Origin of the sequence: Pseudomonas sp. NyZ480 (assembly GCF_029537255.1) — a bacterium.
GTDB lineage: Bacteria > Pseudomonadota > Gammaproteobacteria > Pseudomonadales > Pseudomonadaceae > Aquipseudomonas > Aquipseudomonas taiwanensis.
On the sequence record NZ_CP120626.1, the window covers coordinates 2,499,719 to 2,556,972 of the forward strand.

The 57,254-nt window shown below is 61.7% G+C and carries 49 protein-coding genes and 1 pseudogene (1 of these 50 cut by a window edge); 17 read left to right on the forward strand and 33 right to left on the reverse strand.

All coding sequences use genetic code 11. From position 1 onward, the window contains the following. The 3 genes from P3R38_RS11475 to P3R38_RS11485 form a co-directional block, all read right to left on the reverse strand. A protein-coding gene (locus P3R38_RS11475; RefSeq protein ID WP_238346514.1) for a hypothetical protein crosses the window boundary here: on the reverse strand, positions 1–167 show its beginning. 280 nt of this gene lie to the left of the window's left edge; the window shows 167 of its 447 coding nt (coding positions 1–167); its start codon is at positions 165–167; its stop codon lies off the left edge, out of view. A gap of 73 nt (positions 168–240) precedes the next feature. Next, positions 241–969 carry a thioredoxin family protein gene (locus P3R38_RS11480; RefSeq protein WP_023380374.1) on the reverse strand — a complete coding sequence of 243 codons (729 nt, stop codon included), beginning with the start codon at positions 967–969 and terminating at the stop codon, positions 241–243. 402 nt (positions 970–1,371) lie between these two features. Beyond that, a complete protein-coding gene (locus P3R38_RS11485; RefSeq protein ID WP_023380375.1) occupies positions 1,372–2,031 on the reverse strand; it encodes an HAD-IA family hydrolase in 660 nt (219 codons plus the stop codon). 94 nt (positions 2,032–2,125) lie between these two features. On the opposite strand from P3R38_RS11485, the gene lexA reads away from it, so the two are divergent. The 4 genes from lexA to P3R38_RS11505 are packed head-to-tail and all read left to right on the forward strand — an operon-like array spanning position 2,126 to position 7,865. Further along, on the forward strand, positions 2,126–2,743 hold the full coding sequence (gene lexA, locus P3R38_RS11490) for a transcriptional repressor LexA (RefSeq protein WP_027907615.1): 618 nt from the start codon (positions 2,126–2,128) through the stop codon (positions 2,741–2,743). Continuing rightward, on the forward strand, positions 2,743–3,363 hold the full coding sequence (gene imuA / locus P3R38_RS11495; RefSeq protein WP_023380377.1) for a translesion DNA synthesis-associated protein ImuA: 621 nt from the start codon (positions 2,743–2,745) through the stop codon (positions 3,361–3,363). Before lexA ends, imuA begins: the two co-directional genes overlap by 1 nt. Positions 3,364–3,369: 6 nt before the next feature. Continuing rightward, positions 3,370–4,788 (forward strand): DNA polymerase Y family protein, encoded by a 1,419-nt coding sequence (locus P3R38_RS11500; RefSeq protein WP_023380378.1) that lies wholly within the window; start codon positions 3,370–3,372, stop codon positions 4,786–4,788. Further along, positions 4,785–7,865 (forward strand): error-prone DNA polymerase, encoded by a 3,081-nt coding sequence (locus P3R38_RS11505; RefSeq protein ID WP_277687152.1) that lies wholly within the window; start codon positions 4,785–4,787, stop codon positions 7,863–7,865. Before P3R38_RS11500 ends, P3R38_RS11505 begins: the two co-directional genes overlap by 4 nt. Positions 7,866–7,979: 114 nt before the next feature. Here P3R38_RS11505 and P3R38_RS11510 read toward each other — a convergent pair whose 3' ends face one another. Further along, positions 7,980–8,801 carry an aldo/keto reductase gene (locus P3R38_RS11510; RefSeq protein WP_277687153.1) on the reverse strand — a complete coding sequence of 274 codons (822 nt, stop codon included), beginning with the start codon at positions 8,799–8,801 and terminating at the stop codon, positions 7,980–7,982. Next, complete coding sequence (locus P3R38_RS11515; protein ID WP_023380381.1) at positions 8,789–9,694, reverse strand: LysR family transcriptional regulator; 906 nt, start codon at positions 9,692–9,694, stop codon at positions 8,789–8,791. Before P3R38_RS11515 ends, P3R38_RS11510 begins: the two co-directional genes overlap by 13 nt. Positions 9,695–9,835: 141 nt before the next feature. On the opposite strand from P3R38_RS11515, the gene P3R38_RS11520 reads away from it, so the two are divergent. The 5 genes from P3R38_RS11520 to P3R38_RS11540 all read left to right on the forward strand — a co-directional run bounded on the left by P3R38_RS11520 (position 9,836) and on the right by P3R38_RS11540 (position 15,998). Beyond that, positions 9,836–10,534, forward strand: coding sequence for a CoA transferase subunit A (locus tag P3R38_RS11520; protein WP_023380382.1), 699 nt, complete (start codon positions 9,836–9,838; stop codon positions 10,532–10,534). 35 nt (positions 10,535–10,569) lie between these two features. Next, the gene (locus P3R38_RS11525; RefSeq protein ID WP_023380384.1) at positions 10,570–11,226 is read left to right on the forward strand and encodes a CoA transferase subunit B; all 657 of its coding nucleotides are present in this window, start codon (positions 10,570–10,572) and stop codon (positions 11,224–11,226) included. A gap of 153 nt (positions 11,227–11,379) precedes the next feature. Beyond that, entirely contained in the window at positions 11,380–12,798 is a 1,419-nt protein-coding gene (locus P3R38_RS11530; protein WP_023380385.1) for a TIGR00366 family protein, read from the forward strand. Between the two features lie 183 nt (positions 12,799–12,981). Next, entirely contained in the window at positions 12,982–15,204 is a 2,223-nt protein-coding gene (locus P3R38_RS11535; RefSeq protein WP_027907617.1) for a TonB-dependent siderophore receptor, read from the forward strand. Positions 15,205–15,221: 17 nt separating this feature from the next. Continuing rightward, on the forward strand, positions 15,222–15,998 hold the full coding sequence (locus tag P3R38_RS11540) for an AraC family transcriptional regulator (RefSeq protein ID WP_023380387.1): 777 nt from the start codon (positions 15,222–15,224) through the stop codon (positions 15,996–15,998). 144 nt (positions 15,999–16,142) lie between these two features. On the opposite strand, the pseudogene P3R38_RS11545 reads toward P3R38_RS11540, so the two are convergent. From P3R38_RS11545 to P3R38_RS11575, 7 genes and pseudogenes are all read right to left on the reverse strand, one after another. Next, a pseudogene (locus P3R38_RS11545) lies at positions 16,143–16,577 on the reverse strand (IS5 family transposase); the annotation flags it as partial. A 459-nt stretch (positions 16,578–17,036) separates the two neighbouring features. Next, positions 17,037–17,408, reverse strand: coding sequence for a hypothetical protein (locus P3R38_RS11550; RefSeq protein ID WP_104883331.1), 372 nt, complete (start codon positions 17,406–17,408; stop codon positions 17,037–17,039). Positions 17,409–17,552: 144 nt separating this feature from the next. Next, positions 17,553–17,867, reverse strand: coding sequence for an RHS repeat-associated core domain-containing protein (locus tag P3R38_RS11555; RefSeq protein WP_277687154.1), 315 nt, complete (start codon positions 17,865–17,867; stop codon positions 17,553–17,555). A gap of 85 nt (positions 17,868–17,952) precedes the next feature. Next, entirely contained in the window at positions 17,953–18,930 is a 978-nt protein-coding gene (locus tag P3R38_RS11560) for an IS5 family transposase (protein ID WP_277687155.1), read from the reverse strand. An 87-nt stretch (positions 18,931–19,017) separates the two neighbouring features. Next, positions 19,018–19,278, reverse strand: coding sequence for a hypothetical protein (locus tag P3R38_RS11565; protein WP_023378997.1), 261 nt, complete (start codon positions 19,276–19,278; stop codon positions 19,018–19,020). A 21-nt stretch (positions 19,279–19,299) separates the two neighbouring features. Beyond that, on the reverse strand, positions 19,300–19,857 hold the full coding sequence (locus P3R38_RS11570; protein WP_277687156.1) for an RHS repeat-associated core domain-containing protein: 558 nt from the start codon (positions 19,855–19,857) through the stop codon (positions 19,300–19,302). Next, positions 19,808–19,981 carry a CHC2 zinc finger domain-containing protein gene (locus P3R38_RS11575; RefSeq protein WP_023380396.1) on the reverse strand — a complete coding sequence of 58 codons (174 nt, stop codon included), beginning with the start codon at positions 19,979–19,981 and terminating at the stop codon, positions 19,808–19,810. Before P3R38_RS11575 ends, P3R38_RS11570 begins: the two co-directional genes overlap by 50 nt. 129 nt (positions 19,982–20,110) lie before the next feature. Here P3R38_RS11575 and P3R38_RS11580 point away from each other — a divergent pair, with 129 nt between their 5' ends. Continuing rightward, positions 20,111–20,470 carry a helix-turn-helix transcriptional regulator gene (locus tag P3R38_RS11580; protein WP_049818826.1) on the forward strand — a complete coding sequence of 120 codons (360 nt, stop codon included), beginning with the start codon at positions 20,111–20,113 and terminating at the stop codon, positions 20,468–20,470. A 71-nt stretch (positions 20,471–20,541) separates the two neighbouring features. Here P3R38_RS11580 and P3R38_RS11585 read toward each other — a convergent pair whose 3' ends face one another. The 5 genes from P3R38_RS11585 to P3R38_RS11605 all read right to left on the reverse strand — a co-directional run bounded on the left by P3R38_RS11585 (position 20,542) and on the right by P3R38_RS11605 (position 26,930). Continuing rightward, entirely contained in the window at positions 20,542–20,790 is a 249-nt protein-coding gene (locus tag P3R38_RS11585) for a hypothetical protein (protein WP_023380398.1), read from the reverse strand. A 15-nt stretch (positions 20,791–20,805) separates the two neighbouring features. Then, complete coding sequence (locus tag P3R38_RS11590; protein ID WP_155950806.1) at positions 20,806–21,045, reverse strand: hypothetical protein; 240 nt, start codon at positions 21,043–21,045, stop codon at positions 20,806–20,808. Positions 21,046–21,138: 93 nt separating this feature from the next. Continuing rightward, positions 21,139–21,420, reverse strand: coding sequence for a YrhB domain-containing protein (locus tag P3R38_RS11595; RefSeq protein WP_023380400.1), 282 nt, complete (start codon positions 21,418–21,420; stop codon positions 21,139–21,141). Continuing rightward, the gene (locus P3R38_RS11600; RefSeq protein WP_277687157.1) at positions 21,420–26,195 is read right to left on the reverse strand and encodes an RHS repeat-associated core domain-containing protein; all 4,776 of its coding nucleotides are present in this window, start codon (positions 26,193–26,195) and stop codon (positions 21,420–21,422) included. Before P3R38_RS11600 ends, P3R38_RS11595 begins: the two co-directional genes overlap by 1 nt. Positions 26,196–26,348: 153 nt before the next feature. Continuing rightward, the gene (locus tag P3R38_RS11605) at positions 26,349–26,930 is read right to left on the reverse strand and encodes a LysE family translocator (protein ID WP_027907766.1); all 582 of its coding nucleotides are present in this window, start codon (positions 26,928–26,930) and stop codon (positions 26,349–26,351) included. A gap of 259 nt (positions 26,931–27,189) precedes the next feature. On the opposite strand from P3R38_RS11605, the gene P3R38_RS11610 reads away from it, so the two are divergent. Further along, on the forward strand, positions 27,190–28,761 hold the full coding sequence (locus P3R38_RS11610; protein ID WP_023380403.1) for a TerC family protein: 1,572 nt from the start codon (positions 27,190–27,192) through the stop codon (positions 28,759–28,761). Here the strand turns inward: P3R38_RS11610 and rarD are convergent. Continuing rightward, a complete protein-coding gene (gene rarD, locus P3R38_RS11615; RefSeq protein ID WP_277687158.1) occupies positions 28,724–29,611 on the reverse strand; it encodes an EamA family transporter RarD in 888 nt (295 codons plus the stop codon). The two genes, P3R38_RS11610 and rarD, sit on opposite strands and share 38 nt — an antisense overlap. A gap of 35 nt (positions 29,612–29,646) precedes the next feature. Beyond that, complete coding sequence (locus tag P3R38_RS11620; protein ID WP_027907767.1) at positions 29,647–31,233, reverse strand: EAL domain-containing protein; 1,587 nt, start codon at positions 31,231–31,233, stop codon at positions 29,647–29,649. Positions 31,234–31,534: 301 nt separating this feature from the next. Here P3R38_RS11620 and hppD point away from each other — a divergent pair, with 301 nt between their 5' ends. Then, on the forward strand, positions 31,535–32,611 hold the full coding sequence (gene hppD, locus P3R38_RS11625; RefSeq protein ID WP_023380406.1) for a 4-hydroxyphenylpyruvate dioxygenase: 1,077 nt from the start codon (positions 31,535–31,537) through the stop codon (positions 32,609–32,611). 19 nt (positions 32,612–32,630) lie between these two features. Here the strand turns inward: hppD and P3R38_RS11630 are convergent, their stop codons facing one another. Together P3R38_RS11630 and P3R38_RS11635 are read right to left on the reverse strand one after the other, a co-directional pair. Beyond that, positions 32,631–33,470: a CSS-motif domain-containing protein gene (locus P3R38_RS11630; RefSeq protein WP_238346517.1), complete on the reverse strand. Its 840-nt coding sequence runs from the start codon at positions 33,468–33,470 to the stop codon at positions 32,631–32,633. Between the two features lie 96 nt (positions 33,471–33,566). Further along, complete coding sequence (locus tag P3R38_RS11635; protein WP_023380408.1) at positions 33,567–34,253, reverse strand: type 1 glutamine amidotransferase domain-containing protein; 687 nt, start codon at positions 34,251–34,253, stop codon at positions 33,567–33,569. A 335-nt stretch (positions 34,254–34,588) separates the two neighbouring features. Between P3R38_RS11635 and P3R38_RS11640 the strand changes: the two genes are divergently transcribed. Continuing rightward, entirely contained in the window at positions 34,589–36,565 is a 1,977-nt protein-coding gene (locus tag P3R38_RS11640) for an ATP-binding protein (protein ID WP_252189442.1), read from the forward strand. 6 nt (positions 36,566–36,571) lie between these two features. On the opposite strand, the gene P3R38_RS11645 is transcribed toward P3R38_RS11640, so the two are convergent. From P3R38_RS11645 to P3R38_RS11675, 7 genes are all read right to left on the reverse strand, one after another. Beyond that, on the reverse strand, positions 36,572–38,167 hold the full coding sequence (locus P3R38_RS11645; protein WP_277687159.1) for a response regulator: 1,596 nt from the start codon (positions 38,165–38,167) through the stop codon (positions 36,572–36,574). 111 nt (positions 38,168–38,278) lie between these two features. Continuing rightward, positions 38,279–39,334 (reverse strand): tetratricopeptide repeat protein, encoded by a 1,056-nt coding sequence (locus tag P3R38_RS11650; RefSeq protein ID WP_277687160.1) that lies wholly within the window; start codon positions 39,332–39,334, stop codon positions 38,279–38,281. Between the two features lie 189 nt (positions 39,335–39,523). After that, complete coding sequence (locus tag P3R38_RS11655) at positions 39,524–40,939, reverse strand: TolC family protein (protein WP_023380412.1); 1,416 nt, start codon at positions 40,937–40,939, stop codon at positions 39,524–39,526. Beyond that, positions 40,936–44,115, reverse strand: coding sequence for an efflux RND transporter permease subunit (locus tag P3R38_RS11660; RefSeq protein WP_023380413.1), 3,180 nt, complete (start codon positions 44,113–44,115; stop codon positions 40,936–40,938). Before P3R38_RS11660 ends, P3R38_RS11655 begins: the two co-directional genes overlap by 4 nt. 12 nt (positions 44,116–44,127) lie before the next feature. Next, positions 44,128–45,369: a multidrug efflux RND transporter periplasmic adaptor subunit MexE gene (mexE, locus tag P3R38_RS11665; RefSeq protein ID WP_023380414.1), complete on the reverse strand. Its 1,242-nt coding sequence runs from the start codon at positions 45,367–45,369 to the stop codon at positions 44,128–44,130. A gap of 318 nt (positions 45,370–45,687) precedes the next feature. Beyond that, on the reverse strand, positions 45,688–47,274 hold the full coding sequence (locus P3R38_RS11670; protein WP_277687161.1) for a rhodanese-related sulfurtransferase: 1,587 nt from the start codon (positions 47,272–47,274) through the stop codon (positions 45,688–45,690). Beyond that, on the reverse strand, positions 47,271–47,879 hold the full coding sequence (locus tag P3R38_RS11675) for a cysteine dioxygenase type I (protein ID WP_023380416.1): 609 nt from the start codon (positions 47,877–47,879) through the stop codon (positions 47,271–47,273). Before P3R38_RS11675 ends, P3R38_RS11670 begins: the two co-directional genes overlap by 4 nt. Before the next feature lie 275 nt (positions 47,880–48,154). Here P3R38_RS11675 and P3R38_RS11680 point away from each other — a divergent pair, with 275 nt between their 5' ends. Further along, on the forward strand, positions 48,155–49,117 hold the full coding sequence (locus P3R38_RS11680) for an ABC transporter substrate-binding protein (protein WP_023380417.1): 963 nt from the start codon (positions 48,155–48,157) through the stop codon (positions 49,115–49,117). A gap of 20 nt (positions 49,118–49,137) precedes the next feature. Next, positions 49,138–50,457 (forward strand): LLM class flavin-dependent oxidoreductase, encoded by a 1,320-nt coding sequence (locus tag P3R38_RS11685; RefSeq protein ID WP_023380418.1) that lies wholly within the window; start codon positions 49,138–49,140, stop codon positions 50,455–50,457. 42 nt (positions 50,458–50,499) lie between these two features. On the opposite strand, the gene P3R38_RS11690 is transcribed toward P3R38_RS11685, so the two are convergent. Together P3R38_RS11690 and P3R38_RS11695 are read right to left on the reverse strand one after the other, a co-directional pair. After that, entirely contained in the window at positions 50,500–52,500 is a 2,001-nt protein-coding gene (locus P3R38_RS11690; protein WP_277687162.1) for a U32 family peptidase, read from the reverse strand. A 198-nt stretch (positions 52,501–52,698) separates the two neighbouring features. Beyond that, entirely contained in the window at positions 52,699–53,058 is a 360-nt protein-coding gene (locus P3R38_RS11695) for a RidA family protein (protein ID WP_023380420.1), read from the reverse strand. Between the two features lie 146 nt (positions 53,059–53,204). Here P3R38_RS11695 and P3R38_RS11700 point away from each other — a divergent pair, with 146 nt between their 5' ends. Then, positions 53,205–53,900, forward strand: a complete 696-nt coding sequence (locus tag P3R38_RS11700; protein ID WP_104883986.1) for a tRNA (adenine(22)-N(1))-methyltransferase TrmK — start codon at positions 53,205–53,207, stop codon at positions 53,898–53,900. Between the two features lies 1 nt (position 53,901). Here P3R38_RS11700 and P3R38_RS11705 read toward each other — a convergent pair whose 3' ends face one another. Continuing rightward, positions 53,902–54,168: a DUF2790 domain-containing protein gene (locus P3R38_RS11705; protein ID WP_023380422.1), complete on the reverse strand. Its 267-nt coding sequence runs from the start codon at positions 54,166–54,168 to the stop codon at positions 53,902–53,904. Between the two features lie 125 nt (positions 54,169–54,293). Between P3R38_RS11705 and P3R38_RS11710 the strand changes: the two genes are divergently transcribed. Next, a complete protein-coding gene (locus tag P3R38_RS11710; protein WP_027907774.1) occupies positions 54,294–55,226 on the forward strand; it encodes a LysR family transcriptional regulator in 933 nt (310 codons plus the stop codon). Between the two features lie 49 nt (positions 55,227–55,275). Here P3R38_RS11710 and P3R38_RS11715 read toward each other — a convergent pair whose 3' ends face one another. Both P3R38_RS11715 and P3R38_RS11720 read right to left on the reverse strand, forming a co-directional pair. Continuing rightward, positions 55,276–55,635 (reverse strand): hypothetical protein, encoded by a 360-nt coding sequence (locus tag P3R38_RS11715; protein ID WP_104881820.1) that lies wholly within the window; start codon positions 55,633–55,635, stop codon positions 55,276–55,278. A 114-nt stretch (positions 55,636–55,749) separates the two neighbouring features. After that, positions 55,750–57,045 (reverse strand): MFS transporter, encoded by a 1,296-nt coding sequence (locus P3R38_RS11720; protein WP_023380425.1) that lies wholly within the window; start codon positions 57,043–57,045, stop codon positions 55,750–55,752. Between the last annotated feature and the right edge of the window lie 209 nt (positions 57,046–57,254).

A 57,254-nucleotide genomic window follows, 5' to 3' on the forward strand; every position in this document is an offset into this window, starting at 1 on the left:
ACCTTGCTGGCGTGGGCCTGGTTGGCCCGTAGGGAAAGCTGTATCAGGGTGCCGTGCTGGACCCGATTGGCCACGTAGAGGGTGTTGCCCAAGGTGGCCAGGCAGGCCAGCAGCACCATGCCCAGCACAAGGGTACGCATATCGGTACGCGGACGGATACTGGGCATGGCGGGCCTGTGAGGCGGGGGACGGTCTCAAGTATGGCTGCTTTCCTGGCGAATGCCCGCCATGGGCGTAGTGCTACTGATGGCAGCAATGCGGTGCTGCTGGCGCCTGTTCGTAACGGTCGTGGTGGCGTACCCAGTCCATGGTGCCGCCCTCGTTGCGGCCCAGGGGCGCGATATCGAGGAAATTGTAGGTGTTGACCAGGATGTCGAGGCCGCGGGCATAGGTGGAGTAGGTGTGGAAGACCGTCCCGTCGTGGTCGCGGAAGAACGCGCTCAGGCCGGGCAATTCGCTTTCGTTGCCGGTGTATGGCGCGTAGTTGTACTGGCGTTGGCCCTGGCTGGCGACACTGACGCCAAAGTCTTCGTTGAACGTGCTGCCGTGGGAGGAGTACCACGGGAAGCGCCAGCCCATGCGCTGGCGGAATGCCTGGAACTGGGGGTAAGGCGCCCGCGAGACGGCGACCAGCGAGACATCGTGGTGCGCCAGGTGCAGGTTGGCGCCGTCGAAGTGGTCGGCGAGGAACGAACAGCCTGGGCAACCTTCGCTCCAGCCTTCGGCGAACATGAAGTGATACAGCAGCAACTGGCTGCGGCCAGCGAACAGGTTGGCCAGGCTCAGATCGCCGTCGGGTCCTTGGAAGCGATAGGGCTGCTCGACCTTGACCCAGGGCAGGGCGCGGCGGGCGGCAGCCAGTTCGTCGCGTTGGTGGGTGAGGGCTTTTTCGTGCAGCCACAGTTGCTGGCGGGCGGCCAGCCATTGACTGCGTGAGACCACTTCGTGCTTCGGTTCCGGGGTGCTCATGATACTGACTCCGCGCTTGGGGATTCAGTAATGGTCGTATGGGAGGGGTGAGATTCGACCGGGGAATCGAGAGGGCGACGAATGGTGGTTGGCCGGTGGCGTTTTGGGCGTATGCCGGAAGTGGTGTAGCGCCTGGGCGATCGAGCGCCGCCCGCGCGGTGCACCGCGAGCAAGGCTCGCTCCTACGTCGGTTTCGGGCCAATGAATCCTGTGGGATTTGCGCGCGAACGCTTTAGAGCACGGCGCAATATGGGGTCGTACAAACCAGGCGGTCGCGCGCGCCCGTCACTGACGTTCCTGGTCCGCAACAGACGTAGGAGCGAGCCTTGCTCGCGATGCGCCGCGCGGGCGGCGCTCGATCGTCCAGGCGCTACACCGCTTGCGTCATGCACCAGCAAACCCTCACCCCTGCATCCGCTCGACCACCTCCCACAGCCGCGAATCAGCGAAATCCGCGACCACTAACTGTGCACCTGCCGCCAGCAACCGCTCAGGCGTCTGGGTCGTGGCAATCCCCACGGTGAAGATCCCGGCCCCGCTGGCCGCCTTCACCCCCGGCAACGAGTCCTCGAAGGCAAGTGCCTGTCCGGCCTCTGCCCCAAGGCGTTGCAGGCCGGTGAGGTAAGGCAGGGGGTCTGGCTTGGGTCGGGCCAATTCCTCAGCCACCAGCACATGCTCGAATCGCGCGCCCAGGCCCATGGCCGAGAGCATGTGCTCGGCGTTGAGCCTAGGGGCGTTGGTCACCACGCACATGCCGATGCCTTGCGCCTGGGCATGCTCCAGCAGGCGCAACAGCCCTGGCATGGGCTCAAGCGCCGGGGCCAACTCGCGGAACAGCGCCTCCTTGCGGTCAGCCAGCGCCAGGCGCTGCACCGTACTGGCCTTGGGAAACAGCTCGGCAAACAACTCGCCATTGGCCCGGCCACTGACCTGGGCATCGAACTGCGCCTGGGTCAGCTCGCGGCCATCATGTTCGCGCAGCAGTTGGCGAAAGGCCTGCAAGTGCAGGGTGTCGGTGTCGGTAAGGGTTCCATCGAGGTCGAACAGCAGGGCAGTCAGCATCAGGCATCCAGGCATTGAAAAAACACACGCCTGGGGATGATAACCAAACCTGGCGACGAGGGGGGCTGTTCAGTGCGCTCCGAAAAGAGTACAAATGTGCTCCATGGACAACTTGACCCCCAAACGCCGCGCAATCCTCGACTTCATCCGTGAACGCATCGCCGATCACGGCCAGCCGCCGAGCCTTGCCGATATCGCCACACGCTTCGGCTTCGCCTCGCGCAGCGTGGCGCGCAAGCACATCACCGCCTTGTGCCAGGCTGGCTACATCGACGTCACGCCGAACCAGGCGCGGGGTATTCGCCTGGCCGAGCCGCTGCGGCGCCCGGAAATCCTTGAAGTGCCCGTGCTGGGTCGCGTCGCGGCGGGCGCGCCTATAGGCCCGGACCTGGACATCCACGAGCAACTGTTGCTCGACCCCAGCCTGTTCCGCCGCCCCCCGGACTACCTGCTGAAAGTGCGCGGCGACTCGATGGTCGACGATGGCATCTTCGACGGCGACCTGGTGGGCATCCGTCAGCAGGCCGATGCCCGCGATGGCGAAATCGTGGTGGCGCGCCTGGACGGCGAAGTCACCATCAAGCGCCTGCAACGCCAGCCTGGCGGCTACCGGCTGGTGCCGCGCAACCCGGCCTATGCGCCGATCGAAGTGGGGCCGGAGCATGAGTTCTTCATCGAAGGCGTGTTCTGCGGCCTCTTGAGGCGTGACTGATGGGCGCGGTGGTCGAACTCGACAGGCTGCTCGACCAGCGCCAGGTGTGGCGCGGTCGGCAGGTCCGGGCACGCCCACTCGGGTTGCAGCCTACCGGTCACGACGCCCTCGATCAGCGCCTGCCCGATGGTGGCTGGCCCGCCGCCGCACTGACCGAACTGCTGCTGGCCAGCCCCGGTTGCGGTGAACTGCAACTGTTGTGGCCCTCCCTGGCGCGCCTGAGCGCCGACGGGGGGCGGGTGGTGCTGGTGGCACCGCCTTTCATCCCCTATGCACCGGCCTGGCAGGCGGCCGGCGTCGACCTGCGCTGGCTGGCCCAGGTCGACGCCGAGCCAGCCGACGCGTTGTGGGCCGCCGAGCAATGCCTGCGCTCCGGCAGTTGCGCCGCCGTGCTGTGCTGGCCGCAGCGGGCCGACGACCGCTCCCTGCGGCGCCTGCAGGTGGCCGCCGAGACCGGTCAGGCCCTGGCGTTCGCCTGTCGACCCCAGCAGGCCGCGCACAACCCGTCGCCGGCCGCGTTGCGCATAGCCATCGACACCCGACCGGCGCAATGGCGGGTGCTCAAGTGTCGGGGTGGCCTGCCGCCGGCGGTTCCCATTGCCTGTCCAGGGCGGGGCTGATGCGCCATGCTCTGGGCCTGCATTCTTCTGCCACAGCTGGCGCTGGATTCGGTCCTGCGCGAGCGGGACGATGCCGATACGCCGTTGGTGTTGATCGGTGGCCCGACCCAGCGCCGTGTGTTGCAGGCGGTCAACCCGGCTGCAGCGGCGCTGGGCCTGCGCGCCGGGCAGACCCTGACCGCGGCACGGGCCCTGGCCGATGGCTTTACCTGCGTTGAGGTCGATGCGGCGCACATCGAGCAACTGCAACAGCTGCTGGCCGCCTGGGCCTACCGTTTCAGCGCCCAGGTGAGCCTGCATTATCCCCGCGCCTTGCTGTTGGAGGTGGGCTCCAGCCTGCAGTTGTTCGGCCCCTGGCCTGCGTTCGAGGCCCGCTTGCGTCAGGAACTGGGTGAACTGGGGCTGCGCCAGCGCATCGTGTTGGCCAGCAACCCGGTGGCGGCCCGCATGCTCGCCAACGCCCACGACGGCCTGGCCGTGGCCTGTGCTGAAGATACCCGCGCAGCGCTGGCACGCCTGCCCATCGAGCGGGTCGGCCTGCCCCGTGACGCCGCCGAGGCCTTTGCCCGCATGGGCCTGCGTCAGCTCGGGCAGGTCCTGGCATTGCCCCGTGATGCCCTGGCCAAGCGTTTTGCTGCCCAAGTGCAGTTGCATCTGGATCAACTGCTGGGCCTGCGCAAACTGGCGCTGGACTTCTACCAGCCGCCTGACCGCTTCGAGACGCGGCTGGAACTCAACTTCGACGTCGAATCGCACCAGGCCCTGCTGTTTCCGTTGCGGCGCATGCTCGGCGACCTGGCCGCCTTCCTTGCTGGCCGTGATTGCGGCGTACAGCGCTTCAGTCTGCACCTGGAGCATGCCGAAGGGCCGGACACTGTGCTCAAGGTCGGCCTGCTGGCCGCCGAGCGCGACGCCGGCATGTTGTTCGAGCTGTCTCGCGGACGGCTTGAACCATTGCGCATTCCCGCGCCGGTGCGCAATCTGCGTCTGGTTGCCGATGACCTGCCGCCATTCGTGCCCCAGCACCAGGCCTTGTTCGACTCCCGTGCGCAACAGGCCCAACCCTGGGAGCAGCTGCGCGAACGCCTGCGCGCACGCCTGGGCGACGAGGCCGTGAAGGGACTGCGCGCCGAGGCCGACCATCGTCCCGAATGCGCCTGGCAGCGGGCAGAGCAGGGCGCGCAGGGCAGCCTGCCGGTGGCGCCTGGCAGCCGCCCGGGCTGGCTGCTTCCGACCCCCCAGGCGCTGGACGAGGCAGGCCACCGCCTGCTGGGGCATGCCGAGCGCATCGAATCGGGCTGGTGGGACGGTGGCGACGTACGCCGTGACTACTATCGCATCGAAACCCGTGAAGGCTTGCGCGGCTGGGCCTACCGCGACCTGGCCCAGCCCGGTCCGCTGTGGCTGCAAGGCTGGTTCGCATGAGCACCCCCGGCTATGCCGAGCTGCACTGCCTATCGAACTTCAGCTTCCAGCGCGGCGCCTCGAGCGCCGACGAGCTGTTCCGGCGCGCCCTTGAGCAGGGCTATGAGGCGCTGGCGATTACCGACGAGTGCACCTTGGCGGGCATCGTGCGTGCCTGGCAGGCGGCCAAGGCCCACCCGCTGCGGCTGATCGTCGGCAGCGAGGTGCGTCTGCAGGACGGGCCGAAACTGGTGTTGCTGGTGGAGAACCTCACGGGTTACCAGAACCTCTGTGCGTTGATAACCCGGGCGCGGCGGCGGGCGCGGAAGGGGGCTTACCAACTGTTGGGCGAAGACCTGCAACACCATCATCAGGGGCTGCTGGCGTTGTGGGTGCCCGATGACCTGGGCGACACGGCTTCCGGCCAATGGTTGCAAGCGCTGTTCGGCGAGCGCCTGTGGCTGGCGGTGCACCTGCACCGGGGCAGCGATGACCAGGCTCGTTTGGTCCGCCTGCGGGCCTTGGCGGCAGGCTTGGGTGTTCGCGCCGTGGCTTGTGGCGATGTGCACATGCATAACCGCCGCCGTCGTGCCCTGCAAGATTGCATGGTCGCCATCCGCGAGCATTGCAACGTGGCCGAGGCCGGTCGTCACCTGTTCGCCAATGGCGAGCGGCATCTGCGCAGCTTGGCGCAGTTGAGCGAACTGTACCCCGACGACCTGCTCGCCGAGACCCTTGTCATCGCCGAACGCTGCCGCTTCGAGCTGAGCGAAGTGAAGTATCAATACCCACGGGAATTGGTGCCCGAAGGGCACTCCCCGGCAAGCTGGCTGCGCGAACTGTGCGAGCGCGGCCTGCCCATGCGCTGGCCGCAAGGGCCAAGCGACAAAGTACGCACGGTGCTGGCCCGGGAGTTGGCGCTGATCGCCGAGTTGGGCTATGAAAGCTACTTCCTGACCGTACACGACATCGTCGCCTTCGCCCGTAGCCAGGGCATCCTCTGCCAGGGGCGGGGCTCTGCGGCCAACTCGGTGGTGTGCTTCGTGCTGGGTATCACCGAACTCGACCCCATGGTGCATCGCCTGCTGTTCGAGCGGTTCCTGTCCCGTGAGCGCAACGAGCCGCCGGATATCGACGTGGATTTCGAGCACGACCGCCGGGAGGAGGTGATCCAGTACATTTTCCGCCGTTATGGCCGGCACCGGGCGGCGCTCACCGCGGTAGTCAGCACCTATCATGCCGCGGGTGCGGTACGGGACGTGGCGCGCGTGCTGGGGCTGCCGGCCGACCAGGTGGATGCCCTGGCCAAGTGCTGTGGCCGTTGGAGCGACCGCATCCCCGATGCCCAGCGCCTTGCAGAGGCCGGTTTCGACGCTGCCAGCCCTTCGCTGCGACGCATCCTGGTGCTGGCAGGCGAGCTGATCGGCTTTCCACGGCACCTGTCGCAGCATCCGGGGGGCTTCGTCATCTCCCAGCAGCCGCTCGACCAACTGGTGCCCGTGGAAAACGCCGCGATGCCCGAACGCACGGTCATCCAGTGGGACAAGGACGACCTGGACATGCTCGGCCTGCTCAAGGTGGATGTGCTGGCTCTGGGCATGCTCAGCGCCTTGCGCCGCTGTTTCGACCTGCTGCAGCGCCATCGTGGGCGGCACCTGACTCTGGCGACCATCCCCGCCGAGGATGCCGCCACCTACGAGATGATCGGGCGCGCCGAGACCATGGGGGTGTTCCAGATCGAATCACGGGCACAGATGGCCATGTTGCCCAGGCTCAAACCCTGCAAGTTCTACGACCTGGTGATCGAGGTCGCCATCGTGCGTCCGGGGCCGATTCAGGGCGACATGGTGCACCCCTATCTGCGTCGGCGTCTGAAGCAGGAGCCAGTCACTTATCCATCGCCGGCGCTTGAAGAAGTGTTCGAGCGCACCCTGGGGGTGCCGCTGTTCCAGGAGCAGGTCATGGAGCTGGCCATGGTCGCCGCCGACTACAGCCCCGGCGAGGCCGACCAACTGCGTCGCAGCATGGCCGCCTGGAAGCGTCATGGTGGGCTGGAGCCACACCGCGAACGGCTGGTGCAAGGCATGCTGCGCAACGGCTATGACCTGGCGTTTGCCGAGCGTATCTTCGAGCAGATCAAAGGTTTCGGCAGCTATGGCTTCCCCGAGTCCCACGCCGCCAGTTTCGCCTTGCTGTGCTATGCCAGCAGCTGGCTCAAGTGCCATGAACCGGCGATTTTCACCTGTGCGCTGGTCAACAGCTGGCCCATGGGTTTCTACAGCCCTGACCAACTGTTGCAGGATGCGCGGCGCCAGGGGATCGAGGTCAGACCGGTGGATGTGTACCACAGTGACTGGGATTGCACCCTTGAGCCTATGGCCAATGACGCCTTGGCCATTCGACTCGGGTTGCGGCAGATTCGTGGCTTTGCCGAAAGCGATGCCCGTCGGTTGGTGCAGGCGAGGGCAGGGCGGCCCTGGCGCGATGTCGAGGACCTGTGCCTGCGCGCCGGCCTCAACAGTCAGGCCCGCGCCCGCCTGGCCGATGCCGGTGCGCTACGGGCCTTGGCCCGCAACCGCCATCAGGCGCGCTGGCAGGTGGCGGCGGTGCAGGCGCAGTTGCCGTTGTTCGCGGATGTGCATGCGGCCCCTGAAGCCGAGGTGGTGCTGCCTGCACCCACGGTCGGGGAGGATCTGTTCGCCGATTACCAGAGCTTGGGCACTACCCTCGGCCCCCATCCACTGAGCTTGTTGCGACCCCGCTTGCGGGCGCTGGGCTGCCGCAGCTCAAGCGAACTGCCGGGCGTCGAGCATGGTGACAACATCGCCGTGGCAGGGCTGGTGGTGGGGCGGCAACGGCCGCAGACGGCCAGTGGCGTGACCTTCGTGACCCTTGAGGACGAGGCCGGCATGGTCAATGTGGTGGTCTGGCGCGACCTGGCCGAACGGCAGCGGCGGGCATTGGTAGGGGCGCAGTTGCTCAAGGTGAGTGGGCGGCTTGAGCAGGAGAATGGGGTGCGGCATCTGATCGCCCGGCGCCTGGAAGATATCACCCCGTTGCTGCAAGGGCTGGATATACGGAGCCGGGACTTCCACTGATTGCAGCGACCTTTTCGCGGGTAAGCCTGCGCCTGCAGGTCTCCCTGGATTCTCGAGGGCAATGCAAAAGCCGTAGGAGCGGTTCTACCCGTGAAAAGGGCTGTCAACGGCCGTTCAGACCATCGCCAGGGGCTGCTTGCGTGTCGGCGCCGGAAATGCCCGGTCGATCGCCCGCAGGTCCTCGCTGTTCAAACTCAGCACCCCGGCCGCAGCATTCAAGCGCACATGCTCCGGTGTGACTGCTTTGGGGATGGCAACGACCCCATCGTTGCGCGTCACCCATGCCAGGCTTACCTGGGCCGGGGTTGCGCCGTGCCGCTCGGCGATCTCGCTGAGCACCGAGTGCTGCAACAGCTGTCCCGCCTGGGCCAGTGGGCAGTAGGCCATGGTCGGCAAGCCGCGCTTCTGGCTCCAGGGCAACAAGTCGAACTCGATCCCGCGTTGCGTCGGGTTGTACAGCACCTGGTTGGTCGCGCAGTTGGCATCGTCGAGTTCGCGCAGGTCGTCGACATCGAAGTTGGATACCCCCCAACGACGGATCTTGCCTTGCTCGCGCAGCCGCTCGAACGCCTCGACGGTTTCCTCCAGCGGGTACTGCCCGCGCCAGTGCAGTAGATACAGGTCGATGCAGTCGGTGCCCAGGCGCTTGAGGCTGCGCTCGCACGCGGCCGGCACGCTGCGCTGACTGGCGTTGTGCGGGTAGACCTTGCTCACCAGAAACACTTGGTCACGGCGCCCGGCGATAGCCTGGCCGACCACTTCCTCGGCGCCGCCCTCGGCATACATTTCCGCGGTGTCGATCAGGGTCAATCCCAGTTCGATACCTTGCTGGAGGGCCGCTACCTCCGCGGCCTTGCGATGTGGGTTTTCGCCCATGTACCAGGTGCCCTGGCCAATGGCCGGAACGCTGGAGCCTGCCAGTTTCACGTAACGCATGTCACCTCCGGGGGCTGAGTGTGGGAAAGCAGTACCTCGAGCAGCGCCTGCGCTGCGGTGGACAGTTTGTGGTCACTCAAGGCGATCACGCCGATACGTCGTTCGACGATCGGGTCGACCAGCGCCACGCAACGTGCGCCGAGCTCCTGCATCTGGTTGATGCACAGCGCAGGCACTGCGCTCACGCCCAGCCCGCTGGCCACCATTCGGCCGATGGTCGACAGCTGATGGCTCTCGAACGCCACCGCCAGCTTGCCGTGCTGCGCCGCCACATTGTGTTCGAGCAACAGGCGAACCGCAGAAGGGCGTTGCAAGGCGATGAAGTCCTCGCCCAGCAGTTGGTTCCAGGTGGCCTGTTGCTGCGCTGCCAGTGGCGAATCGGCCGGCACCACGGCGACGAAACGGTCCAGGTAGAGAGGGTGGAAGTCCAGGCCTTCGTTGTTGTCCGGTTCGAAGCCGATGCCCAGTTCTACGCGACGATGACGCACCAGCTCCAGCACTTGCTCGTTGATCACATCATGCACTGTGACGTTGACCTTGGGGTACCGCTGGCGAAAGACCTTGAGCGAGTGTGGTAGCAGATTGCCGGCGAAGGCGGGTATGGCGGCCACCGACACTCGCCCCAGCTGCAGGGTGAAGCGCTGGCGCAGCATCTCCTCGGTGTCGTCCCAGTCGGCCAGCAGGCGTCGGGCCATGGGCAGCAGCACTTCACCTTCGGCCGTCAGGCTGACGCTGCGGGTGGTGCGGGTGAGCAGGGCGCCGCCGAGGTTGTCCTCCAGCGCCTTGATGGTCAGGCTCAGCGCCGGTTGCGACACATGCAGGTGTTCGCCGGCCTGGGCGAAGCTCTGGTATTTGGCCACGGTGACGAAGGCACGCAGTTGCTTGACGTTCATGACAGGGCTTGGCCTTTGTTTTGAATTTATTATCAATTGATGATTAAAACAAAATTAACAAATCAGTCGCCAGCAGTGAAGATGCCTCCACACGCTCACCGACAGCCTCGTCGGTTCAACAACTACAAAAGGCGGATCAGCATGGCCGGACTGGACAAGCGCGTAGCAACCTATGAACAGGCCCTCGAAGGCCTGAACGACAACATGACGGTACTGGCCGGTGGCTTTGGCTTGTGCGGTATCCCCGAAAACCTCATTGCCGAAATCAAGCGCCGTGGTGTCAAAGGCCTGACCGTGGTGTCCAACAACTGCGGCGTCGATGGCTTCGGCCTGGGTGTGCTGCTCGAAGACCGGCAGATCCGCAAGATGATCGCCTCCTACGTCGGTGAGAACGCCGAGTTCGAACGCCAGCTTCTGAGCGGTGAACTGGAGGTCGAACTGACCCCGCAAGGCACCCTGGCGGAAAAAATGCGTGCGGGCGGTGCGGGCATCCCGGCGTTCTATACCGCCACCGGTTATGGCACTCCAGTTGCCGACGGCAAGGAAGTGCGCGAGTTCAACGGCCGCAAGTTCATCCTCGAAGAGTCCATCACTGGTGACTTCGCCATCGTCAAGGGCTGGAAGGCCGACCACTACGGCAACGTGGTGTACCGCAACACCGCACAGAACTTCAACCCGTTGGCCGCCACTGCCGGCAGGATCACCGTGGTGGAAGTCGAAGAGATCGTCGAGCCTGGCGTCTTGCTGCCCAGTGAAATCCACACTCCGGGCATCTATGTCGACCGCGTGATCGTCGGCACTTTCGAGAAACGTATCGAAAAACGCACCGTCAAGGCCTGAGCGCCGTCCTGAAGAACAACAAAGAGATCCTGACCATGGCATTGACCCGCGAACAGATGGCGCAACGCGTCGCCCGTGAACTGAAGGACGGTTACTACGTCAACCTTGGCATCGGCATTCCGACGCTGGTCGCCAACTACGTACCCGCCGATATGGACGTTATGCTGCAGTCGGAAAACGGCCTGCTGGGCATGGGCGAGTTTCCGACCGAAGGCACCATCGACGCCGACATGATCAATGCTGGCAAGCAGACCGTCACCGCCCGTCGTGGTGCCTCGATCTTCGACTCGGCCCAGTCGTTCGCCATGATTCGTGGCGGCCATGTCGACCTCACCGTGCTGGGCGCTTTCGAGGTGGACGTGGAGGGCAACATCGCCTCGTGGATGATTCCCGGCAAGTTGGTCAAAGGCATGGGCGGCGCCATGGACCTAGTGGCCGGAGCCGAGAACATCATCGTCACCATGACCCACGCCTCCAAGGACGGCGAGTCCAAGCTGCTCCCGCGCTGCAGCTTGCCGCTGACCGGTGCGGGCTGTATCCGCAAGGTGCTCACCGACCTGGCCTATCTGGAAATTGAAAACGGTGCGTTCATCCTGCGCGAGACGGCGCCAGGGGTGAGCGTCGAGGAAATCATCGAGAAGACCGCCGGCAAGCTGATCGTGCCCGATGATGTGAAGGAAATGACCTTCTAAGGTCATTCCCCATCCCCTGTGGGAGCGGATCTGCCCGCGAATGCATTGGCCAACTGACTGCTGCATTCGCGAGTGAACCCGCTCTCACAGGGTTTTTGCGTTTCCGGCAGATTTGCCGTTGCAACCAATAAAACCAATAAAAGGAAGTTTACCGTGGCCGCTGAAATTCAAGACAGCCGCTCCGCCCGCTTTGCCTTGCGCTGCTCCAACTGGGCCGAACGCTGGTTCCCCGACTCCTGGGTATTCGCTGCCCTGGCGGTGATGCTGGTGTGCCTGGGCGCCCTGGTCATGGGCGCCAAACCGACCGACACCGCCAAGGCCTTTGGCGATGGCTTCTGGAGCCTGATCCCATTCACCATGCAAATGGCCTTCGTGGTCATCGGCGGCTACGTGGTCGCCAGCTCGCCGCCGGCTGCGCGGTTGATCGACCGCCTGGCACGCCTGCCCAAGAACGGCCGCTCGGCTGTGTGCTGGGTCGCGCTGATTTCGATGTTGGCCTCGCTGCTCAACTGGGGCCTGTCGTTGGTGTTCGGCGGTCTGCTCGTTCGCGCCCTGGCCCGCCGTACCGAGCTGAAGATGGACTACCGCGCCGCTGGCGCAGCCGCCTACCTGGGCCTCGGCGCCGTCTGGGCATTGGGCCTGTCGTCTTCGGCCGCGCAGTTGCAGGCCAACCCTGCCAGCCTGCCGCCGTCGATCCTGTCGATTACCGGTGTGATTCCGTTCACTGAGACCATCTTCCTCTGGCAGTCCGGGGTGATGCTGGCCGCGCTGGTGATCGTTTCGTTGGTGATCGCCTATGCCACTGCACCCGGCCCGAACAGTGCGCGCAGCGCCGAGGATTGTGGCGTCGACCCAAGCTTCACCGCGCCGCCCGCGCCTCAGCGCACCCGCCCCGGTGAGTGGCTGGAATACAGCCCGATCCTGATCCTGCTGCTGGTGGCGCTGGCCGGTGGCTGGCTGTACCAGGAGTTTGCCACCAAGCCGGCGATCACCGCGATTTCCGGGCTGAACACCTACAACCTGTTGTTCATCATGCTCGGCGCCTTGTTGCACTGGCGCCCGCGCAGCTTCCTCGACGCTGTGGCCCGCGCCGTGCCGACCACCACCGGGGTCCTCATCCAATTCCCGCTGTACGGCTCGATCGCCGCGATCCTCACCCAGGTCAAGGGGGTCGATGAGCAGACCTTGGCTCATCATATTTCGCTGTTCTTCACCCAGATCGCTACCCATGACACCTATGCGTTGCTGATGGGCGTGTATTCGGCGGTGCTGGGCTTCTTCATCCCTTCAGGCGGCGGCAAGTGGATCATCGAGGCGCCGTACGTGATGATGGTGGCCAATGACTTGCAGTACCACTTGGGTTGGGCGGTACAGATCTACAACGCCGCCGAAGCGCTGCCGAACCTGATCAACCCGTTCTACATGCTGCCGCTACTGGGCGTGCTGGGGCTCAAGGCACGTGACCTGATCGGCTTCTCGTTCGTGCAGTTGCTGGTGCATGTACCGTTGGTGCTGGTGCTGCTGTGGGCATTGGGGACTACGTTGCAGTACCTGCCGCCGGTGATGCCTTGAAGTGACGGGCTGTTGCTGAAAGCCTCATCGCTGGCAAGCCGGCGATGAGGCCAGTACGGACAGCGCGATCTTTACGTTTCGATGACATATCGATAACGATTCTTATCCGAGATTCGTTTTCATGTGAATGCTGCCAAACGGCAGCCATGGATTTTCATCGGACGTACAAGGAGTAAGGCAGCGATGTTCGCGCCCATCAGCCGTTCCATGACCCTGACCCTGGGTCTTTGCACCACCTTCCTCAGCACTGCGACACTGGCAGAAGACAACGAACCAAGGCCGCAGGAAGGGGTGCTGGAACTCGGCTCCACGCAAATTCTTGCTCAAAGCCTGGGCAGCACCACCGAAAACAGCGGGTCTTACACCACGGGCAGCATGAGCGCAGCCACGCGGCTGAACCTGTCGATCAAGGAAACTCCGCAATCGGTCTCGGTGATCACCCGTCAGCAACTCGATGACTTCCAGCTCGACACACTGTCCGAGGCCATGGCGCACGTCACGGGCGTCACCGTGCAGCGCAACGACTCGGAGCGGCCGACTTACTACTCCCGTGGATATGCCATCAACAACTTCCAGATCGACGGGATGCTCAACACCTTCTCCGGGCTCAAGTCGGATTCGGACACCATCATCTATGACCATATCGAGGTCGTGCGCGGCGCCACTGGCTTGACCACCGGCGCGGGCGACCCGTCTGGCACCATCGCCATGGTGCGCAAGCGTCCGACCCATGAGCTGGCGGTCAACAGCGGTGTCAGTGCAGGCAGCTATGACAACTACTACAGCCACCTGGATGTCGGCGGCCCGCTGGGTTGGGAAGGGCGCCTGCGCGGTCGCACGGTGCTGGCCTACCGGGACAGCCAGTCATTCATGGACAAGTACGCCACCCAGCGCGAGGTGGCCTATGGCATCGTCGAGGCAGACCTGACCGACAGTACCGTGCTGGCGGTAGGCTACGATTACCAGAACAAGCATGTACAAGGCGCGTCCTGGGGCACGGTACCTTACTGGAGCGCCGATGGCGGCAAGGCCGATCTGCCCCGTTCGACCAACCTGGCTGCGCCCTGGTCGTCCTGGCCACTGAAAGACCAGACCTTGTTCGCCACCCTCGACCAACGCCTGGGTAACGATTGGCTGCTCAAGGCGGCCTACACCCATCGCCAGACCGACAGCGACGGCAAGGTGTACTACGGCGGCAATGGCTTCCCCGAGGCCGACCGCAGCGGCATGAAGGCCTGGTCCAGGCACATGTCTGGCCAGGAAAAGATGGACGCGATCGACTTCAACCTGGCCGGCCCGTACCAGCTGTTCGGGCGCAGCCATGACTTCATGGTTGGCTATGGCGAGTCCGAGCGGCGCAACAGCTCGCCCTATCTGATTGCGCTCTCAGTGCCTGATGGCTACACCAGCATTCCCGACTGGAAGTACATGGGGTCGATACCCAAGTTCTACGACATCGACACGGGCCTGGATGCTTCGCGCAGCTACATCCGCCAGAAAGCCGGTTACATTGCCACGCGCCTGAACCCCACCGACCGCCTGCATGTGGTGCTGGGCAGCCGTTACGGCAGCTGGCAGACCAAAAGCCGCGACTGGACCTATGACGATGCGCTCAATGCCGCTGAAACCCAGAGCAAGCAGACCCAGAACGACCAGTGGACACCCTATGCCGGCGTGCTCTACGACCTCACCGAGCAGTACACGGCGTATGTCAGCTACACCGACATTTTCAACCCGCAGACGGTGCGTGACGTCAACAAGCAGTACCTCGAACCTATCGTCGGCAAGGTCTACGAAGTGGGCCTCAAGGGCAGCCTGTACGACGATCGCCTCAACCTGAGCACGGCGGTGTTCCGCAGCAAGCAGGACAACGTCGCCGAACAGGACGACTCGGTGCCGCCGGGGCCGGACGGTGAAATCTATTACAAATCCGGTGGCAAGGGCGTGGTGGTCGAAGGCTTCGAAGCCGAGATTGCCGGTGAGGTGATGCCCGACTGGCAAATGAGCCTGGGCTACAGCTACACCCATGCCGCAACGGGCGACAAGCAGCGCAAGAATACCGAGCAGCCGCTGAACCTAGTGCGTTTCTCCACCACCTACAAGCTAACCCCGGTCTTGACCGTGGGCGGCAACCTGGACTGGCAGAGTGACAACTTCAAGGCGGCCAATCGTCCGGTGGGGCGAGAGGCGGACGGCACGATCATCACGGTCAAGGACACCATTAGCCAGAAGGCCTTCTCGGTGGTGGGGCTGATGGCGCGCTATCAGTTCGATGAGCATGTGTCAGCGTCATTGAACGTGAAAAACCTGTTCGATGAGCACTACTACAACAACCTTGGGTTCTATAACGGGGTTTATCATGGCGAACCGAGGACGATGATGGTTAGTCTTGACTGGAAACTGTAACGCGTGAGGAGTGCTCGATGATCGAGGTGTCGCGGTTTTGGCGGGATCCAACCTTGCCTTTCGTCGAAGCCCGGCGGGTAGGGGATGGGCGCAAGGTGTGTTACGCCGCCCATTCCCATGAGAGCTTTTCCATCGGTGTGATCACTGGCGGGCGTAGCCGTTACCTGACCGGTGACACTCAGGTCGAAGTCAGCGCCGGTACCACGGTGCTGATGAACCCTGGCGTGGTGCACACCTGCAACCCGATCGAAGGGGAGGCATGGTCTTACCTGATGCTGTTCGTCGACCTGCCGTGGTTGCAGACGCTGGGGTTCGAACTGCCTGGGCACACCTGTAGCACGTCGCCGAGGCTGTACGGCCGGCTGTTGCAGGTGTTTGCCAGCTTGTTCGACGACGCTGAGCCCCAGCGTGAGGCGCTGCTGGCGACGTTTTTTACAGACCTGCCAGGTTATCTTGGGGCACCTACGCGCGTCAGCGCGTCAGGCCATCCGCGTCTAGAGACGGCCGCTGCCTTCATTCGTGCGCACCGCACCGACCCACTGAGCCTTGAAGATATCTGTGCCGCTGCCGGGCTGTCGCGGGCCTATCTGATCCGCGCATTCCGACAACGCTTCGGCCTTACGCCCCATGGATACCTGGTTGATCAGCGGGTTCAGCATGCCCGGGCGCAATTACGCCAGGGCAGGGCGATCGCCGAGGTGGCAGTGGAGGCTGGGTTTGCGGACCAGGCGCATCTGCAACGGGTGTTCAAGCAACATCTGGCGGCGACGCCTGGGCATTATCGTGATGCTTGAAGTGGGTTGTGAGCAGGCTGATAGGGTCTTGACTGGTTAAACGACACGTTGTCGGATCATGGTGTCGGTACCGATTTTAATGCAGCCGGCCTGCCGAGGTGATGACAGTGGTACCAGGCAATCGCATCGAAATCTTGCGCCCTATTTGCGCGATAGTCCGGTGTCCCCCTTTGTCGTCCCAGCAGGATTTTCTGCCCTGATGGCTGACAGCTGGTGCATCGTTGTAGCCATATACCGCGGCGCTCCAGATGAAGCACGGGTTGCTCGAACAGCGGTCGAATCGATCATCCAGGTGTGGGGATCGATCAAGCCTTTGTCATTGAGTCTGAGGTGCAATCGTCTGAGCATCTGATCGAATGTTCCGCGGTTTCGCCAGACCCGGAAGCGGTGATAGACCGTCGCCCAAGACCCGAAGCGCTCGGGCATATCTCGCCAGGCTGCTCCCGAGCACAGCACCCAGAGCACACCATCGAGCATCAAGCGATCACTGCTGCGGGGCCTGCCCCTGACGTGGGCTGCCGTAAAGAGATCGGCGACCACTGCCCACGCCTCATCCGAGAGTTCATAACGCTTTGCCATCACAGAATTCCTTTCCGCAGATGGCCGGCGACTGTACAGAACCCCGGCTGTTCCGGGGGCCACATTTCAGTTTCTTGGGATTTCAGACAGAGCCTAGGTGCGCTGCCCATCTTTGGTTGGGTGGGGTTTATGGAGCGCTTACAACACTACACTGGAAATAGTATGGTTGTTCAATACTTCAACCTCTAGGCTCTGTACGAAAAGCCTTGAAACTCGGTGATGCTGTGTTGAAAACAGCCTCGGAGTGCTCATTTACAACCCGTAAACTCCGCTTCCTCGGCTGTTTTCGCCTTGGCTGACCTTCGTCTCAAGACTTTTCATACAGACCCTAGATCTGGATATTTCTCTACCACCTCTAGCCAAACATCATCGTCTGCCTCCTCTTTTACACGTTCGCGCTCTTCGCCTTGGGCGGAATCGAATATGCATTTAAACTCGTCCGCGGCCCTAATCAATGGATTACCCCTTACATTTCATGTTCTTCATGAGCATCACGCTTCCAGTTTTCCCCTTATGCTTGTCCATGAAATCACCGGACTGTTTATTTGCAAACATGGATTCGTGCCAGTAATAATCACTATCTTTTATCCAGGCATGGCGATTCCCATTGGCGATCGCCGCAAGCGGTGTCAAGTTAACGCCGTACCTGAAAAGTATTGAAATAAGTTCTCGCGCATTCTCTTTTGAGAGTTTTCGCCTGTCTATTTTTATACTCAGCCCTTTCCCGGTTCCGCGGATATCGACTATGGCGGGATTAGAGGTGATACCTTCAAAAAAGCGAACTTCATCCAAGTTGGAGAAAAAACTTGGGAGCTTTATTAATATGTTCATTTATCTTCGTCTCCCACCTGGATAGACATTCTCGTATTCGCCTTTAGGTTTTTGTACATCCCAGTGTGGCCCACCATGAGCCTTTGATCCAGGACCCTCAGGACCTGTAGGAACCCAAACGTTATCATATTTGTCGAGCCATCCTTATCCACGCCCATCATCAAGTTTTGCCCAAGTCTCTCCAAACTTGCATTCACAAAAGCCTTCTGCCTTTCCAGGCTTTCCCGGGGATTTAGAACCATGGGGATCATGGGCATCCTCAGGCGGGCGGCGAACTTTATACTTATTTTTTGCTAACCCTAATGGGTCAACCCAGAGGACCGGATTGGCCGTATACGCAAATAAGTTAATTCCGCCTCTGTAGCTTATTGGGTCTTTGCTAATAAATCGCCCTGCTTTAGGGAGGCGCTGAACAATTAGCCAATTCTCACCGTCCCCATTTTCAAGCCGGTTTTTCAACCTACCGGCCTTATTCTGCGTTTCTTGGGCCGATTTCTACCCTGATTTTGCTGATTAGCGGGCCAGCCCCGCGTTTCGGACGGACTTATCCCGCCGTCCGTTGCAAATACCGCTTGGCCAGTACCAGATTGGCCAACCCCAACAGACTGAACAACTGCGCCGTATTCTTTTCCAGTCCACGGTAGCGAACCTTGCGATGATTGAAGCGCACCTTGATCACCTGGAAGGGATGCTCGATCTTGGCACGCAGCTGCGCCTTGGCGTATTCGATTTTGCGCTTGACTCGGTACAGCACGCTGTCTTTGCCGTGATGTTTGTAACTGCTTGGCCGTGCTGCAATCGACCAGATAACGTCCCGTTCAGCATGCTCCGGTCGCTTGGCCGCACCAGTGTATCCAGCGTCACCCGAAACATAGGTTTCGGCGCCGTGCAGCAACTGATCGACCTGGGTGACATCCGCCACGTTGGCGGCAGTCCCTACCACGCTGTGCACGAGTCCCGATGTGGCGTCGACACCAACGTGGGCCTTCATCCCGAAGTGCCATTGATTGCCTTTCTTGGCCTGACGCATCTCAGGATCACGCTTGCCTTCTCGGTTCTTGACCGAGGGCGGCGCGGCGATCAGGGTCGCGTCGACGATAGTGCCTTCCTTGAGCAGCAGACCCCGGCTGGCCAGATGCTGGTTAATCGTTTCAAACAGCACCCGCGTTAGCTGATGGGTTTCCAGCAAGCGGCGAAACCGCAACAAGGTGGTGGCATCCGGTGCCGACTCACGGCCCAGGTCGATGCCGATGAAACCACGAATGGCCTGGCTGTCGTAGACGGCATCTTCGGTACCTTCATCGGAGAAACCGAAACACTGCTGCACGACATACATGCGCAGCATGCGCGACAACCCAATCGCAGGGCGTCCACGCTTGCCTGTGGTGTCGCTATAGAACGGCGCCACTTGCGCCTCCATTTGTGCCCAGGGCACCAGCTGTTCAAGGTCCGCCAGGAAGCGATCTCGGCGAGTCTGCTTTTTCTTGCCGGTGTATTCGAGTTCGGAGAAGGTCTTTTGCATGCGCGTAACAAAGCTCACGGAGGAGGCTGGTTGAGGGGGCTCAGTGTGCCAAGGGTAGGGGCGGCTGGCTATTTATGCAGTGTCTCCCTAAGGGATATCTTCAGTTTTTATGCTATTTAACCAGTGATTTAAATCTTCTTCGGTGTATAGATACTCCCTGTCTACACCATGAAGATCTAAAGCGCCCAGCAATTCTAAATACTTAAGTACAACCTTGTCCGCTATCCTTAAATCGTCATCCTCGTAGATGGCGAAAGCCCATCTCGCCACTTCGCTGCGTGATTCGACCCCATCAATCACAAGTTTTATTTTATTTATCATGTCGCTGCGAGTTGGTTCAATATTCAAGTCTACCTCCTGCCGATATACTTACCGCTTGCTTCCAATATGTGGTGATTTTTTTTCGTGCGTTATCGGTTTCGGCGCAACGCTTCGTATATTGTTGTAGTGATCTACCGTTTCATACCAGGTTATTCGTTCATCGGTGTTAGGATCCCATTCTCGTACCAATCTAGCACCTTTCATTTCGCCTGGAGTCCTAAGCGACTTCAACTCTCCATAAAAACGATAACGCCCATTCTCTAACTCTTTTGCTCCAGCACTGCCGTACTTCTCATGCTGAGTGTAGTATCGATTCAGTCTTTGTTGATTGATCACGCTAGTGGAAGTTTCAGTCAGTTTGCAAACGCATCCAGACAAACCCAGCGGATCAATCCATTGTGTAGAGCTTGGAACATAAACATATAAATTCAGTCCACCGCTCAACCCTATTGGATCTTGGCTTGTAAAGCGAGAGCCCTTTGAGTCATAGTACCGATAACGGTTGTAATGCAGCCCAGTCTCATGATCGTGGTACTGCCCCTGGAAGCGAATCGGGTTACTCAGGCCATGCTGCTTGGCCCGACAGGCTGGGAGTGCTTTCGTCATGGAACACGCAGTGCACCCAATCCTTGCCACGCTTTTTCAGCTCATGGCCCTGCGACTGGATCAGCCGAACCAGCGACACCTCACGCTTAAGGCGTTCCAGTTCGGCTTCGGGGATGCGGGCCATCGGGGTTTCTCCAAAATACGTCAGCGCTTGTTTGAGGTTTTATTTTGATACCTTACACTGTGTCAAAGTCAAACCTTATCAGAGACAGGGCACACAGTTATGGAGTCCGAAACGATCTGGTTCCTACCCATGCATTTCCCCACACGCCTGATTCAGTTGCGCAAAGCCGCCGATCTCACCCAGCAAACTCTGGCTGACACCGCGTCAGTGCACGTTAATCAGATTCGGCGTTATGAGACAGGGACGGCTCAACCAACCTTAGAAGCCCTGATCCGGCTTGCTCAGGCTCTGCACGTCAGTCTGGATGATTTGGTGTTTGCAGAAGGGGAACGCGGGCCATCCGACGACTTGCGCCTGCGTTTCGAGGCCATTAGTCATATGCCCGAAGCCGAGAAGTCAGTTATCAAGGCACTACTTGATGGGATGATTCTCAAATACCAGGCGTCGCGAATTATGGGGACAAGCAGCAACAACCAAGCGGGTAGCTAAGAAGAAAAACTAACGCAGATAAAACAACACCGGCGCAAGGCCGGTGCTGGGAGAGTGCTACCACTGTACAGTCAACTGAACTCAATTGATTTCAGCTGCCCCTTGCCATCGCACAAAATAATGACCGTACCGTACGGACAATCTAGGGTTATTACCCTGTCCTTGAACTCATTATCAACCATTCCGGATGCCTTACGAGTAGGGCTGTCAAATCTAATCTCTAGAAAATAGCCCTCCCCATTTGCTTGATTTGGCAAGGCATCTTTATTGCCTTGCTCAGACAAGATTTTTTGAATTTCCTCAATATGAATTGACGCCATAAGCCCTCCGCGAACTCAAGGTAACGGTATAAAATCGCCTTTGCCTAATAAGTTTTTAACTTGATTATGTCTAATTGGTCCAGCGGAAATAATTTTCATCTCGTCTCTTGGCGCAGTAATTCGAATCACCTTCCCTTCAATTTCTTTAATTACATTGATATGCCCTGTCCTTGCGTCCATAAACCGAGTAGCGCTGGGGTTATTGGCAAGTTTCCGCAAAGCATCGGCATCAAGCTTTCCTGCAAGCTGACCCATTCGAGGATCGTTGAGCTGGCCAAATACGCGATCAGCAATTGAGAAGTTTTTTGCGGAACCAGCAATTTCACCTGCGTCTTTTGCACCATTAAATCACTTCGATTTCAAGGACTTCTCTTTTATATAGTCATTCAAATAGCTATCTATGGGCTTTGCTGTTCCAAGAACATGAAGCTCACCAGACTGCCTATCAATTAAAAACGGGGCATTCCCTGCGAGCTGAGTTGACAGCTCACCTGTTTCCAAAAATTCTTTTGATTGGTAGCAGAAATACCATCCCTCGGAAAATTCTCCCTCATATGTAATTTGCAAAGGAACTTCGGAGTCCTTTAGATATTTCTTCGCCAACTCCAAGGCATACGCATAAGTGACCATCAATTTGTCCTCAATAGCTGCAGTGTTTTGAAATTACTAAGGTTTGCTGGCTTCCCGGTCTGCCCATCAAGGAATCTAACAACACCGTTCTGATTAATCACATTGAACACATGCCCTGGCTGACCCGGCCCATAAGAACCAAACACGATACCCCGAGCACCATTGCCGGAGCTTGCCATTTGTTGCGCAATATTCTCAGGCGCTATTACAGGGCCAAATTTAGAGCTGAATTGCTTTTCCAGTATACTCAATGGAACACCTTTCGTATGGTTGATTGGCAATGCAGATGCAGGATTTCCCGCCAGTGTCGCATCAGTAGTAATAGAGCAATTGACACAGTTATGAGTTCGACCTGCCTCTGGATAACCCGGATTAACATTCTTTATTGAACCGGCAGTTTGATCGACCACATCTGTCGCTTTTGGGCCGCAGCAACTTTCTTTTGCTAATCCTAGTTGATCAATCCAACTTGTAGGGTTTGGAGCATATACATATTGATTTAGCCCCCCGGCATAGCTAATGGGGTCTTTACAAATGAATCGAGCACCCCGAGTATCATAATACCGATGTCGATTGTAATGCAGCCCCGTCTCGTGATCGTGATACTGCCCTTGGAAGCGAATCGGGTTACCCAACCCATGCTGCTTGGCCCACTCCGAACGCTCCTCCCGCACCTCTCCCCACGCCTTGTACTGCCCCGCCCAGGCAACGTTGCCGTGCGGATCGGTCAGCTCCATCGGCGTGCCGAGGTGGTCACAGTGGTACCAGGCAATCGCATCGAACGCCTGCGGCGGCATCGTCGTCTGCCACAACGGATCCTGATCGAAGTCGTACTCCCGTTGACGCCAATCCGGCTGCCTGTGCAGCACGATCGGGCGCTTGCGCAGGGCCTGGGCCACCGGCACGAAACTGCCCGGTTCATACAGATAATGCACGGTACGCCCGGTATCGCCATCGTCCCTTGGCGGTGAGCTTTCCCAGGCCAGGGTGTCGCCGTCCCAGCCGAACAGGGTGAAGCCACAGCCGAGATCACGTTGGCGCTTGGCCCGCTGCATCTGGTTCCAGCCGGTACCCGCTTCCGGCCTATCCCAGTAATGTGCGACCGCGTTCTTGTACAGACGTCGACCCAGGGCGTCGTAGGCGAAGTCGACCTTGAGCTTGTCGTCGCTGTAGCTGGCCAACCGGTCGAACAGGTCCCAGGTGAAGTGGGCGTGCGCGCCGTTTTGTAAGCGGTGCACCAAGTTGCCGCGTTCGTCGTACTTGTAGTGGGTGCCGGCGTACTCGCGCAGCAGGTTGTCCATCAGCTTGTTGCGACGTGGGTCGGCTTCCAGTGGGCGGTTCAGCTCTTGGGTCTTCTGGTCCAACAGGTTGCCGGCGGGGTCGAAGGCGAAGGTTTCGATGCCCAGGCGGCTGGTGGCTTTGAGCAGGCGCCCGACGGGGTCGTACTGGTACTCCAGCGGCCCACGACGGGTGTCGTGGATGTTGGTGAGCTGGCCGGCGGCGTCGTAGCGGTACTGACGCTTGAGCAGCGTGGATTGGCTGTCGTGGCTGCCGAGCCACTGCTCCTGCAAACGCCCGACCGGGTCCCAGGCCTGAGTCTGCATCAGCTGGTTGCCCTGATGCCGAACCACTTCGCGGTGCAGGTCGTCGCGCTCGTAGGCGAGCATTTCGTGGTGGTCGAGGGTCATGCCCAGCAGGTGGCCGCTGCCGTAGGTGAGCCAGCTGACTTTGTGGCCGTCCGGGCGGAGGGTCGAGATGCGCTGGTTGAGGGCGTCGTAGGTGTGCTGCCAGACCGCAACCATCGGCGCACCCGTCATCAGGTAGTGCTGGTGCTCGCGGGTCAGGTTGCCGGCTGCGTCGTGGAACCACTGCAGCTTGCTGGCCGCGTTGATCGCCTGGATCAGCTTGCCGTTGCCGTCGTAGGCGAAGGTCTCGGTCTGGCTCTTATCGCCCAGGCGTGCGGTGCGTTCGACCAGCCGGTTCATGCGGTCGAAGCGCAGGTCGAGGCGGCGTTGGCCGACCTGGGTGGAGGCCAGGCGACCGGAATACGGGTCGTATTGGTAGCGGGTCACCAGACCATCGAATCCAGTTTCCTGGAGCAAACGACCTACTGGATCGTAGAAGAACGTCGCCTTGCTTTCGTTTTCGTTCTCCAGGCCGATCAGGCGTCCGAGCTTGTCCCAGCGGTAGCGCAGGGTGTGCTCGTTGGCGTCGACACGTTCGGCCAGCAGGCCGGCCGCGGTGTAGGACCAGGTGGTGCAACGATCAAGGCCATCGGAGTGAGCCAGCAAGCGACCTTCGGCGTCGTAGTCGAAACGCTCTTCGGTCTTGTCAGGGTGGGAGACCTTGGACAACTGACCGGTCTTGTACTCATAGGCGGTTTTGTTGCCTAGTGCATCGGCGAACTCGATCAACTGGCCGAAGGCGTTGTAGGCCCAAACACTGGTCTTGCCTGAGCAGTCGGTGTACGCCAGCAATTGCCCGGCGTCGTTGTAGGCGAGTGTCTTTTCGTTGCCGTTGGCGTCCTTGATCGCCTTGACCAAGCCCGCCGGGGTATAGGCAAACTCGGTCTTGTTGCCCAGCGGATCGGTGGTCTCGACCAGGTTGCCGCGCGCGTCGTAATCGCGCAGCCACAGCCCGCCTTCGGCATCGCGAATCTTGATCAGTTGGTCGTGGTCGTCGTAGGCATAGTGCTCGACGCTGTGATCGGGGCGGATGTGCTGCAGCAGATTGCTGCGCTCATCGTAGGCGTAACGGTCCTGGCTGCCGTCGGCATGGACGTGGCGGATGACGTTCTTGCGTGCGTCGCGGAACAGCCATTCGGAGTTGCCGTCCGGGTGCTTGATCCGGTAGGTGTAGCCTTGGGCATCGTAGTAATGCCAGGTTTCCTGACCCTGGGCGTCGGTGACGTAGGTCAGGCGGATGCGCGTGTCCCATGCCAGGCGGGTTTCGAAGCTGCCATCGTCGGCCCACTCGCGAATGGCCTTGGCATGGGGGCCGCTGCCGTCCCACTCCAGGTTGAAGCCGCGCGCGGTGCGATCGGTGTAACGGGTGATCAGGTGATGGCGGTAGCGGTAGTGCCAGGCGGCGCCGTTTTCATCCTGGGCGCCGATCAGGTCGCCCTGGCCATCGTAGTGATACCCGCACAGCTGACGCAGCGGCTTGCCGTCGACCACCTGCCACAAGCCTTGAATGTGGCCGTGATCGTCGAGCAGGGTGCCCAGTTGCAGGTGGACCTTGTTTGGGTCGTTGTCGAAGTAGGTGTTGATGTCCGACAGCACCGGCTGGTCGTGGTGACGATGCTCGTAATGCAGCATCGCCCCCGCGCCACTGCGCAGCTGGATATGGGTCAGGTAGAAGCGGTCACCGTGACGGGCATAGGTTTCCCGGCGGCCCAGGCCGCGCAGCAGCACCAGTTGCTGCTCACCGGTGCGCACCCAGGTGAAGTACTCGACTGCGTCATACTGCGGCTTGCCCTTTTTCGGCAGCGCGAAGGCATGGCTGCGTCCGTCCATGTCGTGGAACAGCAGGCCTTTGTCGACCACGTCGATGCAGGTGGTGAACTCGGTGATCCAGCGGGCGCCGAGGATGCCGTTGTCCAGCTTGTCGAGGCGCGAGTTGTAGGTGCGAGTCCACGTGACCGGGAACGGGCCGGACAGGCTGAAGTCGGTGTGCGACAGCAGCTCGTTACCCAGTGCATAGCCAATGCTGTGCGCCGTGCACGGGCATGGGCCGTTCTTGCGGGGATTGGGCGCCTGGCGCACCGGGGCCTGCCGGGACAGCGACTCGTTGTGCCCCTCGCTGAGCACGTGACGGGCCTGCCGGGTGGTGTCGGCCTTGACCGCCGCCGCCATCCCTCGCTGGGGCGGGTGGGCGCGCACGGTCTGCAGCAGGCGTTGCAGCAACCAGGCGATGCTCTGTTCGCGCTCGGCCTGGCCCAGCGTGTCGAGGAAGCGCGGAACACGGGCGGCCAGGCGCTCAAGGGTATCGATCAGGGGCTGCAGCAGTTTCGGCAAGGCTTCGTCGAACTGTCGCGCAACGCCGTTGTAGGCGCTCTTGAGCAGGCCTTCTCCAGCATTGGCGAGGGCCGCGGCGGCCAGGGTCCAGGCGTCGACTTCAAACATGGAGTCGTACAGCGCCACCTGGGCCAGTTGCTGGCGGGCCCGGGCATGATTGACCTCGGCGTCGAGGTTGCCGCTAGCGGCGTCCTTGAGCAGCCCGGCCAGCCCACCGAACAGTTGGCTGGCGGTCTGGCCGGCGGCTTCGAGCATGGCAGGCAATTGCTCCAGGGCGCCGTCGACGTAGTGCTCCAGCTCACCGCGAAGGTTGGCGTGCAGGTGGCCTTCGAGGATTTCCAGGAACACCGCGCCCAAGTTGGCCCGGGGGTTGCGCCGCAGCTTCTGCCGGGTCAGGTGCAGCACCGGCCGCAGCACCATGCGCGCCCGTGCCAGGCCGAGCGGAACCGGCACCACGCCAATCAGGTTGATGCCCAGGCTGACCCATTGCAGCGGATCGTTGCTGGGATTTCGTACCAGCTCGGCGATATCGAGCAGCGCATCCACCAGGGCGAAGGCGTTGGCCACAACCGGCACCGAGGCTTCGAGGTGATAACGCACCGATTGCAGGTCGAGCAGACCGCAGCTGATGTCCTGCAGCCACTGGTCGACGGCGGCGGCAGCGGCACCGAGGTCTTCGCGCAGCAGGGTTTCCAGCGGGGCGATGGCGATCTGGACCTCGCGCTCGGACAGCGCGGATCCGGGGGAACCTTGGGGCATTTGGCAGGCCTTCCTAGCCGGGGGATTACCCCGGGAAATCCGAGAAGGCCAAAGGGTATGAGTGGGGTTACCTGACTAGATGCCAGGCAAATTCGATCCGCACTGTAGGAAAAGTCGACGCGTGCAGATCGGATCTTGTGCGCCGATCTTCCATTAAATGACCAGATACCCCGCACTGGCCACCAGCAACGCCGCCAACCCTCGATTGAACACCCGCACTCGCCGTGGGTTACCCAGATACCGTCGAATCACACTGCCGGCCCAGGCCCAGCCGGCCACCGACACGAAACAGATCGGCCCGTAGATCCAAGTGAACAACCACAGCAAGTGCTGCTCGCCACCGGTGTAGGCACCGACCCCGGCCACCGCCGCCAGCCAGGCCTTCGGGTTGAGCCATTGCATGACTGCGCCATGCCAGGCAGTGGGGGCACTGTGGTGCAGTGCACTGTTCAGCTGACCGTCATCCAGGGCCAGCTTCCATGCCATGTACAGCAAGAATGCTACGCCCCCCCAATGCAACAGCACACCAACCATGGGCCAGCGCGCAAGGAGTTCGTGCACCCCGAGCCCGACCAGCAGCAACAGTGCACAGAACCCGAGCGTGGCGCCTGCCACGTGGCCCAGACTGGCCCGCAGACCATGGCGGGCACCGCTGCCCAGGGCAACGATGTTTACCGGGCCCGGTGAAATGGAAGCTGCCAGCGCAAAGGCGGCCATGGAAAGCGCGAGAGTCATGGGTGCATTTCCTCGTGTGGAAGATGCCACGATCCTGGCCTGGTAGGTGGGCGATGTATTGAAGAAAAGTCCCTCACAGCGGCGGTTACAGCTTTTGTAATATTTTTGCGCTGTCGAAAGAACCCACGGTGATTGTAGGATCACCTTCCTATTTCTTGATCAAGGTACGTATGAGCACCTTCGCGGAGCCCCCCAGTCTCCGGCCTTCCTGGCCATCCTTCCCCCGTCCTTGTGACGCTTTCCCCGTGAGTACCCGCTAATGGAATGGCTAGCCGACCCCACGGCCTGGCTGGGCCTGCTGACGCTTATCGTCCTCGAGCTGGTGCTGGGTATCGACAACCTGGTGTTCATCGCCATTCTGGCCGACAAGCTGCCACCCCATCAGCGCGATCGCGCGCGGGTGATTGGCCTGAGCCTGGCCTTGATCATGCGCCTGGGCCTGTTGGCCAGTATCTCGTGGATGGTCACTCTCACCGCGCCGCTGTTCGAGGTATTCGGCAAGAGCTTCTCCGGCCGTGACCTGATCATGCTGTTCGGTGGTGTGTTCCTGCTGTTCAAGGCCACCATGGAGCTGCACGAACGGCTGGAAGGGCACGTGGCCCAGAGCAGCGGGGTGGCACGCCATGCCGCGTTCTGGCCTATCGTGGCGCAGATCGTGGTGCTTGATGCGGTGTTCTCGCTGGACGCCGTGATCACCGCCGTGGGTATGGTCGAACACCTGTCGGTGATGATGATCGCGGTGATCTTCTCGATCGGCATCATGATCGTGGCCAGCAAGCCGTTGACCCGCTTCGTCAACGCCCACCCCACGGTGATCATGCTGTGCCTGGGCTTTTTGATGATGATCGGCTTCAGCCTGACCGCCGAAGGCCTGGGCTTCCATATCCCCAAAGGCTACCTGTACGCGGCCATTGGCTTCTCGCTGCTGATCGAGCTGTTCAACCAGTTGGCCCGGGCCCGTCGCAAGCGCAGCCTGCAACAGCACCGACCGCTGCGTGACCGCACCGCCCATGCCGTGCTGCGCCTGTTGGGCGGGCGACGGGTGGAAGCTGACGAGGTGGGCGAAGAAATTGCCGACCTGGTCGAAGGTGGCGAGGAGCAAGTGCTGTTCGACCGTCGCGAGCGGGTCATGATCAGTGGTGTGCTGAACCTGGCCGAACGGCCGATTCGCACAGTGATGACGGTGCGTACCCAAGTTGATGCCATCGACCTGGCGCAACCGGCCCAAGCCATTACCCAGGCGCTGGCCCATTCTCCGTATTCGCGTCTGCCGTTGATTCGCGATGGCCGGATCGACGAGCCGCTGGGCTTCGTGCACAAGAAGGAACTGCTCAAGGAGCTGTTGTCAGGCAGCCAGTTCGACCTCGAACGCATGGCACGGGCGCCGCTGAACCTGCTGGAGAGTTTCAGCATCCTTAACGCGTTGGAGCAGATGCGCAGCCAGTCGACCCACATCGCGTTCGTGGTCAACGAGTTCGGTGATTTCACCGGTCTGCTGACTATGACCGACATCCTCGAGTCGATTGCAGGCGAGCTGCCCGATGCCAGCGAAGTCGAGGGCCCAGGCGTAGTCGAAGACAGCGATGGTTTCGTGGTCAACGGCGCCCTGAACCTGAGCCAGGTGCAGGCGCGAACCGGCTTCAGCGCCCGTGCCACCGAGGACTACCAGACCCTCGCGGGCCTGGTCATGAGCTTGCTGGACCGCTTGCCGGTGGTCGGTGACCGTCTGGCCTGGAATGGCTGGGTCATGACGGTGGTGGCGGTGGAGGAGCGCCGGGTGCGCCAGGTGCGCCTTAAACCGGACGACGACGTTGGCGTAGCAGGTGCTTGATTCCTTCGAGCACCAGCACCAACACCGCGGCCCAGATCGGCAGGTAGGTCAGCCACTGGTCTGGGCCGATGGTCTCGCCCAGCAGCAACGCTACACCTACCAGCAAAACGGGTTCCACATAGCTGAGCAGGCCAAACAGGCTGAACGGAAGCAGCCGGCTGGCAAGCACGTAGGCGATCAGGGCGCAGGCACTGATCGCTCCCAATAACGGAATCAGACCGTATAGGGCAGGGTGCTGCAGCAGGTCGTTGGCGCTCAGGGGGCCTTGGGTCACAAAATACACGGCCCACGGCAGCAGCAGGCACATGTCGCACCAAAGCCCGCCCAGGTGGTCGGTGCGACAGCGGCGACGCAGCACGAAGTAGATCGGGTAACCGAGGGTCACCAGCAAGGTTTCCCAGGCGAAGCTGCCATTCTGGTACAACTCGTGCCCCACGCCCAGCGCGGCGCAGGCCACTGCCACTTTCTGCAGGCGGGACAGCCGTTCGCCGTACACCATGCGCCCGGTCACCACCATCGCCAGGGGCAGCAGGAAGTACCCCATCGACACTTCCAGGCTACGCCCGTGCAGAGGAGCCCAGAGAAACAGCCACAACTGCACGCCCATCAACCAGGACGTGCCAACCATGCCCAGCAACAGCAGCGGATTCTGCCGCACTCGGCCAAGCAGCCCGCCGACCAGCTTGATGTCCTTGGTCAGCAGTATGAACAGGGTAAGGCAGGGAAGGGTCAACAGCGTGCGCCAGCCGAAGATTTCTTCGCCGTCGAGCGGTGAGAGCAAAGAGGTATAGAAGTACATCACAGCGAACAGACAGGACGCCATGACCGACGAGAGAATGCCTTTTGACACGAATGCCTCGAAATAGGGGGAGTTAAGCCGCTGGATCAGCCGCGCATGATCTCAGGGGGCGCGCCCTGCGGCAACTGCGTGATGCCTGGGCGGGCCGCCAGTGCCTGGAGAAACTGCGCCGCCGGCATGGGCTTGGCGAACAGGTAGCCCTGCTGGAAATCCACCTGGTGGTGTGCCAGGTAGTCCCGTTGGGCAGTGGTTTCCACACCCTCGGCGACGATGCCCAGGCCCAGCTTGCCCGACAGTTCGATAATGCTGTCGAGGATATGCTGGGACAGGGCATCGCCACCGATCATGGCAACGAAACTCTGATCGATCTTCAGGTAGTCGACCTGGAACTGCCGCAGGTAGTTGAGGCTCGATTGGCCGGTACCGAAGTCGTCCAGGGCGATCATCACCCCCATTTCATGAAGTTTCTCGAACAACTCCAGGGTGACGGGTGTGGGCTCGATCAGTTTGCGCTCGGTCAATTCCAGAGTCAGGATCACTCGGCCGGGCGGGAAGTGCTGGAGGAAAGTTCGACAGTCGTCGAGCAAGCCGAGGTCGCGGCAATGGTCGGCGGTAATGTTGATGCCGATGTGGAATCCGTCTTCGATCAGCGAGCAGTAGGGTGCCAGGGTCTGTGCCGTGTGCACCATCAGGGCGCGGGTCATGGCGACGATCTGGCCGCTGTGTTCGGCATATGGAATGAACAGGTCGGGGCGCACCAGTCCTTCGCGAGGATGGTTCCAGCGCATCAGCACCTCGGCCCCCGCCCAGCGATAGTCACCCTTGCGCACCACCGGCTGGAAGTACGGCAGGAACTCGTCGGCCTCCAGGGCGCGCCTTAGTTCATTGCGCGGCGACGAGGCACGGCGGATCTGCCAATGACATGCAACCCCGGCCACCGCGCCGATGAACAGCAACAGGCTGAGCAGCGCCGGGTAATGACTGCGCAGCACCGCGCCTTGCTTGCCTGCCTCATAACCGCCGTGGATGCTGAAGGGATAACGGGTGGAGCTTCGTTCGACACTGGCGATGGGCGCAACGGGGGGCATGCCCTGGCGTACCACGCCGTCCTTGCCCATCCATTTATCGCCGACACGGATCTGCAATACTTCATCTGGGCCGATCAGGCGCAGCGCCGTAAGCAGGTGTTCACCATCGACCGTGGTGATGGCGCCCCGGTCACCTTCGCTGGCACGGTACACCAGCAATGGATGACCGGGAGTCACCGAATTGCCGTCCATCAGCCACAGTTTACCCTCGGTGTAATCGCGGGCATCGACTGGCTCGTCGAACTCGCCGAACAATGAGGTGCAGTACAGGCTGTTGTGCTGGAACAGGTTGGTCGAGCGCACGAACGCGTTGCGGGTTACCTGGCCGCGCAGGTTGAGCTTGATCTGCTCGCATGGGCTGCCGGCCAGTGGCAGCAAGGCCTGGGCGGCTCCAGAGAGGTTGTCGAGAATGCGCTCGACATGGGTCACCACCTGGCTCGTGGTGGCCAGGCTGTTGGCGCGCAGCTCGCGTTGGGTTTGCCAGTCGATGACCACCAGCCCGCACGCCAGTGGCAATACGCCAATGAGCCAGGGGAGCAGTGCTCGCCAACTCCAGCGGGCGGGGCGTTTAACCGTGAGGGGCATGCTGACCTAATCTTGTAAAGGAAGACCTGCACAGGATAGCCGCTCGTCGGCGTGCAGCGCGAACTAAAGCGCGACAAAGGTATTTACGCAATGTAGAATCGGTTTACGAATACAACAATAAGGTCCTTCGCCTACGGAGGATCCAGCCCGCCGAGAATGGGTCCATATGACATACCATGGGTTCAAGCTGATCATTGGTGACTTCCTCGCCCGCAGCGTGCGGGGTATCCCGTGCTCCCCACCATCTACGTTCCGCATCACAGGCAATTGATCATTTTTCGCTGCAGATGAGGACACGAACATGGCTGATATCTTCGACAATCCAATGGGCCTGATGGGCTTCGAGTTCATCGAGCTGGCGTCGCCGACGCCGGGGGTGCTGGAGCCGGTATTCCAGATGCTCGGTTTCACCAAGGTGGCGACCCACCGCTCCAAGGATGTGCACCTGTACCGTCAGGGTGGCATCAACCTGATTTTGAACAACGAACCGAAAAGCATCGCATCGTACTTCGCAGCCGAGCATGGCCCGTCGGTGTGCGGCATGGCATTTCGTGTTCGCAATTCCCATGAAGCCTACGCCCGGGCCCTGGAGCTGGGCGCTCAGCCGGTCGAAATCGAGACCGGACCGATGGAGCTGCGCCTGCCGGCAATCAAAGGCATCGGGGGGGCACCGCTGTACCTGATCGACCGTTTCGAGGAAGGCAGTTCGATCTACGATATTGACTTCAATTTCATCGACGGCGTGGATCGCAACCCCGTCGGTGCTGGCCTGAAGATCATCGACCACCTGACCCACAACGTCTATCGCGGGCGTATGGCTTACTGGGCCGGCTTCTACGAGAAGCTGTTCAACTTCCGCGAGATTCGCTACTTCGACATCAAGGGCGAATACACCGGTCTGACCTCGCGCGCCATGACCGCGCCCGATGGCATGATCCGTATCCCGCTCAATGAAGAGTCGTCCAAAGGTGCAGGGCAGATCGAAGAGTTCCTGATGCAGTTCAACGGCGAGGGTATCCAGCATGTGGCCTTCCTCACGGACGACCTGCTAAAGACCTGGGACGCCCTCAAGGGCTTCGGCATGCGCTTCATGACCGCACCGCCGCAGACCTACTACGAGATGCTCGAAGAGCGGCTGCCAGGCCACGGTGAGCCCGTGGCCGAGCTACAGGCTCGCGGCATTTTGCTCGACGGCGCGTCCGAAGCGGGCGACAAGCGCCTGTTGCTGCAGATTTTCTCGGAGACCCTGCTGGGGCCAGTATTCTTCGAGTTCATCCAGCGCAAAGGTGATGACGGCTTTGGTGAAGGCAACTTCAAGGCCCTGTTCGAATCCATCGAACGCGACCAGGTGCGCCGCGGTGTCCTGAACGTCGATTGACGACACAGGGGTGCTGCCGTCATGACCTGATGGCGGTGGCACCCAACGCCTTGCGACGCACCCTTACCATCCCCCAGTAGACGATCGAGCCTGTCAGTATCCCGACCAGGGCGATTGACGGCATCGTCTGCAACAACGACTGGCGGGCTTCTCGAGCGGTAAACCCTGTTTCATAGCCGCCTTTGACGGTATAGCCGTACTTCTCGGAGTGAGCCGTTTCAAAGAACTCCGATTGGGAAGGCCGATCAGCGTCGCGGCTGTCGCCATGACTCCAGATATAGTCCTCGCCAAATTCAAGGAGCAGCGTCAGGCCATCCTGGAAGCCGCGCAGCTCGTTACGGAGTTCCATGCCATAGGCTGATGCGTAGACACGCAGGTTGTCCTGCCTCAGCTGATACACGACCAACACTGCGTTAGGCGCAGTGGGCGGGTCGAAGACGAGCATTGCAGGGTGGTCTTGGTCGATGAACAGGCTGTCGTACAACAGCGCGTCATCCATCGACGAGCAATAGCCCTTGCCCTCCTGCGCCAGCACCAGCGATTGAAGGCGTTGCCCTCCCTGCAGCAGGCCCACCAGCTTCTCTTGGGCTTGCGAACAGGGTTTGCCAGCCAAAGGCAAAACCAGTTCTGCCGACGCGTGCAACCGATCCAATGCGCCATCGATCGCGTAGACGGCTTCCTGAACGGAAACTCGCGCGTTTTCTTCGAGCTTGCGCTCCAGTTGGTAGAACATCACCACCAGCCCACTGGCAACCGGCATCAGGCTGGTGGTCAAGGCCAGCATCGGTGCCAGCATGATGCGGCCGATCTGTGTGAGTTTCGCCATAGCCTGCATTTCCCCCTCGTAGGTCTGCCGCATGAGCAAACGAAGGGTGAGCCTAAGTAAGCTGTGTTACTCAGGCTGTAATCCGCAGGCGATGCGTAGGTAGGGATCAGGGGGAAATCGCTGTAAGGTTCATCGCACCTTGAGCTTTGCCAGTACCTTTTCCGCCAGCGCACCCGTGGAGGCGGGGTTCTGACCTGTAATGAGCCGGCCATCTTCAACCACGAAGGGCTGCCAAGGGTCGTCGTGTTTCAGGTACTGACCGCCCCGCGCTGTCAGTTCGTTCTCGGTCAGGAAGGGCACCACGGCATCGAGCTCGGCCAGTTTCTCTTCAATATTTGAAAATCCGGTGACTTGCCGATCTTTCAGCAACAGGCTGTTGTCACTGAGTTTTATGTTCAGCAAGCCCACGACACCGTGGCAGACGGCGGCAACGATGCCTTGGTTTTCGTAGATTCGACGCGCAAGGTCCTGCAGCGCCGGGTTGTCGGGGAAGTCATACATGACCCCATGTCCCCCCGTGTAATAGATGACCTTGTACTCATCGGCCTTGACCTGCCCGGGCTGCAGCGAAGCGCCTAGCCGGTTCATGAACGTCTTGTCGTTGTACCACTGCCAGTCTAGGTCTGGGGCCAGTTGCAGGCTGTGAGGGTCGATCGGCACATAGCCGCCGCTGGGGCTCACGTAGTCCACGGCATAGCCGGCCTGTTGCACTTTTTCGACGAAGTGCACTGCCTCCCCCAGCCACAGTCCGGTCGCTCGCTTGAGTGTCGGGTACTTGGCTGTATTGGTCAGCACAACCAGAATCTTCTTACTCATGACCAGGCTCCATTGGCAGCGAAGGAATAAAGCAACAGGCGGCAGGTGAGGCCTAATCAGCATAGCTGGGGTTTTCGCTCACGCCATTGTGATGGTGGCGTTATGCTATCTTCCTGAGGGCGCGCCATTTCGCAGCGCGTGTGGTGCACGCGTAATGGTTAACATTACAGATGTCTTGCAGAGGCGCTCGTTCGCGCAGATGATGCAGCCAATCCTTTCTTCTACCCCACAGTGGAATCGACATATTGGGCGCAAACCGTACGCCACACCCACCCGGTCCGCGGGGCGTTCCCCAGGCGACAGACACCGATGCCGCAGGCACCCTCGCCGAGCGAATCGCGCGCTTCGACTGGGGGCGTACTGCTTTGGGCCCCTTGCCGCGTTGGCCAGCTCCGCTGCGCATTGCGGTCGACATGGTGCTCAACACCCCATTCCCTAGCGCCTTGGTCTGGGGGCCGGACCTGACGGTCATCCACAACGAGGCTTACCAGGCGTTGCATCCCGTGCAACAGGATACCTTGGGCCAAGGGTTCGACAGGCTATGGCATGAGGCCTGGGACGAAGTGGGGCCGTGGGTATTCAAAGCGCTGCAAGGCCACGCGAGCTGCATCGGGGACAAGCCCATTGTGGTCGGTCGTGGCGCCCAGGGAGAGCAGGGCTCCTTCGCCTTTTGCTACTCCCCTGTGCGTGATGACCATGGGGAGGTGGCAGGTTTTCTGCACACGGTGATGGAAACCACGGCCGGCGCCGAGTTGCAGCGAGCGTGGCGGGACCAGGTGCAGGTGTTGCAGGCGCAAATCCAGAAATACATGGTCGACCGCGAGCACCTCTGGGCGCTGTCGCGCGATGCGATGGTGACTGTCACCTCGGAACTTGTGTTGAAGGATGCCAATCCCACCTGGTACCGCATTCTGGGGTGGAGTGAAGACCAGGTACGCGACCGTTCGGTACTTGAGTTGATCCATCCGGCGGACCGCGCCGAGGTGCAGGTGGCGGTGGTCGACTTCATCCTTGGCAATGCCGACGATACGTTCGAAACCCGTTTGCGTCATCAGGACGGGCACTACCGATGGTTCCGCTGGACCGCCAAGTTCGACGGCTCGCTGTTGACCGCGGTCGGCCGCGACATCACCGATGATCGTGACGAGGCCATGCGCCAATCCCAGGCGTTGCTACGCAACAGTCAGCGACTCGAAGCCGTTGGCCAGCTGGCAGGCGGTATGGCACATGAGATGAACAATTTGCTGTCCGGCATCGGCGGTAGCCTTGAGTTGTTGCAGCGACGCTTGGACCAAGGGCGTCTGGAGCGTTTGGGGGACTACGTCGACATGGCGCGCGATTCAGTGCAGCGCGCCATGAACCTGACCCATCGGTTGCTGGCTTTTTCCCGCAATCAACCGCTCAAGCCCCGTCCGTTGAACCTCAACCGGCAGTTGTCAGCACTTCAGCCCGTGTTACTTCAGACCCTGGGTGCCGAGATGCGCCTGCAATGGCAACTGGATATCGAACCCTGGACCGTTTGCCTTGACAGTACGCAGTTCGAGACGGCCTTGATCAACCTGTGCAGCAATGCTCGCGAAGCCTGCCTGGAGCGTGGCTGCGTGACCATTCGCTGCGCCAACGAGCGCCTTGCCACCGCGTTTCCCGATGAGACGGGTTTGCCGCCAGGGGATTATGTAGCGGTGCACGTGGAGGACGATGGCCATGGTATGTCCGAGGTGGAGATGGCCCGTGCCTTCGAACCGTTTTTCAGCAGCAAGTCCATAGGTAGCGGTGCTGGGCTGGGGCTGCCGATGGTCTACGGTTTCGTTCGCCAGTCCGGCGGATACGTATGGATCACTTCAGCACCGGACAAGGGTGCCAGGGTCTCGATGCTGTTCCCGCGCTGCCACCAACCACTGCCCGTTGAGCCCCCCCCACCGACGCCGGTGGTGGAACGGGCCCGCGGACAACGCCTGCTGCTGGTGGACGATGAGCTGAACTTGCGCGCGCTGATGCGCGAGTATCTGCACGAGTGTGGCTTCGACGTTCACCAGGCCAGCGATGCTGACGAGGCCCTGCAGCGTTTCCGCCAAGATGGCCCCTTCGACCTGGTCATCACCGATATCGGCTTGCCGGGTGGATTCAGCGGTCGGCAGCTGGCACGGGCGATGCGCCAACTGGTGCCCGAACAGCGGGTCCTTTTCATCACGGGTTTTGTCGAGCCTGCATTGCAAACCCAGTTGTTCGAAGAACCGGGCACCGCGCTGCTGCTCAAGCCTTTTGAGCTCCAGAGTCTCGCCAGCCAGGCCTTACGGTTGCTGGCCGAGTGAGTCATCTCAAGGTTTGCCCAGCATCCTGGCAACCTGTCGCTGCAGCTCCTTGAGCTCGAACGGCTTGCTGATCAACTGCATGCCAGGCGCCAGGAAGCCTTCGCGGGCCATGGCCGTCTCGGCATAGCCAGTGATGAACAGCACCGCCAGCCCCGGCCGGAGGGTGCGAGCAATCTCGGCCAATTGTCGGCCATTCATGCCAGGCAGACCGACGTCGCTGATCAGCAAATCCACGTTTTGCGCAGAGCGCAACAACTTCAACGCGTCGTTGGCATTGCTGGCGCTCTGGCAGTTGGCCCCGTCCTCCTGTAGTGCCTGGCACAACAAGCAGCGCACATGTGGGTCGTCCTCGACCACCAGCACGTCACGGCTCTCCATGGGCGAGGTCGGTGGGTCCACGGCCTGCACTGTCTGCGCCGGCCCAGCATGGCGTGGCAGGTAAAGGTCCACCCGCGTACCCTGGCCGATCTGGCTGTACAGGGCGACATGGCCACGGGACTGTTTGCTGAAACCGTACACCATCGAAAGGCCAAGGCCGATACCCTGGCCCACGGGCTTGGTGCTGAAGAACGGTTCGAAAGCGTGTTCGAGGGTACTTTGCGACATACCTTGGCCATCATCGATGATGCTCAGCCGCAGATAGTCGCCGGTACTCAGGCTGTCACCCCTTCCGGGATCGGCTTCTACCCGCTGGTTGCTTGCCTCTATCCTCAACGCGCCGCCGCTGGGCATGGCCTCACAGGCGTTGAGCAGCAAATTGTCGAGGGCCTGCTGCAGTTGCACACCGTCCGCCTCGACGGCCCATAGTGTATCCGGCAGCTGCAGCTCAAGCGTGACCGAGTCGCTGTAGTTGTCCTGCAACCGCTGAGCCTCCAGTAAGGCGCGCAGTTCGATGCGCTGGCTGTGCAGCGACTGTCTGGAAGAAAATGCCAGTAGACGGTGGGTCAGCAGGGATGCCCGGCTGACGGCCTCCCGGCCCATCCGCAGCACGCTTTCGAGGCCCTCGCTGCGGCCTTGCTTCAAGCGGCGGTCGATCAGTTCGAAACTGCCTCCGATGCTGGTCAGCAGGTTGTTGAAGTCATGCGCCACGCCACCAGCCAACTGGCCGATGGCTTCCATCTTGCGTGCTTGATGCACAGCCAACGCCGGCGTCTGGCTGCGCGAATCGAGTTGTTGTTGCAGCGCTTGGAGCTGGTCGCGTGCCAAGTACTGGCGGCGACGATTACGCAGCGCATTCCTGGCCAACAGCAGAAGTTGTTCATCGGCGAAGGGTGAGCCCAAAAGGGACAAGTTTCCCAAGGGGGGCCCAAGGGGGGCGGTGAGGGGGGAGCGGGGGGCGGTGAGCAGCACGATGGGCAGGTCCGACCAGCAGGGCTGATCCTTGATGAACTCCCGCAACAACGTATCTTTGCAACTTTTGAGTGTCTTTTCGGCGATGATCGCTAAGCCTGCGCCCTCGACCAGGCAGCCATGCAGATGGTCGATATCGCGCGCGCACAGGCAGTCTATACCGGCTGTCGCCAGTAGCTTCGAGGTGCTCGCGCCGAGCTGGGCGGGGGCCAGGATCAGGGCGCGCTCATCCAGCGACAATGAACTGGCCAAAACGACTCTCCCGTGTCGATGGGCAGCGCCTGGGGGCGCTTTCGCCTTGAGGTCCGATAACCTCTGGACCACGGCGCATCGTCAAGGGTTCAACGACAATCTCCGAGCTTGCTACAAACCTTGTTGAAGCACCGGATCATCAGGGTTCTGTCGTTCCAGTTCAGCCAACAGCACCTGCACGTTCTGCAGTTGGCCGGTCTCTTTCCAGTACTTGATCAATAACAGCCTGGCGCGCCGGTTTGCCGGTTGACGGTTGAGCAGGGTTTCCAGTTGCTTCTGCGCGGCATCGCCCTGTTCCAGGTCGTGCAGGGTCACCGCCAGGGCATAACGATAATCAGCGTCGTCGGGTTCCAGTTCCACCGCGCGGGCCAGGGCCAGCAATGCGTATTCGCGTTGTTCATGACGGTTCAGCCATCGCCCGAGCTCGTACTGCAGAAACGCCGAGTCTGGGCGCAAGGCCAGCGCCTTGGCCAGCACCTGACGTGATTCATCATGCTGTCCCTGGCGCTCGAGCAAGCGCACCTGAGTGGCCAGGGCATCGAGGCCGTCCGGCGCCACGGCCAAGCTACGTTGCAGGGCCATGGCAGCCTGGTCATAGTCGTTTTCATGCAGATACAGGCGAGCCAGGTGCACCTGCGCGGCGGCATCCTCGGGCTGCTTTTCCAGCGCCTGCTGGTACTGCTCCAGCGCCGCTTGCAGGGGGCCGAAATACAGGCCGATGGCGTCCGGGTCCAGACCCAGCAGGGCGTCCACCGCCGCGAAGCGCACACTCTGGTCGTCGTCGTCCAGCAGCGGCCCCAGCACCAGGCTGCGCTGCGCGGCAGGCAGCAACCGACGAATGCCGGCGATGGCAGCCCGGCGTACCAGCGGCTCGTCATGCTCCAAATCTTGCTGCGCAAGCTTCAGTGCTTGTGGCGACGGGTAGTTGGGCAACTCGGCGTAGAGTGCGGCGCGGCGAATCGGCGCGAGGTCGTTGCGTTGCAATTGCTGGTACAGCACCCGCGCGGCGCCTGGCAGGCCTTCATGGGCCTGGCGCAATGCCTTGGCATAACTGTGCGCAGGCAAGGTCGGCGGCGTGGGTTGGTCATCGCGGCGCAGGAAGACCAACGCAGTCGTCGCCAGGACCAGCGCCAGCAAGGCGATCAGGTAGTGGTGGCGTTTGAGCATCGGGCGATCCATGGCGGTGGGAAGGCAGAGCTTGGGGCAGAATGCCCCTGTCTGCAAGGTGCATTGGCTCAACCCTTGTCTGCGGTCGGCTCGGTGCCGCGTAGGCGAAGGATGAACAAAAAAGCCCCGCAGGCGCGAGGCCAGCGGGGCAAACGGTTGGCGGAGGATCCAACCAAAGGAGTCGTTGAATCAGTGGGCGCTGGCCACTGTCTCGGGTTGCCAGCCGCCACCGAGGGCTTTGTAGATCGAGACGATGCCGCGATACAGCTCGACTTCACCCTGGGCTTGGGCGTCTTCGGCGCTCAGGCGTTCGCGTTCGGCGTCCAGTAGCACCAGGTAGTCCACCGTGCCCTCGCGGTAGCGCACCGAAGCGAGTTCGGCGGCCTTGCGGCTGGCGTCGCTTTGGCGCATGAGCGACAGCAAGCGTTGTTGCCGCTTGCCGTAGTCGCTGAAGGCGTTGGCCGATTCTTCCAGGGCCAGCAATACCTGCTGCTCGTAGTTGGCCAGGGCGCCTTCGGCATCGGCTTTGGCTCCACGCAAGCGTGCCCGCACGCTGCCCAGATCGAAGGCGGCCCAGGTGATGCTGGGGCCAAGCGCCCAGGCATTGGCCGCGGACGAGCCGATCTGCGAACCGCGCGCGGCGGTGAAACCCAGGAAGCCGCTGAGGCTTACCCGTGGGAACAGGTCGGCGGTAGCCACCCCAACGTTTGCCGTGGCTGCGGCCAGTTGGCGTTCGGCGCTGCGGATGTCCGGGCGGCGGCGCAGCAGCTCGCCCGGGTCACCCACCGGCAGGGCCTTGGCGATGGCCGGCAGCGCCTTGGGCGAGAGGTCGACACTCAGTGCATCCGGACGCTGGCCAAGCAGGGTGGCGATGCGGTTGCGCGCCCGGACCTGTTCGGCCTGCAGTTGCGGTACGGTCGCCTCGACCCCGGCCAGCCGCGCGTCGGCGCGCACTACGTCCAGTTCGTTGCCGACCCCGGCGTCACGCAGGGTTTCGGTGATGGCACGCGACTCCTCCTGGGTCTTGAGGTTGGCCAGGGCAATTTTCTCGCGCAACTGAGCACCGCGCAGTTGACCGTAGGCGTCGACCAGTTCAGCGATCAGGCTGACCTGCAGCTGTTGCAGGTCGGCCTGGGCGACTGCCTCCTGGGCTTCGCTGGCCTCGATCTGGCGTTGGATGCGGCCGAAAAGGTCGAGCTCCCAAGCCATGTCCAGGCCCAAATCATAGCGCTCGCTGTTGACTCGCTGTTCGGTCTGGCCGGGAATCTGGCCCTTGCCGATTTCGCTGCTGGCGCGACTGGTCACCACCGGCAGTTGATCGTTCGAGGCATCCTCACGGATCGCCCGCGCCGACTTGAGGCGGGCGAAGGCCACGCGCAAGTCGCGGTTGCCTTCCAGCGAGGCCTGCACCAGCTGGTTGAGCACCGGGTCGTCGAACTGCTTCCACCACACGCTTTCGAAGTGGCTGCGATCGAACGCCTGGGCTTGGGCCTGGGTGTCCAGATGCGCAGGTTCGGTGTCCGGTGTCTTGTAGTCCGGGCCCACCGCGCAGGCCGCCAGGGCCAGTGCCAGCAGGCTAGGCGTCAGGGGTTTGAGCAGGTTCATGCGTGGCTCTCCAGCGATGGCACGTGCGAAGCCTTGCGGGCCTGGCGACGCTCGACGAAACGGCGGATCAGGAAGAAGAACACTGGCGTCAGGAACAGCCCGAACACGGTCACCCCGATCATTCCCGAGAACACCGCGACACCCATGGCATGGCGCATTTCCGATCCGGCGCCGGAGGAGAACACCAGGGGTACCACACCCATGATGAAGGCGATCGAGGTCATCAGGATCGGGCGCAGGCGCAGGCGGCAGGCTTCCAGTACAGCCGCCAATGGGTCCAGGCCCTTGGCCTGTTCATCCTTGGCGAACTCGACGATCAGAATCGCGTTCTTGCATGCCAGTCCGACCAGTACGATCAAGCCGATCTGGGTGAAGATGTTGTTGTCGCCACCCGATACGATCACCCCGGTAATGGCCGACAGCAGGGTCATCGGCACGATCAGGATCACCGCCAGCGGCAGGCTCCAGCTTTCATACTGGGCGGCCAGCACCAGGAACGCCAGCAGCACGCACAGCGGGAACACCAGCAGTGCGGTATTGCCCGAGAGGATCTGCTGGTAGGTCAGGTCGGTCCATTCGAAGGTCATGCCATTGGGCAGTTCCTCTTTGAGCAGCTTCTCGATGGCGGCCTCGGCTTGGCCGGAGCTGTAGCCAGGTGCGGCCGCGCCGTTGATTTCCGCGGTGATGAAACCGTTGTAGTGCATCACCCGATCAGGTCCGGAGGTGTCGCTGACCTTGAGGAAGGTCGCCAGCGGGATCATCTCGCCGAGGTTGTTGCGTACCTTCAACTGGCCGATCTGCTCGGCATCGAGGCGGAACTGCTGTTCGGCCTGGACGTTGACCTGGTAGGTGCGACCGAAGCGGTTGAAGTCGTTGGTGTACAGCGAGCCGAGGTAGACCTGCAGGGTGTCGAAGATGTCGGTGATCGCCACGCCATGGGTCTTGGCCTTCTCACGGTCGATGGCGGCATCGACTTGTGGCACATTGACCTGGTAACTGGTGAACAGGCCAGCCAGCTCCGGCACGTTGTGGCTCTTGGCGATGATGTTCTGGGTTTCCTTGTACAGCGCTTCGTAGCCCAGGTTGCCCCGGTCTTCGATCTGCAGGCGGAAGCCGCCGATGGTGCCCAGGCCTTGTACCGGTGGCGGTGGGAAGATCGCGATGTAGGCGTCTTGGATGTCAGCGAACTGGGCATTCAACGCAGCGGCGATGGCTGCAGCCGACTGGCTCGGGTCCTTGCGCTCATCGAACGGCTTGAGCGGGGTGAACACGATGCCGCTATTGGGGCTGTTGGTGAAGCCGTTGATCGACAGCCCCGGGAAGGCTACCGAGTCGGCGACGCCGGGTTGCTTGAGGGCGATTTCGCTCATGCGCTTGATGACCGCCTCTGTACGGTCGAGGCTCGCCGCGTCTGGCAACTGGGCAAAGGCCACCAGGTACTGCTTGTCCTGGGCCGGTACGAAACCGGTCGGGGTGGACGAAAAGCCCAGGTAGGTGAGGCCCATCAGGCCAGCGTAGACGAACAGGGCGATGCCGCTGGAGCGGATGACCCGGCGCACGCCGCCGACGTAGCGATTGGAGGCACGGTCGAAGAAACGGTTGAACGGCGCGAACAGCCAGCTACCCAGCAGCTTGTCGAGGAACCGCGAGAAGCGGTCCTTGGGCGCGTGATGCTCCTTCAACAGCACGGCAGCCAGGGCCGGCGACAGGGTCAGCGAGTTGAATGCCGAAATCACGGTCGAAATGGCGATGGTCAGGGCGAACTGCTTATAGAACTGCCCGGTCAGGCCAGAAATGAACGCAGCAGGCACGAACACCGCGCACAGCACCAGGGCAGTGGCAATGATCGGACCGGTCACTTCGCCCATGGCCTTTTGCGTGGCCTCAAGCGGTTTCAGGCCAAGCCCGATGTTACGTTCGACGTTCTCCACCACGACGATGGCGTCGTCCACCACGATACCGATGGCCAATACCAACCCGAACAACGACAGGGCATTGAGCGAGAAACCGAACAGGTGCATCACCGCGAAGGTGCCGATCAGCGACACCGGGACGGCCAGCAGCGGGATGATCGAGGCGCGCCAGGTCTGCAGGAACAGGATCACCACCAGCACTACCAGCACCAGCGCTTCGAACAAGGTGTGCACTACCGCTTCGATGGAGCCACGAACGAAGATGGTCGGGTCATAGACGATGCTGTAGTCCATCCCTTCCGGGAAGTCCTTCTTCAGCTCGGCCATTTTCGCCCGCACTTCGTCGGAGATTTCGATGGCGTTCGAGCCAGGCCGCTGGAAGATCGGGATGGCCACCGCCGGCTGGTTGTTCAGCAGCGAGCGCAGTGCGTACTGGCTGGAGCCCAGCTCGACGCGGGCGATGTCCTTCAGGCGAGTGATTTCGCCATCGGCACCGGCACGGATGATGATGTTCTCGAACTCTTCCTCGTTGACCAGGCGACCTTGGGTGTTGATCGACAGCTGGAAGCTGGTGCTGCCAGGGGCGGGCGGGGCGCCCAGCTGGCCGGCGGCCACCTGGCGGTTCTGCTCGCGAATGGCGGCCACCACATCGCTGGCGGTCAGGTTACGCGAAGCGGTCTTGTTCGGGTCGAGCCATACCCGCAGCGAGTAGTCGCCCATGCCGAACAGTTGCACGTCGCCGACGCCGCCCAGGCGCGCCAGTTCGTCCTTGATGTTGAGGATGGCGTAGTTGGACAGGTAGAGCATGTCGTAGCGGTTGTCCGGCGAGGTCAAGTGCACGACCATGGTCAGGTCGGGCGATGCCTTGTCGACGGTGATACCAATGCGGGTCACTTCCTCAGGCAGCTTGGGCTGGGTACGCGTGACGCGGTTCTGTACCTGCACCTGCGCGTTGTCCAGGTCGGTGCCCAGGGCAAAGGTGATGGTCAGGGTCAGCTTGCCATCGGCGGTGGACTGCGAGGACATGTACAGCATGTTCTCGACACCAGTGATGGCCTGCTCCAACGGCGCGGCGACGGTTTCGCCAATCACCTTGGGGTTGGCGCCGGGGAAGTTGGCGCGCACCACCACGGTGGGCGGTACCACTTCCGGGTATTCGCTGATCGGCAGCTTGAACAGCGAGATCGAGCCCGCGATCAACAGCACCAGCGACAGCACGGCAGCGAAGATCGGCCGGGTAATGAAGAATTTCGAAAAGTTCATCGGTGTGATCCCTTAACCGCGTGGCGCTTGGGCGCTGGCGACTTTTTCGGTGGAGCCCGCTACCTTCTGCGTCCGATTGCTGGCCTCGAGGGCTTGGCGTTGCTGGGCGAGGGCGGCGAGGGTCTGCTCGCTGGCCATAGGCGTTTCTTCCGGCGTCACTGGCGACCCCGGACGCACACGCTGCAGGCCCTTGACCACGATGCGATCGTCCTTGGTCAGACCGCTGCGCACGATGCGCAGGCCTTCGAGCTTCGGCCCCAGTTCTACTGGGCGATAGCTGGCCTTGTTGTCCTTGTCCATGACCAGCACGAACTTCTTGCCAAGGTCCGTACCCACGGCTTCGTCGTTGATCAGCACCGCATCGTACTGGGCGCTGCCGACCAGCTTCAGCCGCGCATAGAGGCCTGGCGTGAACTGGCCGTCGCGGTTATCGAACACGGCGCGGCCGCGGATGGTGCCGGTACGTGGGTTGACCTGGTTGTCGACGAAGTTCATCTGGCCCAGGTGTGGGTTGCCGGTTTCGTTGGTCAGGCCCAGGTAAACAGGCGTGCTCTGACCGCGCTGGCCTTCGCGGGCCAGTTGGGTGTACTTCAGGTACACGCGTTCGTCGGCGTCGAAGTAGGCATACACCTTGTCGGTGGACACGACGCTGGTCAGCGGGGTGACATCGGCGGTGACGATGTTGCCGGCGGTGAACTGAGCGCGGCTGACCCGGCCGCTGATCGGCGCAGTGACGCGGGTGAAGCTCAAGTTCAGGCGGGCCAGGTCCAGTTGGGCCTGGATGGCATCGACACCGGCACGGGCTTCGGCGGCGGCACTGCTGCGCGATTCGGCCAATTCCGCGGAGATCGCGTTGCTGTCGCGCAGGCGCTCGCCACGGCGGGCTTCGTTGGCGCTGCGAATGGCGGTGGCCTTGGCTTGTTGCAGTTGGGCTTCGAGTCGGCGGACTTCAGCCTGGAACGGACGTGGGTCGATCTGGAACAACAGGTCGCCTTTCTTGACCTGGGCACCTTCGGTGAAGGCTACCAAGTCGATCTGGCCTGAGACCCGAGGGCGTACTTCAACGGTTTCTGGCGCTTCGAGGCGGCCGGTGAACTCGTCCCACTCGTTGATCGGTTGCTCGATCACCTTGGCGACGCTGACTTTCGGTGCGGCGGGGGCCTGCACGGCGTCCGGGGTTCGACCGCATGCGCTCAGCACCACGACTGCCAGGGCAGCGAGGGGGAAGCGCAAGGGTTTGAGTGATTGTTCCATGGAGAACTCCGCCAATGTATTAGTAGTGGGCGGAGTGTGAGTGTCTTGCGCGTAGCGCACGAATCGAATGGAACGAAGGTTATTATCACGCGCAATGATAAGGCGTGGTCAGACATCGATGTGGGGCATGGATCAGCGCTGCAGGCGTCCCTCCGAGCGAAGCGGCCCCGTTTTCTCCAGGCTCTGTACGAAAAGCCTTGAAACTCGGTGATGCTGCGTTGAAAACAGCCTCGGAATGCTCTTTACAACCCGTAAACTCCGCTTCCTCGGCTGTTTTCGCCTTGCCAGACCTTCGTCTCAAGACTTTTCTTACAGACCCTAGCTCAGCACCTGGAATCCATGAGTGCCATCGCGCTCCAACTGCGCAATCAGACCAAACTCCCAATCCAGATAACCTTGCATGGCCTCGCGCGGGTTATCGGTGCCTTCATAAGGCCGGCGGTAGCGGTCGGTGCGCGCCACCGCCAAATGGGTCTCACCGCTCTCCAGCGGCTTGCCAGCGGCAATCCAGCTGGCGGTGCCCCCGCTGAGCAGATACACGGGCGTGTGGGTCAGTGCTTGCAGGTCGACGGCTGCGAAACGGGCGAGCAGGCCAGTGCCGCAAGTCAACACATAACGTTCGGCTACAGGCAACCGCTCCAGGGCCTGGGGCAGTTGCGCCCGGATAGCCCAATGGGCACCCGGAACATGATGCTTGACGTAGTTGGCACTGGCCGTGAAATCCAGCACTACGGTACTGGCGGATTCGAGCCAGCCTTGCAACTGCTCGACACTGATTTCGGTCACTTGCGGCGGTGGCGGCAGCGGGGCTTTCCAGTCACCTGACTCGCTGAAGTGGTCCTGGGTAAGCCCATCCAACACAGCCACCTGCCAGCCCATCTGCGCCAGCCACGAAGCACTCATGTTCGCCCGCACGCCATCGTCATCGACCAACACGATACGCGCACCGCGCACGCTGGCCACATGGTCGGTCTCCTGCACCAACTGCCCGCCAGGCACCGAACGGCTTCCAGGCACATGGCCCTTGGCATATTCCTCAGGTGTGCGCACATCGAAAAGGTACGTGGTGCGGTGGCTGTCGGCCTGCCAGACCCTGAGCCCCTTGACCTCCAGGCGCAGCACACCGGCCTTATCGGCAACCTTGCGCGCACGCTTGGCTGCCACGGCACGGTTGGACTCGGTCACTTCGGTAAAGCGGCGTTGTTGGCCATGGGCCAGTTGTTGCCCCGCCAAGGTCCAGCCGATGGTGCCATTGCGCAGCGCTGCCACCGGGTTGGGAATCCCGGCATTGACCAGTGACTGAGTGCCGATGATGCTGCGGGTGCGCCCGGCGCAGTTGACGATCACCTGGGTGTCGGCGTTGGGCACCAGCTCGGCAACCCGCAGCACCAATTCCGCACCCGGCACGCTGATACCGCCCGGTATGCTCATCGTCTGGTATTCATCGAAACGCCGGGCGTCGAGTACCACCACATCGGCCTTGGCATCCAGCAACGCCTGCACCTGCTCGGCCGCCAGCGACGGGGTATGGCGCACGCTCTCGACCCACTCGCCAAAGGCTTTGCTCGGTACGTTGACGTCTCTGAACAGCTCGCCGCCGGCAGCGCGCCAGCCGGCCAGGCCATCCTGCAGCAATGCCACATCGCTGTAGCCCAGCGCCAGCAGGCGCTCCGCCGCTCGGTCCGCGAGTCCTTCACCATCGTCATACAGGGTGATGGCGGTACTGCGACGCGGTACGCGGGCGAACATTTCCAGTTCCAGTTTCGACAACGGAACGTTGGCGGCGAACAATGGGTGCGCCTGGGCAAACGGGTCTTCTTCTCGGACGTCGATCAGTGCCAGCTCCTGATGGGCCAGCAGGGCTCGACGAATGTCCTGGTAGGTCCGGGTGGTCACAGTACTCATAGGTCAGGGGTCTCTTTGGACAGGTCCCAGATGTTGGGCAAGCGGGTATTGGTGTATCCGGAAATGAAGGCTTTTTCGCTGCCGTCGGCCAGGTATACGGCGCGCCGAACGGCACCGATGTTGGCGCCATAGACATGGATGCTGATCGACACCCTGTCGTCGAAGGCATTGCTTACTTGATGGATGTCGCCGATGCGGGGCGAGACAGCTTCGACATGCCCCGGATCGATGCGTACAGGTTCGCCAGCGGGCACCAGTGCGCCCTGTTCGGTGCGGGCAAAGCCTTGCGAGTATTCGGCTCCGCGCAGCATGCCGATCAGGCCCCAGACGCGATGGTCATGGATCGGGGTGCGCTGCCCCGGTGCCCAGACGAAACTGACGATGGAAAAGCGTTGGCGCGAGTCGCAATGCAACAGGTACTGCTGGTAACGGGTCGGATCGGGCTGAGCCAGGTCCGCGGGCAGCCAGTCATCGTGAGCGACCAGGCTGCCAAGCAGACCCTGGCCGTGGTCGAGGAGGGCGGCCTCGTCGGTCTCCCGGTCCAAAAGATCGGAAAGTTCGCTTATGAACAAGCGCAAACGGTCAAGACGCAGCGGTTGGCTCATGGTAAGGGCTCGATGGAGAGGTCTGAATCACCCTAGCAAAGTCAGAGAATATTCTCAAAATGCAAAATAATCATAAGCTAATATGCATAATTGGTATTTAGTGGCGCGCATTTCAGAAGCATTAGGTTATGCCTAAAACGCATTTCACAGGGGTGTTTCGAGTCGTTAGCTTATAAACAGGCCTCTGTTTAGATTCAAAACACATAAATAATCTGCGAGACCGCACGGGCGGATCGACTTGCCATGCCGTGCCCCAAGGGCACCTGGAGACGAACGTGCGATACCTCAAAAAATTGGCTGCAGGCGTGCTGGCCTCAGCCCTGAGCCTGGCCGTCAGTGCGCAAACCCTGGTAGTGGGTGACCAGAGCTTCAATGCCCGCTCCGTGATGGAAGCGGCGGGTGTGCTCGATGACTTGCCCTACACACTGGAATGGAAGCAGTTCACTGCCGGCTCCCCAGTGGCCGAAGCGCTGAACGTCGGTAGCTTGGACCTCGGCCTGCTGGGCGATGCACCGCCGCTGTTCCTCGGGGCCCTGGGGGCGCCGATCAAAGTCATCGCGGTGAGCCGGCAGAATCTGGACGGTGTGGCGATCCTCGCGCGCAAGGATTCGAACATACACAGCCTGGCTGATCTGCGCGGCAAGCGCGCAGCGATCTGGAAAGGCTCGTGGAGCCAACAACTGTTGTTCAGCGCCCTGGACAAAGCCAATGTGCCCCGCGACTCGCTCGAGCTGCGTTATCTCAGTGCACTGGATGCTTCTCACGCCCTGGATGGCGGTTCGGTCGACGTGATCGCCACCTGGGAACCCTACGTCACCCAGCAGGAGCGCCAAGGCGCACGGGTACTGGCCACTGCGCAAGGGCTGATTCCAGCGCAGAGCTTCGTGGTGGCGAACGCCAAGGCCGTCGAGGGCAAGCGCGCGCAAATCGCGGACTTCCTGCAGCGCCTGAAAACAGCCCGCGAATGGGCCTTGGGCGACCCGGCCAATACCGAAGCCTATGCCGACGACTGGGCCAAGCGTACCCGGGCCGACCGCGACATCGCCCGCATCTGGTTCGCTCGCGCCCGTACCGACCTGGCACCGTTGAACCCACAGGTGGTGGTCGATGCGCAAAAAACCGTGGACTTCTTCGCAGGGCTCGGTTTGATCAAGGCGTACCCCGCCGCTACCCTGTTCGACACTTCGTTCTCTGCCGCTCTGCAACAGCCAGCCACGGCGCAGGCCAAAAACCAGTAGGTCCAAGGAGGCTAGCCCGTATGAGCAAGAGACAGATCAAATTGGGCGCGCTGACCATGGGTTGCGGCGGCCCTGGGCGGCACAACCTGTGGCTGGACCCGGAGTTGCCGGCTGATGCCAGCGTCAATATCGACTGGTATATCGATATCGCCCGCCAGGCCGAAGCTGCGCTGTTCGACCTGGTGTTCATCGTCGACAGCCAGTTCATCACACCTGGCTCGCCGTCGCATTATCTCAATCGCCTGGAACCGCTGACCCTGTTGTCGGCGCTTGCGGTGAGTACCCGCCATATCGGCCTGGTCGGGACCCTGACCACATCCTACAACGCGCCTTTCAACGTAGCCCGTCGCCTGGCGTCCCTGGACCTTATCAGCAAAGGCCGCGCTGGCTGGAACGTGGTCACCAGTGGCGACGCTGGCACCGCCGGCAATTATGGTCGAGACGAACACTACGATTACGACACTCGCTATGCCAGGGCCCAGGAGCACGTCCAGGTGGTGCAAGGGCTCTGGCATTCCTACGAGGACAATGCGTTCCCCCGCGACCGGGCCACGGGGCAATTTCTCGATCCGTCCAGGCTGCATGCGCTCAACCACAAGGGTGAGCATTTCTCGGTGGTGGGGCCACTGAACATCCAGCGCTCGCCCCAGGGGCAGCCGGTGGTCTTCCAGGCGGGTGATTCGCAACAAGGGCGTGACTTGGGCGCAGCCACTGCCGATGTGGTGTTCACCCATGCGTCTAGCATCGAGCAGGGGCAGGCGTTCTACCAGGACATCAAGGGCAGGGCGGCGCGACTGGGGCGCGACCCGGACCAGTTGCTGGTCTTGCCGGGCGCCGAAATCTACGTCGGTGACAGCGATGCCGAGGCCCGTGAGATCGAGCGGCACTATCACCAGCAGGACCACAGCTTCGAGCTGGCGCTCAAGGAATTCGGGCGCAATTTTGGCTGGCACGATTTCAGCCAATACGACCTGGATGCGCCGTTTCCCCAAGAAAGCCTTGAGTACGCGCGAAGTAGCTTTTTCACCAATGCCAAGCGCATTGCCGATCAAGCGCGGGACAAGGGCTTCAGTCTGCGCCAAGCCGTGGAGTACGGGCGCCAGCTGAGGCCGGGAGCGTTCGTCGGGTCGGCCGAAACCGTGGCGGCGAAGATGACTGAGTGGTTCGAGGCAAGGGCGCTGGACGGGTTCAATATCTACGTTGGGCATCCGAGCCAGTTCAAGCGTTTCACCCGGGAGGTCGTACCGTTGCTGCAGGCGCGCGGGGTGTATCGCACCCAGTATGAAGGCACGACGTTGCGTGAGAGCCTCGGCCTGCGGATTCCGCGTTTCGTCCGGTAGCGAAAGCCGCTGGGAAAGGGGCGCAATGCGCCCCTCTGGCTATCAATGTGGCGCGCGGACAATGGTCTTGAGCAGGTCTTCCGGGCTGATGTGTCCCACTACCTGAGCCACCCCACTGCCAGGTGTCGGCAGGTCGATGATGTGCGGCTTCATCTTGCCGATCACATGCATCTCGCAGGGCTTGCAGTCGAACTTCAGGGTCAGTACTTCATCCCCCTGAATCAGCTGCATCGGCGCCACTTTGGTGCGAACGCCCGTCACACCCTTGGCCTGCTTGGGGCACAGGTTGAACGAGAAGCGCAGGCAGTGCTTGGTGATCATCACCGGCACTTCCCCATGTTCCTCGTGGGCTTCGTAGGCGGCATCGATCAGTTGCACACCATGGCGATGGTAGAACTCGCGAGCCTTCTGGTTGTATACGTTGGCCAGGAACGACAGGTGCGACTCCGGGTACACCGGTGGTGGGTTGGTTTCGGCTTTGCGTCCACCCCGCGGGTGAGCCTTGACCCGCGCTTCGGTCAGCGCCTCGATGGCTTCCCGGCGCAGGGCCTTGAGCTGCGAGTTGGGGATGAAATAGGCTTGCGGCGCATCCAGTTCGATGGCATCGGCGTGGTACTGGGTGGTGCCCAACTGACCGAGCAGGTCGTGCAGTTGTTCCAGCGCCTGTTGCGGCTTGTTGGCCTCGCCGAACGGGCCATCCAGCGCCACTTGCACGCTCACGCCTTCCTCGCTGGTGGCCGTCAGCGCCAGCCGCTGTTCGCGTAGCACGGCGTGCCATTCCAGGCCCACACGACGCTCGGACGAAGTGCGCAGCAGGGCCTGCTGCCAGTTGTGATCCAGATTGCGCGACAGTGGGTGGTTCGGGCGCAGCTTATGCAGGCCCTCGGGCATTTCGTTGGGTTCGACCCTGTAGCGGTAGCGTTTCTGGCCGTCTTCTTCGAACTCGCCCCGTGGTTCGGCGATATTGGCGCGGAACCCCACCACCTCACGCTTGACCAGCACATTCAGGCCGTCGCCATTGGTCAGCGGCACCTCGGTGACCACCAACAGGTCGCGCTTGCCGACTTTCTCAACCACGCCTACCGGCAGACCGGTGAAGGTCGGCGAGTCGAAAGCACCGATGTCGACCTTGCGGTCGGTGACGAAGTAGTCGGTGCTGCCACGGTGGAACGTCTTGTCCGGGTCGGGCACGAAGAAGTGCTGGGTACGACCGCTGGAGGCGCGTGCCAGGTCCGGGCGGTCTTCGAGGATGGCGTCCAGCTCTTTGCGGTAGTGGGCGGTGATGTTCTTCACGTAGCCCATGTCCTTGTAGCGGCCTTCGATCTTGAACGAGCGCACGCCAGCATCCACCAGGTCGCGCAGGTTGGCGGTCTGGTTGTTGTCCTTCATCGACAGCAGGTGCTTTTCGAAGGCCACCACACGGCCCTGGTCGTCCTTGAGCGTGTAGGGCAGGCGGCAGGCCTGGGAGCAGTCGCCACGGTTGGCGCTGCGACCGGTCTGGGCATGGGAGATGTTGCACTGGCCGGAGAACGCCACGCACAGCGCGCCATGGATGAAGAACTCGATGGCGGCGTCGGTTTCGGCGGCAATGGCGCGGATCTGCTGCAGGTTCAGCTCGCGGGCCAACACCAGTTGCGAGAAGCCGGCCTGGTCGAGGAACTTGGCCCGCTCCAGGGTGCGGATGTCGGTCTGGGTACTGGCATGCAGCTCGATCGGCGGAATGTCCAGCTCCATCACACCCAGGTCCTGGACGATAAGCGCGTCGACACCTGCGTCATAGAGCTGGTGGATCAGCTTGCGCGCCGGCTCCAGCTCATTGTCGTGGAGGATGGTGTTGAGGGTGGTGAACACTCGCGCATGGTAGCGATGGGCGAATTCAACCAACTCGGCGATATCGCTGACTTCGTTGCAGGCGTTGTGGCGCGCGCCGAAGCTCGGGCCGCCGATGTAGATGGCGTCAGCGCCGTGCAGGATGGCTTCGCGGGCAATGGCCACGTCGCGGGCAGGGCTAAGCAGTTCCAGGTGATTCTTTGGAAGGGACATGTCGTTATGGTCGGGCTGTCACGGTCAAGGCGGGCATTGTAGCGGTGAATTGGGTTGGCGGCATCCTCGGGCTGCTCAGTGGGAAAGAAACACTGGCGTTGCCGGTGATCGCCGGCAAGCCGGCCCCGACGGCAGATGCTGAAACAAACGCAGGACCGTTGGGCGCTGGCTTGCCAGCGGCGGGGTGTTGCCGGCGGATCAGCGCTTGGCGGCCATCGCCGTCACTTCGACGCGCATGGTCGGGAACGCCAGCGCCGCCACGCCCACGGCGGCACGCACCGGCCACGGCTTTTGGAAGAAACGCTGGTATACCTCGTTGAACGCAGGGCGGTCAGCCATATCGGTGAGGTAGATGGTCAGGTGCATGACGCGGTCCATGCCGCTGCCGGCTTTTTCCAGCGCGTCCTTCAGGGCCTGCAGGGTACTTTCGCTCTGCGCGGTGATGTCAGCTTCGATATCGGCGGGAATCTGGGTGGTGACCAGAATGCCGTTGAACTCGGCGACGTCGGAGGAAATGGAGTCGGCGTCGGAGTCCGGGGTGTAGATGAGGTCTGCCATGGGAGTTTGCCTTGCAACGGAATGAAACCCGCAAGCCTACGCGAGCACGACGAGCGGGTCGAGCGACACCGTTGGGCCAACGTCCGTTGTAATGCCGGGCGCTGGCCGTCAGAATCGCGCCCGATTGTTGAGCAAGGGGCTTCACGTTGAACGAACAGACTTTGTCGATGCGCCTTGAGCGTGTGGCGGCCTATGTGCCGCGAGGCGCGCGGCTGGCCGATATCGGCTCGGACCATGGCTACCTGCCGGTAGCCCTGATGCTGCGCGGCATCATTGAAGCTGGGGTGGCGGGTGAAGTGGCGCAGACGCCTTTCGCCTCGGCCCAGCGCAAGGTGCGCAAGAACGGCCTGGAAGGTCGCATCACTGTTCGCCTGGCCAATGGCCTGGCGGCCATCGAACCTTCCGACCGGGTCAACACCATCAGCATCTGCGGCATGGGTGGCGAAACGATTCGCGACATTCTGGAACAGGGCAAGGCCCGCTTGCAGGGCGTGACGCGCCTGATTCTGCAGCCCAATGGCGACGAGCGGGAACTGCGTCAGTGGCTGATGGACAACGGCTACCGGATTTGCCGCGAAGAATTGCTGCGCGAAAACCGCTTTGACTACGAAATCATCGTCGCCGAGCCTTGCGAAGCCGTGAGCTACACCGCCGAACAACTTTACTTCGGCCCAATGCTGTTGCAGGAAAAAAGTCCGGCGTTCATTACCAAGTGGCAGCGCATGTTGCGTCAGAAACAGCAGACACTGGCCCATTTCGAGCGCGCCCGGGACGCAGTACCGCAGGAAAAGACCCGTGACTTCACTCGTCAGGTCGCCTGGATCACCCAGGCCCTGGCCTGAATCACTGCTGAGAACAGTTGCCCATTTCCCGGTAGGCGACTTCGTGGGTCTGGCCCTTGTGGTCGACGTACTTCATATGTGCGGTACCGACCTGGCAGTCGGCGACGTTGCTGGCTGGGGTGACGGAGATGACTTTGGCCACATCCAGCGGCATGCCGTATTCGTAGGTGGCCTCGCTGGAGGCCGGTTGGCCGGCGCTCTGGTCGGCCACGGCGCCGAACGAGGCGAGGGCGGCGGACAAAGCAAGCAAAGCGATCGAGCGTTTCATGGCAGGCTCCTTCTTCAATGTTTTACTAATGATGTATTCATTGATGATCCACAATAAATGGCCTAATTCGTGATAGATTCCTGCCTTGGATGTACGAATAAGGCCGAAAAAAGGAGCCGAATACGATGGACATGCTGCACGCCATGCGCACCTTCGCCCGGGTGGTGGAGTGCGGCAGCTTTGCCGCGGCCGCCAATGCCCTGGATATATCCGCGGCGCAGGTGTCGCGCATCGTTGCCGAGCTGGAAAACCAATTGCAGACCCGGCTGCTACACCGCACCACGCGGCGCTTGCGCATGAGCGAGGCGGGGGAGCGATTTCTTGAGCGTTCACGGCACATTCTGTCGTTGACCGACGAAGCCATGGATGAGGCCCGGGGTGCCCACCTCAACCCCCGGGGGCGTCTGCGTTTTCACTGCACCCATGGCCTGGGCTTGTTGATGATGCCCTTGGTGGCACGCTACAACGCGGCGTGCCCGGAAGTGGTGATGGAGTTGACCCTGTCACAGCGCAACCCCGACCCGTTGGACGAAGGCCACGATATCGTGATCACCATCGGCAAAGGGTTGCCTGACTCGCAATTGATCGCTATCCCGTTGGGCAGCATCTACAGCATCCTTTGCGCATCACCCGAGTACCTGGCGCGGCATGGCGTGCCGACCAAGCCGGAAGACTTGAACGATCATGCCTGCCTGCGCATGGTCGACCCCTTGTTCGAAGAGGACTGGTCATTCGATCACGACCAGGGACGCAGTGTGGTCGTGCCCCAGGACACCTTCCTCACCAACGTCGCCGATGCCATGCTCAAAGCCACTGAACTGGGCATGGGGGTGGGCTTGTTGCCATACTACTCTGCCAGCCATGCCATCGAGGAAGGCCGCCTGTTCCGCCTGCTGGCGCCGCACCGGTTGCGCCAGCGGGAAATCTACGCCATCTATCCGTCGCGTCATTACCTCGATGCCAAGGTACGCACCTGGCTCGATTACCTGAAGGAGCAACTCCCGGCGTTGTTCGAAGCCCATCAACAGGTGGTGGACGACCCCAGGTTCTGGCGCTGACCGCGAACCCGTGCCTCGGGTCGCGGTGGGGGCCTGACCGGGTTGCTTCTCAACGGCTGTCCTGGTCCTCGGCGGTACCCCCCGTACTGCCCGCGCCAGACCCTGTCGCTTCACCGGTGCTGTTGGAACCACCGCTGGCGCCATCGGCGGCGTCGGAGTCGCTTCCCGTGTCACTGCTGTCGTTATCCTTACTGCTGCCCGGGCTATTGACGCTGCTGCCTTTTTCGCCAGCAGTCTTGCCTTCGTCGTACGTTTTGCCTTCATCGTAAGGCTTAGGCTTGGAAGGGGCGCCAGACGGGGTTGCCGGGACCTGGGTGTCGTTTCCATACCCGCCGCTGGCGGCGAAGCTGCCTGAGGCAATACCCAAGGTCAGGGCGAGGCACAGCGAAAGCGAACGAATGCGGACCATGTTAAATCTCCCGTGGGAACGATCTGTCATTCATTCGGCTTTCGCTGGACCTTGACGTGCCTTTCGGGCGACGGGCGGTCACCGGAAGTATCGTGGACCCGCCTGCGATGGATATCACCCGATGTCAGCCTTTGGCGCTGCCTGCGAGGGAGCAGGCTGTTGGGGGGGATGCTCCTGGCACGCGTGCATCAAATCTTCTGTCACCCGCAGCTCTGCGCCAGTGGGCGAGAAGGTCGTGGCCGGGGCGAAGGGAGCAGGGTGTTCAGGTGCCGGTCGCTTGCCCCTGCGCCACATGAAGAAGCTGACCATGGCCAGGTTGATGACGGCGAAGGCCCAGAACAGCCCGACTTCGCCGTAGCTGGTCATAACCGGCGAGATAGCCAGCGGGGCCAGCGCCGAACCCAGTGAGTTGATCAACAGCAGGCCTTGGATCATCGGTACCAGCGCTTCGGCCGGGGCGCGGTCGGCTGCGTGGCTGACTGCAACCGGATACAGTGCGAACACCCCGCCACCCAGCAGGAACAGCATCGCCGGCAGCAACACCGACTGCGAGGGCAGCAACACGATCACTACCGACAGTACCGTGCACAAGGCGCCAAGGGCTATCAGCACGTCCTGGCGGTCCTTGCGGTCCGACCACCGGCCCACCGGGTACTGCAACAGCATCGCACCCAGGATCACCCAGGCCATCATGTTGCCGACCTCGCCCACGTCCAGGCCGATACGTTGCAGGTACAGTGGCAGCAAGGCATAGACGCCAGCGATGGCCGCGCCCGAGCCGAAGCAGCCGACCAGCCCGGTTGGGGCCACGCCCAGCAGTTGGCGAGGCTTCAGCGGTTCGACCTGCTCCAGCAGCGGCGACACCTGCGGCAGAATCACGATAGGCATCACCGACAGCGCCGCGAGCATGCCCGCGACCATGAACGGTGCGGTTGCGCCCCAGCCAGTGATTTCGCCCAGGGCCGCCTGGGCTACCACGCCAGCACCGTAGAAGGCGATCATGTACAGCGCCAGCAAGCGCCCCCGGATCTTCGCGTCGCCCGCCAGCAGCAACCAGCTTTCGATGACCAGGAACACACCGACGGTTGCCCAGCCGTTGATCAGGCGCAGGGCGATCCACCCGTGGGTATCGTAGAACAGTCCCTGCAGCAGGATGGTCGCGGCGATCAGCGAGGCGAAACTGCTGTAAGCGCGGATATGGCCGATGCGCAGGATCAGGCGGTCGTTGAAGATCGCGCCCAGGGTCAGGCCGACGAAGTAGGCCGAGGAGACGATACCGATCATCGAGGGCGACTCACCAGCGGCGTCCAGGCGCAGGGTCGTCAGGGAAGACATGAAGCCGTTGCCCAGGGCAATGATGAACAGCCCGAGCAGGGGTGCCAGCGCCATGGCCAGCAAACGCGGAGACATAGGTACCTCTGGTTGAGTAAGCGAAAAGAGCGCCTTTTCTGACGCGCACGCTTTCCCGGCCTTGAACGGCCAGGGTTGTTGCACGGGTGTGCCTTCTTGATGCGACCTGGGCAAGACTCAACCGGAACCTTGGCAAGGGCGGTCGGGTGGGGTCGATTGAGCCTATTTCACATGTGCGGCCATGTGCTTAGGCGCGGACTCTGTCATTG

What these genes read in the sequence shown, in the direction of transcription:
- P3R38_RS11585 (WP_023380398.1), bottom strand. Translation starts at nt 20,790, where the DNA reads ATGGCGTCAATTCATATTGAGGAAATTCAAAAAATCTTGTCTGAGCAA.
- P3R38_RS11485 (WP_023380375.1), bottom strand. Translation starts at nt 2,031, where the DNA reads ATGCTGACTGCCCTGCTGTTCGACCTCGATGGAACCCTTACCGACACC.
- P3R38_RS11630 (WP_238346517.1), bottom strand. Translation starts at nt 33,470, where the DNA reads ATGCGGCAGACCTACGAGGGGGAAATGCAGGCTATGGCGAAACTCACA.
- P3R38_RS11570 (WP_277687156.1), bottom strand. Translation starts at nt 19,857, where the DNA reads ATGACGAAAGCACTCCCAGCCTGTCGGGCCAAGCAGCATGGCCTGAGT.
- P3R38_RS11670 (WP_277687161.1), bottom strand. Translation starts at nt 47,274, where the DNA reads ATGAGTACTGTGACCACCCGGACCTACCAGGACATTCGTCGAGCCCTG.
- P3R38_RS11635 (WP_023380408.1), bottom strand. Translation starts at nt 34,253, where the DNA reads ATGAGTAAGAAGATTCTGGTTGTGCTGACCAATACAGCCAAGTACCCG.
- P3R38_RS11540 (WP_023380387.1), top strand. Translation starts at nt 15,222, where the DNA reads ATGATCGAGGTGTCGCGGTTTTGGCGGGATCCAACCTTGCCTTTCGTC.
- P3R38_RS11560 (WP_277687155.1), bottom strand. Translation starts at nt 18,930, where the DNA reads ATGCAAAAGACCTTCTCCGAACTCGAATACACCGGCAAGAAAAAGCAG.
- P3R38_RS11575 (WP_023380396.1), bottom strand. Translation starts at nt 19,981, where the DNA reads ATGGCCCGCATCCCCGAAGCCGAACTGGAACGCCTTAAGCGTGAGGTG.
- P3R38_RS11720 (WP_023380425.1), bottom strand. Translation starts at nt 57,045, where the DNA reads ATGTCTCCGCGTTTGCTGGCCATGGCGCTGGCACCCCTGCTCGGGCTG.
- P3R38_RS11710 (WP_027907774.1), top strand. Translation starts at nt 54,294, where the DNA reads ATGGACATGCTGCACGCCATGCGCACCTTCGCCCGGGTGGTGGAGTGC.
- imuA (WP_023380377.1), top strand. Translation starts at nt 2,743, where the DNA reads ATGGGCGCGGTGGTCGAACTCGACAGGCTGCTCGACCAGCGCCAGGTG.
- P3R38_RS11500 (WP_023380378.1), top strand. Translation starts at nt 3,370, where the DNA reads ATGCTCTGGGCCTGCATTCTTCTGCCACAGCTGGCGCTGGATTCGGTC.
- P3R38_RS11550 (WP_104883331.1), bottom strand. Translation starts at nt 17,408, where the DNA reads ATGAACATATTAATAAAGCTCCCAAGTTTTTTCTCCAACTTGGATGAA.
- P3R38_RS11610 (WP_023380403.1), top strand. Translation starts at nt 27,190, where the DNA reads ATGGAATGGCTAGCCGACCCCACGGCCTGGCTGGGCCTGCTGACGCTT.
- hppD (WP_023380406.1), top strand. Translation starts at nt 31,535, where the DNA reads ATGGCTGATATCTTCGACAATCCAATGGGCCTGATGGGCTTCGAGTTC.
- P3R38_RS11705 (WP_023380422.1), bottom strand. Translation starts at nt 54,168, where the DNA reads ATGAAACGCTCGATCGCTTTGCTTGCTTTGTCCGCCGCCCTCGCCTCG.
- P3R38_RS11510 (WP_277687153.1), bottom strand. Translation starts at nt 8,801, where the DNA reads ATGCGTTACGTGAAACTGGCAGGCTCCAGCGTTCCGGCCATTGGCCAG.
- P3R38_RS11695 (WP_023380420.1), bottom strand. Translation starts at nt 53,058, where the DNA reads ATGGCAGACCTCATCTACACCCCGGACTCCGACGCCGACTCCATTTCC.
- P3R38_RS11600 (WP_277687157.1), bottom strand. Translation starts at nt 26,195, where the DNA reads ATGCCCCAAGGTTCCCCCGGATCCGCGCTGTCCGAGCGCGAGGTCCAG.
- P3R38_RS11590 (WP_155950806.1), bottom strand. Translation starts at nt 21,045, where the DNA reads ATGGGTCAGCTTGCAGGAAAGCTTGATGCCGATGCTTTGCGGAAACTT.
- P3R38_RS11685 (WP_023380418.1), top strand. Translation starts at nt 49,138, where the DNA reads ATGAGCAAGAGACAGATCAAATTGGGCGCGCTGACCATGGGTTGCGGC.
- P3R38_RS11480 (WP_023380374.1), bottom strand. Translation starts at nt 969, where the DNA reads ATGAGCACCCCGGAACCGAAGCACGAAGTGGTCTCACGCAGTCAATGG.
- P3R38_RS11535 (WP_027907617.1), top strand. Translation starts at nt 12,982, where the DNA reads ATGTTCGCGCCCATCAGCCGTTCCATGACCCTGACCCTGGGTCTTTGC.
- P3R38_RS11715 (WP_104881820.1), bottom strand. Translation starts at nt 55,635, where the DNA reads ATGGTCCGCATTCGTTCGCTTTCGCTGTGCCTCGCCCTGACCTTGGGT.
- lexA (WP_027907615.1), top strand. Translation starts at nt 2,126, where the DNA reads ATGTGCTCCATGGACAACTTGACCCCCAAACGCCGCGCAATCCTCGAC.
- P3R38_RS11650 (WP_277687160.1), bottom strand. Translation starts at nt 39,334, where the DNA reads ATGCTCAAACGCCACCACTACCTGATCGCCTTGCTGGCGCTGGTCCTG.
- P3R38_RS11520 (WP_023380382.1), top strand. Translation starts at nt 9,836, where the DNA reads ATGGCCGGACTGGACAAGCGCGTAGCAACCTATGAACAGGCCCTCGAA.
- P3R38_RS11690 (WP_277687162.1), bottom strand. Translation starts at nt 52,500, where the DNA reads ATGTCCCTTCCAAAGAATCACCTGGAACTGCTTAGCCCTGCCCGCGAC.
- P3R38_RS11605 (WP_027907766.1), bottom strand. Translation starts at nt 26,930, where the DNA reads ATGACTCTCGCGCTTTCCATGGCCGCCTTTGCGCTGGCAGCTTCCATT.
- P3R38_RS11525 (WP_023380384.1), top strand. Translation starts at nt 10,570, where the DNA reads ATGGCATTGACCCGCGAACAGATGGCGCAACGCGTCGCCCGTGAACTG.
- P3R38_RS11580 (WP_049818826.1), top strand. Translation starts at nt 20,111, where the DNA reads ATGCATTTCCCCACACGCCTGATTCAGTTGCGCAAAGCCGCCGATCTC.
- P3R38_RS11620 (WP_027907767.1), bottom strand. Translation starts at nt 31,233, where the DNA reads ATGCCCCTCACGGTTAAACGCCCCGCCCGCTGGAGTTGGCGAGCACTG.
- mexE (WP_023380414.1), bottom strand. Translation starts at nt 45,369, where the DNA reads ATGGAACAATCACTCAAACCCTTGCGCTTCCCCCTCGCTGCCCTGGCA.
- P3R38_RS11515 (WP_023380381.1), bottom strand. Translation starts at nt 9,694, where the DNA reads ATGAACGTCAAGCAACTGCGTGCCTTCGTCACCGTGGCCAAATACCAG.
- P3R38_RS11660 (WP_023380413.1), bottom strand. Translation starts at nt 44,115, where the DNA reads ATGAACTTTTCGAAATTCTTCATTACCCGGCCGATCTTCGCTGCCGTG.
- P3R38_RS11675 (WP_023380416.1), bottom strand. Translation starts at nt 47,879, where the DNA reads ATGAGCCAACCGCTGCGTCTTGACCGTTTGCGCTTGTTCATAAGCGAA.
- P3R38_RS11655 (WP_023380412.1), bottom strand. Translation starts at nt 40,939, where the DNA reads ATGAACCTGCTCAAACCCCTGACGCCTAGCCTGCTGGCACTGGCCCTG.
- P3R38_RS11505 (WP_277687152.1), top strand. Translation starts at nt 4,785, where the DNA reads ATGAGCACCCCCGGCTATGCCGAGCTGCACTGCCTATCGAACTTCAGC.
- P3R38_RS11595 (WP_023380400.1), bottom strand. Translation starts at nt 21,420, where the DNA reads ATGGTCACTTATGCGTATGCCTTGGAGTTGGCGAAGAAATATCTAAAG.